57 protein-coding genes and 1 pseudogene (2 of these 58 running past the window's edge) are annotated in these 54820 nt (G+C 65.6%); 25 read left to right on the forward strand and 33 right to left on the reverse strand.

The features are described 5' to 3' along the window. Together H7692_RS11145 and H7692_RS11150 are read right to left on the reverse strand one after the other, a co-directional pair. Positions 1–636, reverse strand: the 5' portion of a protein-coding gene (locus tag H7692_RS11145) for a M3 family metallopeptidase (protein WP_227340186.1). 1506 nt of this gene lie to the left of the window's left edge; 636 of the gene's 2142 nt are visible here — the first part of the coding sequence; the start codon lies at positions 634–636; its stop codon lies off the left edge, out of view. A gap of 307 nt (positions 637–943) precedes the next feature. Further along, positions 944–1813: an SMP-30/gluconolactonase/LRE family protein gene (locus tag H7692_RS11150; RefSeq protein ID WP_222136903.1), complete on the reverse strand. Its 870-nt coding sequence runs from the start codon at positions 1811–1813 to the stop codon at positions 944–946. A gap of 230 nt (positions 1814–2043) precedes the next feature. On the opposite strand from H7692_RS11150, the gene H7692_RS11155 reads away from it, so the two are divergent. The 4 genes from H7692_RS11155 (at position 2044) to H7692_RS11170 (ending at position 5916) form a co-directional block, all read left to right on the forward strand. Beyond that, complete coding sequence (locus H7692_RS11155) at positions 2044–3198, forward strand: acyl-CoA dehydrogenase family protein (protein WP_222136904.1); 1155 nt, start codon at positions 2044–2046, stop codon at positions 3196–3198. Between the two features lie 152 nt (positions 3199–3350). Further along, positions 3351–4520, forward strand: coding sequence for an acetyl-CoA C-acetyltransferase (locus tag H7692_RS11160; RefSeq protein ID WP_222136905.1), 1170 nt, complete (start codon positions 3351–3353; stop codon positions 4518–4520). A 120-nt stretch (positions 4521–4640) separates the two neighbouring features. Further along, positions 4641–5423: an SDR family NAD(P)-dependent oxidoreductase gene (locus tag H7692_RS11165; protein WP_222136906.1), complete on the forward strand. Its 783-nt coding sequence runs from the start codon at positions 4641–4643 to the stop codon at positions 5421–5423. Positions 5424–5478: 55 nt separating this feature from the next. Continuing rightward, the gene (locus H7692_RS11170; RefSeq protein WP_222136907.1) at positions 5479–5916 is read left to right on the forward strand and encodes an acyl-CoA thioesterase; all 438 of its coding nucleotides are present in this window, start codon (positions 5479–5481) and stop codon (positions 5914–5916) included. 2 nt (positions 5917–5918) lie between these two features. On the opposite strand, the gene gmk is transcribed toward H7692_RS11170, so the two are convergent. Then, positions 5919–6581, reverse strand: coding sequence for a guanylate kinase (gene gmk, locus H7692_RS11175; RefSeq protein ID WP_201928216.1), 663 nt, complete (start codon positions 6579–6581; stop codon positions 5919–5921). A gap of 51 nt (positions 6582–6632) precedes the next feature. Between gmk and H7692_RS11180 the strand changes: the two genes are divergently transcribed. Next, positions 6633–7205, forward strand: coding sequence for a DUF2585 domain-containing protein (locus tag H7692_RS11180; RefSeq protein ID WP_222136908.1), 573 nt, complete (start codon positions 6633–6635; stop codon positions 7203–7205). 7 nt (positions 7206–7212) lie between these two features. Here the strand turns inward: H7692_RS11180 and H7692_RS11185 are convergent, their stop codons facing one another. From H7692_RS11185 to H7692_RS11200, 4 genes are read right to left on the reverse strand one after another with little or no spacing between them, the layout of a single operon-like run. Then, entirely contained in the window at positions 7213–7581 is a 369-nt protein-coding gene (locus H7692_RS11185; protein WP_222136909.1) for a hypothetical protein, read from the reverse strand. Between the two features lie 21 nt (positions 7582–7602). Then, positions 7603–9018 (reverse strand): class II fumarate hydratase, encoded by a 1416-nt coding sequence (fumC, locus tag H7692_RS11190; RefSeq protein WP_222136910.1) that lies wholly within the window; start codon positions 9016–9018, stop codon positions 7603–7605. Then, complete coding sequence (locus H7692_RS11195) at positions 9015–9329, reverse strand: hypothetical protein (protein ID WP_201928212.1); 315 nt, start codon at positions 9327–9329, stop codon at positions 9015–9017. Before H7692_RS11195 ends, fumC begins: the two co-directional genes overlap by 4 nt. A gap of 1 nt (position 9330) precedes the next feature. After that, positions 9331–9813, reverse strand: a complete 483-nt coding sequence (locus tag H7692_RS11200) for an SspB family protein (protein WP_201928211.1) — start codon at positions 9811–9813, stop codon at positions 9331–9333. An 84-nt stretch (positions 9814–9897) separates the two neighbouring features. On the opposite strand from H7692_RS11200, the gene hisB reads away from it, so the two are divergent. The 4 genes from hisB to hisF all read left to right on the forward strand — a co-directional run bounded on the left by hisB (position 9898) and on the right by hisF (position 12860). Next, positions 9898–10485, forward strand: a complete 588-nt coding sequence (gene hisB / locus H7692_RS11205) for an imidazoleglycerol-phosphate dehydratase HisB (protein ID WP_222136911.1) — start codon at positions 9898–9900, stop codon at positions 10483–10485. A 9-nt stretch (positions 10486–10494) separates the two neighbouring features. Further along, positions 10495–11103: an imidazole glycerol phosphate synthase subunit HisH gene (gene hisH, locus H7692_RS11210; RefSeq protein WP_222136912.1), complete on the forward strand. Its 609-nt coding sequence runs from the start codon at positions 10495–10497 to the stop codon at positions 11101–11103. 145 nt (positions 11104–11248) lie between these two features. Beyond that, positions 11249–11980, forward strand: a complete 732-nt coding sequence (gene hisA, locus H7692_RS11215; RefSeq protein WP_222136913.1) for a 1-(5-phosphoribosyl)-5-[(5-phosphoribosylamino)methylideneamino]imidazole-4-carboxamide isomerase — start codon at positions 11249–11251, stop codon at positions 11978–11980. A gap of 115 nt (positions 11981–12095) precedes the next feature. Further along, the gene (gene hisF / locus H7692_RS11220; RefSeq protein ID WP_222136914.1) at positions 12096–12860 is read left to right on the forward strand and encodes an imidazole glycerol phosphate synthase subunit HisF; all 765 of its coding nucleotides are present in this window, start codon (positions 12096–12098) and stop codon (positions 12858–12860) included. Here the strand turns inward: hisF and H7692_RS11225 are convergent. Next, on the reverse strand, positions 12847–13983 hold the full coding sequence (locus tag H7692_RS11225) for a beta-ketoacyl-ACP synthase III (RefSeq protein WP_227340187.1): 1137 nt from the start codon (positions 13981–13983) through the stop codon (positions 12847–12849). The genes hisF and H7692_RS11225 overlap by 14 nt on opposite strands. Before the next feature lie 190 nt (positions 13984–14173). Here H7692_RS11225 and H7692_RS11230 point away from each other — a divergent pair, with 190 nt between their 5' ends. After that, a complete protein-coding gene (locus H7692_RS11230; protein ID WP_201928205.1) occupies positions 14174–14725 on the forward strand; it encodes a hypothetical protein in 552 nt (183 codons plus the stop codon). Positions 14726–14752: 27 nt separating this feature from the next. Here the strand turns inward: H7692_RS11230 and H7692_RS11235 are convergent, their stop codons facing one another. Beyond that, positions 14753–15523 carry a sulfite exporter TauE/SafE family protein gene (locus H7692_RS11235; RefSeq protein WP_227340188.1) on the reverse strand — a complete coding sequence of 257 codons (771 nt, stop codon included), beginning with the start codon at positions 15521–15523 and terminating at the stop codon, positions 14753–14755. A 109-nt stretch (positions 15524–15632) separates the two neighbouring features. Next, the gene (locus H7692_RS11240) at positions 15633–16559 is read right to left on the reverse strand and encodes a LysR family transcriptional regulator (RefSeq protein ID WP_227340189.1); all 927 of its coding nucleotides are present in this window, start codon (positions 16557–16559) and stop codon (positions 15633–15635) included. An 83-nt stretch (positions 16560–16642) separates the two neighbouring features. On the opposite strand from H7692_RS11240, the gene H7692_RS11245 reads away from it, so the two are divergent. Continuing rightward, a complete protein-coding gene (locus H7692_RS11245; RefSeq protein ID WP_201928202.1) occupies positions 16643–16975 on the forward strand; it encodes a hypothetical protein in 333 nt (110 codons plus the stop codon). Between the two features lie 179 nt (positions 16976–17154). Here the strand turns inward: H7692_RS11245 and hutU are convergent, their stop codons facing one another. The 4 genes from hutU to hutI are packed head-to-tail and all read right to left on the reverse strand — an operon-like array spanning position 17155 to position 22371. Continuing rightward, positions 17155–18849, reverse strand: coding sequence for a urocanate hydratase (gene hutU / locus H7692_RS11250; protein ID WP_227340190.1), 1695 nt, complete (start codon positions 18847–18849; stop codon positions 17155–17157). Between the two features lie 2 nt (positions 18850–18851). Next, positions 18852–19652, reverse strand: a complete 801-nt coding sequence (hutG, locus tag H7692_RS11255; protein WP_227340191.1) for an N-formylglutamate deformylase — start codon at positions 19650–19652, stop codon at positions 18852–18854. Beyond that, on the reverse strand, positions 19649–21175 hold the full coding sequence (gene hutH / locus H7692_RS11260; protein WP_227340192.1) for a histidine ammonia-lyase: 1527 nt from the start codon (positions 21173–21175) through the stop codon (positions 19649–19651). The genes hutG and hutH overlap by 4 nt, the downstream gene beginning before the upstream one ends. After that, a complete protein-coding gene (gene hutI / locus H7692_RS11265) occupies positions 21172–22371 on the reverse strand; it encodes an imidazolonepropionase (RefSeq protein WP_227340193.1) in 1200 nt (399 codons plus the stop codon). Before hutI ends, hutH begins: the two co-directional genes overlap by 4 nt. A gap of 86 nt (positions 22372–22457) precedes the next feature. Here hutI and H7692_RS11270 point away from each other — a divergent pair, with 86 nt between their 5' ends. Together H7692_RS11270 and hutC are read left to right on the forward strand one after the other, a co-directional pair. Then, on the forward strand, positions 22458–23834 hold the full coding sequence (locus H7692_RS11270; protein ID WP_413541445.1) for a formimidoylglutamate deiminase: 1377 nt from the start codon (positions 22458–22460) through the stop codon (positions 23832–23834). Beyond that, positions 23831–24538 carry a histidine utilization repressor gene (gene hutC, locus H7692_RS11275; protein ID WP_201928197.1) on the forward strand — a complete coding sequence of 236 codons (708 nt, stop codon included), beginning with the start codon at positions 23831–23833 and terminating at the stop codon, positions 24536–24538. The genes H7692_RS11270 and hutC overlap by 4 nt, the downstream gene beginning before the upstream one ends. On the opposite strand, the gene H7692_RS11280 is transcribed toward hutC, so the two are convergent. From H7692_RS11280 to H7692_RS11290, 3 genes are all read right to left on the reverse strand, one after another. Beyond that, positions 24535–25263 (reverse strand): hypothetical protein, encoded by a 729-nt coding sequence (locus H7692_RS11280; protein WP_227340194.1) that lies wholly within the window; start codon positions 25261–25263, stop codon positions 24535–24537. The two genes, hutC and H7692_RS11280, sit on opposite strands and share 4 nt — an antisense overlap. A gap of 2 nt (positions 25264–25265) precedes the next feature. Beyond that, positions 25266–26477 (reverse strand): toxic anion resistance protein, encoded by a 1212-nt coding sequence (locus H7692_RS11285; protein WP_227340195.1) that lies wholly within the window; start codon positions 26475–26477, stop codon positions 25266–25268. Between the two features lie 62 nt (positions 26478–26539). After that, a complete protein-coding gene (locus H7692_RS11290; protein WP_227340196.1) occupies positions 26540–27499 on the reverse strand; it encodes a bile acid:sodium symporter in 960 nt (319 codons plus the stop codon). Positions 27500–27675: 176 nt separating this feature from the next. On the opposite strand from H7692_RS11290, the gene H7692_RS11295 reads away from it, so the two are divergent. After that, on the forward strand, positions 27676–28326 hold the full coding sequence (locus H7692_RS11295) for a 5'-methylthioadenosine/S-adenosylhomocysteine nucleosidase (protein ID WP_227340197.1): 651 nt from the start codon (positions 27676–27678) through the stop codon (positions 28324–28326). 189 nt (positions 28327–28515) lie between these two features. Here the strand turns inward: H7692_RS11295 and H7692_RS11300 are convergent, their stop codons facing one another. The 3 genes from H7692_RS11300 to H7692_RS11310 are packed head-to-tail and all read right to left on the reverse strand — an operon-like array spanning position 28516 to position 31533. Next, complete coding sequence (locus tag H7692_RS11300; RefSeq protein ID WP_201928191.1) at positions 28516–29523, reverse strand: cytochrome d ubiquinol oxidase subunit II; 1008 nt, start codon at positions 29521–29523, stop codon at positions 28516–28518. Beyond that, positions 29520–30908 carry a cytochrome ubiquinol oxidase subunit I gene (locus H7692_RS11305; protein ID WP_222136922.1) on the reverse strand — a complete coding sequence of 463 codons (1389 nt, stop codon included), beginning with the start codon at positions 30906–30908 and terminating at the stop codon, positions 29520–29522. Before H7692_RS11305 ends, H7692_RS11300 begins: the two co-directional genes overlap by 4 nt. After that, on the reverse strand, positions 30895–31533 hold the full coding sequence (locus tag H7692_RS11310; protein ID WP_222136923.1) for a GbsR/MarR family transcriptional regulator: 639 nt from the start codon (positions 31531–31533) through the stop codon (positions 30895–30897). Before H7692_RS11310 ends, H7692_RS11305 begins: the two co-directional genes overlap by 14 nt. Before the next feature lie 242 nt (positions 31534–31775). On the opposite strand from H7692_RS11310, the gene H7692_RS11315 reads away from it, so the two are divergent. The 3 genes from H7692_RS11315 (at position 31776) to H7692_RS11325 (ending at position 35763) form a co-directional block, all read left to right on the forward strand. Continuing rightward, complete coding sequence (locus H7692_RS11315) at positions 31776–32990, forward strand: mechanosensitive ion channel (protein ID WP_222136924.1); 1215 nt, start codon at positions 31776–31778, stop codon at positions 32988–32990. Positions 32991–33160: 170 nt separating this feature from the next. After that, entirely contained in the window at positions 33161–34993 is a 1833-nt protein-coding gene (typA, locus tag H7692_RS11320) for a translational GTPase TypA (RefSeq protein WP_201928187.1), read from the forward strand. A 170-nt stretch (positions 34994–35163) separates the two neighbouring features. After that, on the forward strand, positions 35164–35763 hold the full coding sequence (locus H7692_RS11325; protein WP_222136925.1) for a pseudouridine synthase: 600 nt from the start codon (positions 35164–35166) through the stop codon (positions 35761–35763). Between the two features lie 43 nt (positions 35764–35806). Here H7692_RS11325 and H7692_RS11330 read toward each other — a convergent pair whose 3' ends face one another. From H7692_RS11330 to H7692_RS11340, 3 genes are read right to left on the reverse strand one after another with little or no spacing between them, the layout of a single operon-like run. Then, positions 35807–36205, reverse strand: a complete 399-nt coding sequence (locus tag H7692_RS11330) for a TadE/TadG family type IV pilus assembly protein (protein WP_201928185.1) — start codon at positions 36203–36205, stop codon at positions 35807–35809. Further along, on the reverse strand, positions 36202–36693 hold the full coding sequence (locus H7692_RS11335) for a TadE/TadG family type IV pilus assembly protein (protein ID WP_201928184.1): 492 nt from the start codon (positions 36691–36693) through the stop codon (positions 36202–36204). The genes H7692_RS11330 and H7692_RS11335 overlap by 4 nt, the downstream gene beginning before the upstream one ends. Further along, on the reverse strand, positions 36690–37925 hold the full coding sequence (locus H7692_RS11340) for a pilus assembly protein TadG-related protein (RefSeq protein ID WP_201928183.1): 1236 nt from the start codon (positions 37923–37925) through the stop codon (positions 36690–36692). The genes H7692_RS11335 and H7692_RS11340 overlap by 4 nt, the downstream gene beginning before the upstream one ends. A 422-nt stretch (positions 37926–38347) precedes the next feature. Here H7692_RS11340 and H7692_RS11345 point away from each other — a divergent pair, with 422 nt between their 5' ends. After that, entirely contained in the window at positions 38348–38623 is a 276-nt protein-coding gene (locus tag H7692_RS11345; protein WP_201928182.1) for a DUF3297 family protein, read from the forward strand. Positions 38624–38726: 103 nt separating this feature from the next. Here the strand turns inward: H7692_RS11345 and H7692_RS11350 are convergent, their stop codons facing one another. From H7692_RS11350 to H7692_RS11360, 3 genes are all read right to left on the reverse strand, one after another. Next, positions 38727–39299 carry a CHAP domain-containing protein gene (locus H7692_RS11350; RefSeq protein ID WP_201928181.1) on the reverse strand — a complete coding sequence of 191 codons (573 nt, stop codon included), beginning with the start codon at positions 39297–39299 and terminating at the stop codon, positions 38727–38729. Between the two features lie 165 nt (positions 39300–39464). After that, positions 39465–41819 carry a putative bifunctional diguanylate cyclase/phosphodiesterase gene (locus H7692_RS11355; protein WP_201928180.1) on the reverse strand — a complete coding sequence of 785 codons (2355 nt, stop codon included), beginning with the start codon at positions 41817–41819 and terminating at the stop codon, positions 39465–39467. A 91-nt stretch (positions 41820–41910) separates the two neighbouring features. Further along, entirely contained in the window at positions 41911–43662 is a 1752-nt protein-coding gene (locus H7692_RS11360) for a fatty acyl-AMP ligase (protein WP_201928179.1), read from the reverse strand. Between the two features lie 179 nt (positions 43663–43841). On the opposite strand from H7692_RS11360, the gene H7692_RS11365 reads away from it, so the two are divergent. The 4 genes and pseudogenes from H7692_RS11365 to H7692_RS15185 all read left to right on the forward strand — a co-directional run. Next, the gene (locus tag H7692_RS11365; protein WP_201928178.1) at positions 43842–44414 is read left to right on the forward strand and encodes a regulatory protein RecX; all 573 of its coding nucleotides are present in this window, start codon (positions 43842–43844) and stop codon (positions 44412–44414) included. 38 nt (positions 44415–44452) lie between these two features. Further along, positions 44453–44911, forward strand: a complete 459-nt coding sequence (locus H7692_RS11370) for a DUF192 domain-containing protein (RefSeq protein ID WP_222136927.1) — start codon at positions 44453–44455, stop codon at positions 44909–44911. A 76-nt stretch (positions 44912–44987) separates the two neighbouring features. Next, the gene (locus H7692_RS11375; protein WP_222136928.1) at positions 44988–45374 is read left to right on the forward strand and encodes an NADH:ubiquinone oxidoreductase subunit NDUFA12; all 387 of its coding nucleotides are present in this window, start codon (positions 44988–44990) and stop codon (positions 45372–45374) included. Between the two features lie 239 nt (positions 45375–45613). Further along, positions 45614–45784, forward strand: a pseudogene (locus H7692_RS15185) (DUF2155 domain-containing protein); the annotation flags it as partial. A 35-nt stretch (positions 45785–45819) separates the two neighbouring features. Here H7692_RS15185 and aat read toward each other — a convergent pair. Both aat and H7692_RS11390 read right to left on the reverse strand, forming a co-directional pair. Further along, positions 45820–46581, reverse strand: a complete 762-nt coding sequence (gene aat, locus H7692_RS11385) for a leucyl/phenylalanyl-tRNA--protein transferase (RefSeq protein WP_222137347.1) — start codon at positions 46579–46581, stop codon at positions 45820–45822. Positions 46582–46589: 8 nt separating this feature from the next. Continuing rightward, complete coding sequence (locus H7692_RS11390; RefSeq protein ID WP_201928175.1) at positions 46590–47426, reverse strand: class I SAM-dependent methyltransferase; 837 nt, start codon at positions 47424–47426, stop codon at positions 46590–46592. Positions 47427–47482: 56 nt separating this feature from the next. On the opposite strand from H7692_RS11390, the gene H7692_RS11395 reads away from it, so the two are divergent. Together H7692_RS11395 and H7692_RS11400 are read left to right on the forward strand one after the other, a co-directional pair. Beyond that, positions 47483–47677: a hypothetical protein gene (locus H7692_RS11395; protein ID WP_201928174.1), complete on the forward strand. Its 195-nt coding sequence runs from the start codon at positions 47483–47485 to the stop codon at positions 47675–47677. Beyond that, complete coding sequence (locus tag H7692_RS11400) at positions 47674–48438, forward strand: SDR family oxidoreductase (protein WP_222136929.1); 765 nt, start codon at positions 47674–47676, stop codon at positions 48436–48438. Before H7692_RS11395 ends, H7692_RS11400 begins: the two co-directional genes overlap by 4 nt. Positions 48439–48451: 13 nt before the next feature. Here H7692_RS11400 and H7692_RS11405 read toward each other — a convergent pair whose 3' ends face one another. Beyond that, a complete protein-coding gene (locus H7692_RS11405) occupies positions 48452–49954 on the reverse strand; it encodes a CpaF family protein (RefSeq protein WP_201928172.1) in 1503 nt (500 codons plus the stop codon). 136 nt (positions 49955–50090) lie between these two features. Here H7692_RS11405 and H7692_RS11410 point away from each other — a divergent pair, with 136 nt between their 5' ends. Continuing rightward, on the forward strand, positions 50091–50564 hold the full coding sequence (locus H7692_RS11410; RefSeq protein WP_222136930.1) for a DUF6265 family protein: 474 nt from the start codon (positions 50091–50093) through the stop codon (positions 50562–50564). A 232-nt stretch (positions 50565–50796) separates the two neighbouring features. On the opposite strand, the gene H7692_RS11415 is transcribed toward H7692_RS11410, so the two are convergent. The 4 genes from H7692_RS11415 to atpA form a co-directional block, all read right to left on the reverse strand. Beyond that, positions 50797–51054, reverse strand: coding sequence for an ATP synthase F1 subunit epsilon (locus H7692_RS11415; RefSeq protein ID WP_201928742.1), 258 nt, complete (start codon positions 51052–51054; stop codon positions 50797–50799). A 150-nt stretch (positions 51055–51204) separates the two neighbouring features. Beyond that, positions 51205–52728, reverse strand: coding sequence for a F0F1 ATP synthase subunit beta (gene atpD, locus H7692_RS11420; RefSeq protein WP_227340198.1), 1524 nt, complete (start codon positions 52726–52728; stop codon positions 51205–51207). A gap of 24 nt (positions 52729–52752) precedes the next feature. After that, positions 52753–53628 (reverse strand): F0F1 ATP synthase subunit gamma, encoded by an 876-nt coding sequence (locus H7692_RS11425; RefSeq protein WP_201928171.1) that lies wholly within the window; start codon positions 53626–53628, stop codon positions 52753–52755. A 90-nt stretch (positions 53629–53718) separates the two neighbouring features. Then, positions 53719–54820 carry the 3' portion of a F0F1 ATP synthase subunit alpha gene (gene atpA / locus H7692_RS11430; protein ID WP_201928170.1) on the reverse strand. 428 nt of this gene lie beyond the right edge of the window, so 1102 of the gene's 1530 nt are visible here — the last part of the coding sequence; the start codon falls outside the window, past its right edge — the gene reads right to left on this strand; its stop codon occupies positions 53719–53721.

Below are 54820 nucleotides of genomic sequence, written 5' to 3' on the forward strand. Positions count from 1 at the left end.
GGTATAGAGCCGTTCGTCGGCGAGGAGCTTCGACGAGAAGTTCGAAAACAGCCCTTCGAGCTTCGAGTTCATATCGACGAGCTTCGCCTTGTCGGCTTCGGAGAGATTCGCGCCGTTGCGGACCATGCGGTCATAGGCGCGTTCGACGATACGGATCTGCTGCGCGTCGAGCCCGCTGTGGTGGCGGTGGTCATAGACAGCCTTGTACCGCGCGAACAGCTTGGGATCGAGGAAGAGCTCGGTGTCGAACTTGGTGAGCTTCGGGCTCCATTCGGCGTCGAGCTCCTCGACGCGACTGTTCGACTTGTTCGAGGTCTGAACGCCCCAGAGCGCATTGACCCGGTCGAGCCGGTCGCCGGCGAGCATCACGGGGACATGCGTGTTTTCAAAGGTCGGCGCGGCGGGATTGTCGATCACCGCCTGAACTTCGGCCTTATATTCGGCCATCGCCTTTTCGAATGCCTCGGGAAACAGTTCGGGGTCGAGCTTGTCCCACGGCGGCACCCCTTCATAGGGGCCCGTCCATTCGGCGAGCAGCGGGTTGGTTTCGGCCCTGGCAGCGGCGGGGGCGGCGGTTTCGGCAGCGAGCGTCATCGAACTATAACCCATGAACAGCGCCGATGATGCCAGCAGCATCGCCAGGCGGCGGGTGGAATTTGTACGTGGGGCAGGGGGCGCAAAGCGCGACATTCATCATTCTCCCGGAATTTAACAGGTTTCGGACGAAACCATATCGGGAGGCGTCTTAACCTCATATGACAGCGGCGTGCAAGATGGGTGTGTCAACGGTGTTGAACACCCCATCCTCCGCTCTGCCTGAGGAGCCATTGAGCCTGTCGAAAGGGCAACTCGAAGGCCAGGCGGGGCGCGCAGTCCTTTGAGGCGGGACTTCGCCGGGCCCAGTCCCTCCTCAGGACGAACCGTCAAATGGTGCGCGCGTCGCTCAGCCGCCAAACATCGGCTGCGGCATTCCCGGCACATCGACGCGGAAGGAAAAGACGCCGCCGGCATGCGGCTGCGCAGCGCGTTCGGCGTCGGTCAGGTTCTTGCCCGCGCTGGTGACGAAGGCCGTGCAAAGATCGTCGCCGCCAAAGGCGATCATCGTCGGGCGCTGGACGGGCAGATCGACGGTCTGCAGCAGCTCGCCCGCGGGCGACAGGCGGACGACGCGCCAGCCGTCCCACAGCGCCGACCAGTAGCTGCCCTCGGCATCGACGGCGGCGCCGTCGGGGCGGCCATTGCCCTGTTCGAACTGGTGAAAGGTTCGCTTGCCGCCGATTGCGCCCGTTTCGGGGTCATGATCCCAGGCGTCGATTCGGTGCGTCGGCGTGTCGGCGTGGTAAAAGATGCGGCCGTCGGGACTGAAGGCCGCGCCGTTGCTCGTCGTCAACCCGCCGAAAATCGTCGTCAGCGCCCCGTCGGGGTCGAGGCGGTAGAGCGTCGCCTGCGGGTTCGCCTTGTCGCTCGTCAGGCTGCCGACCCAAAGCCGCCCCGCGGCGTCGACGCAGCCGTCGTTGAAGCGCTGTTCGGACTTGTCGGCGAGGATGTCGGGACCGAAGGCGCGCGGGGTCGCGCCCCATGCGTCGATCAGCGCGCAATGATCCTGCATCGCCGCCACAAGACCCCCGCCCGCGCGCAGCACGACGCAGCCGACAGGCTGGTCGAGCTGCATCACCTCGTCGGTGCCGGTGGCGGGATCGGTGCGGTGGATGCGAAAGGAGTCGATGTCGACCCAATAAAGACGCGCCTCGGCGGCGCTCCAGCGGGGCGATTCGCCGAGCAGCGCGCCGGCATCGAGGACAAGTTCGACCATGTGCGGGTCTTAGCGCGCCACCGCGCCGATGCCCAGCAGCGACGATGCGCCGCAAACCTATTCGACGCTTGCCGCCATCGGCGAAGGAGTTTCGCGCCGTAACGGCATTTATACTTGACGTGGACGTAAACGTAAGGTCCACTGACGCCGAGGCCCGACTCTCGCGAGGCGGGCGATGGGCGCGCGCCGGTCGCGTCGATGGACCGGGCGCCGACAGGGAAAGGATAGCGATGTCGCTCGATGATGTGCCGCGTTCGGTCTATACCGACGATCATGAAGCCTTTCGCGCCACGGTGCGCCAATTCCTGCAGAAGGAGGTCGCGCCGAACGCCGCCAAATGGCAGGAAGAGGGCATCGTTCCCAAGTCGATCTGGCCCAAGGCGGGCGAACTCGGCATGCTCTGTCCGACGGTGCCCGAAGAATATGGCGGGCTCGGCCTCGATTTCGGCTATAATGCCATCGTCGACGAGGAAAGCAGCTATTATGGCGGCGCGGCGACGGGCTTTTCGCTCCAGTCGGACATCGTCGCCAATTATATCATCCGTTATGGCAGCGAGGAGCAGAAGAAGCACTGGCTGCCGCGGATGATCTCGGGCGAGACCATCACCGCCATCGCGATGACCGAGCCGGGCACCGGCAGCGACCTTCAGGGGATGCGCACGACCGCGAAGAAGGATGGCAACCATTATGTCATTTCGGGCTCGAAAACCTATATCACCAACGGCCAGAACGCCGACCTGATCCTCGTTTGCGTCAAGACTGACACCGAGATCGAGCCGGCGTGGAAGGGCATGTCGATCGTGCTCGTCGAGGCCGACCGCGAAGGTTTCAAACGCGGACGCAACCTCGACAAGATCGGGATGGACGAGGCCGACACGTCCGAGCTGTTCTTCGAGGATGTGCGCGTCCCGATCACCAACTGCCTTGGCGAAGAGGGCAAGGGCTTCATCTATCTGATGAGCGAGTTGCCGCAGGAGCGGCTGTCGATCGCGGTTTCGGCGATGGCCTCGACGCAAAAGGCGTTCGACGAGACGGTCGGTTTCGCGCGCGACCGCATGGTGTTCGGCAAGCCCTTGCTCGATTTCCAGAACACGCGCTTCGTGCTCGCCGACCTCAAGGCCAAGTTGCAGGTCGGCTGGGCGCACCTTGACTGGGCGCTCGCGCGGCACCTGAAGAAGGAACTGACCCCCGAAGAGGGCGCGGCGGCGAAGCTGTGGCACACCGACCTCCAGTGGGAGGTGATGGACAAATGCCTCCAGCTCCACGGCGGCGCGGGCTATATGAACGAATATCCGATCGCGCGCATGTGGCGCGGCGCCCGCGTGACGCGCATCTTCGGCGGCACGAACGAGATCATGAAGGAATTGATTGGGCGGAAATTATAGCCCCTCCCGCAAGCGGAAGGGGCAGCGAGACTTGGGAGCTTGCTCCCTAGTCGCAGCGGGGTGGGTTTCTTCACCCCCCGAAGCTCGCTCCGCCCGCGCCCACCCCTAACCCCTCCCGCCTGCGGGAGGGGGATGCAGAAAGGAACTCCCCCATGGCCACAGCCTATATTGTCGACGCCGTCCGCACCGCCGGCGGCAAGCGCGGCGGCAAGCTCGCCGGCGTCCACCCCGTCGATCTTGGCGCCGCCGTCTATGACGCGATAGCCGACCGTAACGACTTCGATGCCAGCGCCATCGACGATGTCATCACCGGCTGCGTGATGCAGGGCGGCGAGCAGACGATGGACGTCGGCCGCAACGCCGTGCTCGCGTCGAAGCTGCCCGATTCGATTCCCGCGGTCACCATCGACCGCCAGTGCGGGTCGTCGCAGCAGGCGATGATGTTTGCGGCGCAGGCGGTGATGTCGGGAACGCAGGACATCGTGCTCGCGAGCGGCATCGAAAGCATGACGCGCGTGCCGATGGGCTCGACCGCGATGCTCTATATGAAGGAAGGCATGGGCAATTATAAATCGCCCCGGCTCGAGGAAAAATATCCCGGCATCATGTTCAGCCAGTTCATGGGCGCCGAGATGATCGTCCAGAAGCACGGCTTCACCAAGGACGACCTCGACGCTTTTGCGCTCGAAAGCCATCGCCGCGCCAAGGCGGCGACCGAGGCCGGGCGCTTCAAGAAGGAAATCATCGGGATCGAGGTCGAAACGCCAGAAGGCAAGTTCGTCCATGATGTCGACGAGGGCATCCGCTTCGACGCGACGCTCGAGGGCATTGCCGGGGTCAAGCTGCTGCAGGAGGGCGGGTCGATCACCGCCGCGTCGTCGAGCCAGATCTGCGACGGCGCCTCGGCCGCGCTGATCGTTTCCGAACAGGCGCTCAAGGATCACGGCCTGACGCCGCGCGCGCGCATCCACCATATTTCGGTGACCGCGGGCGACCCCGTCATCATGCTCGAAGAACCGCTGTTCGCGACCGAAAAGGCGCTCAAGAAGGCGGGAATGAAGATTGAGGACATCGACGCCTATGAGGTCAACGAGGCGTTCGCGCCGGTGCCGCTTGCGTGGATGAAATATCTTGGCGGCGACCATGCTCGTTTGAACCAGCATGGCGGCGCGATCGCGCTCGGCCACCCGCTCGGCGCGAGCGGCACGAAGCTGATGGCAACCTTGCTTGGCGTGCTTGAAGCGACCGGTGGCAAATATGGCTTGCAAACGATGTGCGAAGGCGGCGGTCAGGCCAATGTGACCATCGTCGAGCGGCTGTAACGATCTTGTGCTCCGGCGGAAGCCGGAGCCCAGGGCGGCCTGACGCAAGCGTCGGCTGTTCCAGCCCTGGGTTCCGGCTTTCGCCGGAACACGCAGTTAATTCAGGGAAGGAACAATAGAATGAAACTCGACTCAACCGTATCGGCCGTCGTCACCGGCGGCGCTTCGGGCCTCGGCGCCGCGACCGCGCGCGCGCTTGCGGCGAAGGGCGTGAAGGTCGCGATTTTCGACCTGCAGGAAGAAAAGGGCAAGGCCATCGCCGAGGAACTCGGCGGCGTGTTCTGCGAGTGCAACGTCACCGACGACGCATCGGTCGATGCCGCCTTTGAAAAGGCGCGCGCCGCGATCGGGCAGGAGCGCATCCTCGTCAATTGCGCGGGCACCGGCAATGCGATCAAGACCGCCAGCCGCAGCAAGGAAGACGGCAGCATCAAGCATTTCCCGCTCGATGCCTTCAACTGGATCATCCAGATCAACCTCGTCGGCACCTTCCGCTGCATCGCCAAGTCGGCGGCGGGGATGATGACGCTCGACCCGATGGCCGACGGCGAGCGCGGCGCGATCGTCAACACCGCGAGCGTCGCGGCCGAGGACGGCCAGATCGGCCAGGCGGCCTATTCGGCGTCGAAGGGCGGCGTCGTCGGCATGACGCTCCCGATCGCGCGCGACCTCAATAATGAGAATATCCGCGTCAACACGATCCTGCCCGGCATTTTCGACACGCCGCTGCTCGCGGGTGCGCCGCAGAATGTCCGCGACGGCCTCGCCGCGTCTGTGCTCAACCCGAAGCGGCTCGGCAACCCCGACGAATATGCCAATCTCGCGCTCTGCATGATCGAGAACGGCTATTTCAACGGCGAGGATGTCCGCCTCGACGGCGGCATCCGCATGGCGCCGCGCTAAGGAGTTTCAGCCGCCCCGGCTTCCCTTTCGCCGGGGCGGCGGTATCAGGAACGATATGCCCCAATTCGACCCCGCGCGGCTCGACCCTGCGAGCTATCCCTATTCGACGAGCGTCGAGACACGCTTCCAGGATCTCGACCCGCTCGGCCATATCAACAATGTCGCGATGGCGGCCCTGTTCGAGAATGGCCGCGTGCGCTTCAACCGCGACAATCTGGTCGAGCGCCAGCGCCGCGTGCCGGGCGACCGCTGGCTTATCGCCCGCGTCGAGATCAACTATCTGGCCGAAGGGCATTTCCCCGACCCGATCGAGGTCGCGAGCGGGATCGGCACGATCGGCAATCGTTCGTGGACGATATTGTCGGCGGCGTGGCAGTCGGGGCGCTGCGTCGGCCTCTGCGATTCGACGATCGTCTATCAGTCGAAGGACGGCAAGCAGCCGATCAGCGATGATTTCCGCGCCGAACTCGAACGGTGGAAATTCGGGGGCTGACCCTAGATCGTCGTATCGGCGTCGGGCACCGAGCGGATCAGGTCGCGCGCGAAGCCGATCAGGCCGATCTGGCGGCGGCGCTTGAGCCGCTCGGCGCGCAGGATCGCGGCGACCTCGCCATAGCAGGCGTCGACATCGTCGTTGATCAGCACATAGTCATAGCCGTCCCAGTGGCTGATTTCGTTCGCCGCGCGCGCCATGCGCGCCGCGATCACCTCGTCGCTGTCGGTCTTGCGCGCGCGAAGACGCCGTTCGAGCTCCTCCATCGTCGGCGGCAGGACGAAGACGCGCACGACGTCGGGGCCGGCTTCCTGGTAAAGCTGCTGCGCGCCCTGCCAGTCGATGTCGAAGAGCACATCCTTGCCCGCATCGAGCAATTCCTCGACGCGCGCGCGCGGCGTGCCATAGCGGTGTCCGAAAACATGCGCCCATTCGAGAAACTCGCCGTCGGCGGCCATTTTCTTGAAGCTTGCGACATCGACGAAATGATAATCCTTGCCGTCGACCTCTCCCGGGCGCGGCGGGCGCGTCGTCGCGGAAATCGACAATGCGATGTCGGGATCGGCGGCGAGCATCTTCCTGGAAATGGTGGTCTTCCCCGCGCCCGAGGGCGAGGAAAGGACGAAGAGCACGCCGCGGCGGTCGAGGTGGACGCTTTCAGCCATGCGCGCTATTCGCGCGGGTGACGGCGCGGGTCAAGCGCGAAGGGGGCGGGCATGGCGGGTGTGGCGGACAGGACGACGCGAGGATGGCTGGTCGCGGGGGCGCTGGTCGTGCTTCTCGGCGCGATATTGTTCGCGATGGGACGTCCGCCAATCTGCCCGTGCGGCACCGTCAGCCTGTGGCACGGCACCGTCCAGTCGAACCAGAACAGCCAGCAGATTTCGGACTGGTACAGCTTCAGCCATGTCATCCACGGCTTCATCTTTTTCGGCCTGTCGCGCCTGCTGATGCCGCGCGCGCCGCTGTGGGCGGCGCTCGCGGTCGCGATCGCCGTCGAGGGCGCGTGGGAAATCCTGGAAAATTCGCCGGTCATCATCGACCGCTATCGCGAGGTGACGATGGCCTATGGCTATTCGGGCGATTCGATCCTCAATTCGCTGAGCGATACGCTGTTCATGACGCTCGGCTTCCTTGCCGCCAGCCGGATGCGCTGGTGGGCGACGGTGGCGATTGGACTCGCGTTCGAGCTTTTCACATTGTGGGCAATCCGCGACAATCTGACGCTCAACGTGCTGATGCTGGTCGCGCCGGTCGAGGCGGTGAAGCAATGGCAGGCGGGCGACTGACGCCCGATCAGTGAATCGCGGGACGCTTGCCGTTTGTGCCAATCGGAATGGCGGGCGGCAGCGCGTCGCCGATCTGCTCGCCGTCCGAAAGGATGTGATCGGTGCCGGCATAGGTATCGACGACATCGGTCTGGCGGATCGACGGGTCGGCGGCGTGCGCGGCCTCGGCCTCGCGGCGCTGTTCGGCGCGCTCGGCCCATTTCTTCGTCAGATAACCCGCCGCGACGGTTGCTGCGAGCAGGGCGTAGCGCTGCGGGAACAGCCGCCGCGCCGCCATCAGCGTACCCGCGCCGATGATCGAGCCCGCGATGGGGTGATTTCCGTGCTGCCGCCCGATAGACCGTCCGAGCAGTCCGCCTATGATCCGACCGATCATGTCGTTCCTCCTTCTGTCCTATCAATCCGCGGGGGGCGCATCGGGTTCCGGCCCCAGCATCGCGCGCGGGTCGACGATTCGGTCGAAGGTCGCCGCATCGACATAGCCGAGCGCGAGCGCCGCTTCCCTGAGCGTCGTTCCCTCGTCGTGCGCGTGCTTGGCGATCTTCGCGGCCTTGTCATAGCCGATTTCGGGCGCGAGCGCGGTGACGAGCATCAGCGAGCGGTCGACCAGTTCGGCGATGCGCGCGCGATTGGGCTCAATGCCCTCGACGCAGCGTTCGGCGAAACTTTCCATGCCCGTCGCGAGCAGGTCGATCGAGCGCAGCACATTGGCGCCGATCAGCGGCTTGAAGACATTGAGTTCGAGATGCCCCTGCATCCCGCCGACGGTGACGGCCTGGTGATTGCCGATGACCTGCGCCGCGACCATCGTCAGCATCTCGCATTGCGTCGGGTTGACCTTGCCCGGCATGATCGAGCTGCCCGGCTCGTTCGCGGGAAGGTCGAGCTCGCCGAGCCCCGCGCGCGGGCCGGAACCCAAAAGGCGGATGTCGTTGGCGATCTTGGTCAGCGCGACCGCAAGCGTGTTGAGCGTCCCCGACAGGTTGACGAGCGGGTCGTTCGACGCGAGCGCCTCGAAACTGTTTTCGGCCGGAATGAAGCGGTGGCCGGTGATCTCGCGCAGCGCCGCGCAAAATTCTTCGGCAAAGCCCGCGGGTGCGTTGAGTCCGGTGCCGACCGCGGTGCCGCCCTGTGCCAGCCGGTCGGTGCCGTTGGCGATCGCGGGCTCGATCCGCCGCCCCGCGCGATAGAGCTGGTTCGCATAGCCCGAAAATTCCTGCCCCAGCGTCAGCGGGGTCGCGTCCTGCAAATGGGTGCGGCCGATCTTGACGATGTCGGCCCATGCCTCGGCCTTGGCCTCGACCGCCGCGCGCAGCCGTGCGAGCGCGGGGAGCAGCCGCCGCGTCGCAGCGAGCGAGCAGGCGATGTGGAGCGCGGTCGGAAAACTGTCGTTCGACGACTGGCTGCGGTTGACGTCGTCATTGGGGTGGACCGGCGACTTGCCGCCGCGCGTGCCCGTGAGCAGCTCGTTCGCGCGGCCCGCGATCACCTCGTTGGCGTTCATGTTCGACTGGGTGCCGCTTCCCGTCTGCCAGATGACGAGCGGGAACTGGCTGTCGTGGCGACCCCCGGCGATCTCGGCCGCGGCGGTTTCGATCGCGTCGGCCTTTTCGGCGGCAAGGCCGTGGCGGCGGTTGACGCGCGCCGCCGCCTGTTTGACCAGCGCGAGCGCATGGACGATCTCGACCGGCATCGCCTCGCGCGCGCCGAAGGGGAAATTCTCGATCGACCGCTGTGTCTGCGCGCCCCAATAGGCGGCGGCGGGGACGGCAATCTCGCCGATGCTGTCGCTTTCGATGCGCGTGCCGGTCACGACAGCAGCATTCGCGTGACGAACACCGCGCCCGCCCAGATCAGCGTGACGAGGCCGAGAAATTGCCAATAGCCGCCCTCGCCGATGCGCCGGCGCAGCCATGCGGCGGCGAGCCAGGTCAGCAGCAGCGCAGGCGTGAGGATCAGCAGGCTGAAGCGGAGCAGCCCGTCGGCAATCTGTCCGCGCGGCACGCCGCTTTCGATTATGGCATAGCCCCTGACGCTCCACCAGAAGGCCGCGGTGAGCACCGCCATGCCGGCGAGCGCCCAATATTGCCAGAAACGGCTCGGGGGCCAGAGGGGGCCCGACACGCTATTTCCGCTTGCCGAAATCCACCGTCACGACGTTCGACCCGTCCTCGCTCGTGACGTCGGGACGGTCGTTGTCGGCTTCGTCGTGCGGTTCGGGCTCGTCGGCGTCATCGTCGCTGACCTGGAACTGCAGCCCGAAATCGACCGACGGATCGACGAAGGCGGTGATCGCGGCATAGGGAATGACGAGCGTCGAGGGCGTCTGGTTGAACGAAAGGCCGACGCTGAACTGGTCGTCGCCGACATTGAGGTCCCAGAAACGGTTCTGGAGGACGATCGTCATCTCGTCGGGAAATTTGGCGACCAGATGCGCGGGAATATCGACTCCGGGCGCCTGCGTCTTGAACGTGATATAGAAATGATGCTCGCCGGGAAGGCTGTCGTGCCCCTCGAGCTGGCGCAGCACGCGGCCGACCACGGCGCGCAGCGCGTCCTGCACGATCTCGTCATAGGGAATCAGGCTGTCGCGGACTTCATCACTCATGGGGGCGGGATGAACGCCGCGCGGGCGAGGGTCAAGGGGGAGAGTCACCTTGCAACGTGAAACGTCGCTGCTATGGGGTGCGCCATGCGAACCGCCACCGTCCAGCGCACGACCAAGGAAACGGATATCGCGATCACCGTCAATCTCGACGGCACGGGCGATTATTCGGTGTCCACCGGAATCGGTTTTCTCGACCATATGGTCGAGCAATTGTCGCGCCACTCGCTCATCGACATCAGGATGGACGTAAAGGGCGACCTGCACATCGACCAGCACCATACGGTCGAGGATTCGGCGCTCGCGCTGGGCGAAGCAGTGGCGAAGGCGCTCGGCGACAAGCGCGGCATCGCCCGCTACGGCGAGGCGCATGCGCCGATGGACGAAACGCTCACGCGCTGCGTCCTCGATATTTCGGGGCGGCCGCACTGCGTCTATAAATCCAGCTTCTCGCAGCCGCGGCTCGGCGAGATGGATACCGAGATGTTCCCGCACTGGTTCCACAGTTTCGCCCAGGCGGCGGGCATCACGCTGCACATCGAAATGCTCTATGGCGAGAATAACCACCATATCGCCGAAAGCATGTACAAGGCGCTGGCGCGCGCGCTGCGGCAAGCGGTCGAGATCGACCCGCGCAAGGGCGATGCGATTCCGAGCACCAAGGGTGTCCTTTAGGACCAGCCGATGAGCGCCCTGGCCCTGATCGACTACGGCGCGGGCAATCTTCGCTCGGTCCACAATGCGCTCGTCGCGGCGGGCGCGGTCGATATCGCGGTGACCGCCGACCCCGATATCGTCGCGAGCGCCGACCGGATCGTCCTGCCCGGCGTAGGCGCTTTCGCTGCCTGCATGAACGGGCTGACGGCCATTCCCGGCATGGTCGAAGCGATGGAGGCGCGCGTGCGCGGCGCGGGCGCCCCCTTCCTCGGCATCTGCGTCGGGATGCAACTGCTCGCCGATGCCGGCGAGGAGCATGGCCGCCACCCCGGGCTCGGCTGGATCGGCGGTACAGTGCGCGCTTTCGCGCCGCAGCCGGGGGTGCGCGTCCCCCACATGGGCTGGAACGATGTCGTCCCCGTCGGCAACCATCCGGTGATCGCGGCGGGCGAGGCCTATTATCTTCACGGCTATCATTTCGCCGACGCGGCCGATGTCGCCGCGACGAGCAGCCATGGCGCACCCTTCATCGCGGCGGTGGCGAAAGACACGATCGTCGGTGTCCAGTTCCACCCCGAAAAGAGCCAGGCCTATGGGCTGGCGACGCTGGAAAGGTTTTTGACGTGGCGGCCCTAGAATCCCCCCTCCCCTTCAGGGGAGGGCAGCGAGACTTGGCAGCTGGCTGCCTAGTCGCAGCGGGCGGGGTCCAGAGACCCTGCGCCAACCCGCCAGCCCCCACCCCAACCCCTCCCCTGAAGGGGAGGGGCTTTAGGAACGCGTTATGACCCTGACGATTTTCCCCGCGATCGACCTCAAGGGCGGGCAGGTGGTGCGGCTTGCCGAAGGTGATATGGACCGCGCGACGGTCTATGGCGACGATCCGGCGGCGCAGGCGCGGTTGTTCGCCGCGGCGGGCGCGACGCACCTGCATGTCGTCGATCTCGACGGCGCTTTTGCCGGCGCGAGCGTCAACGGCGCGGCGGTCGAGAGCATCATCGCGGCCTTTCCGGGCAAGGTGCAGGTCGGCGGCGGCATCCGCGACCGCACGGGGGTCGACCGCTGGCTGGGGCTGGGCGTCGAGCGCGTGATTATCGGCACCGCGGCGCTGAAGGACCCCGACTTCGTCAGATCGGCGGCGCGCGATTTGCCGGGGCGGATCGTCGTCGGCGTCGACGCGCGCGATGGCATGGTGGCGACCGAGGGCTGGGCCGATGTGTCCGACGTGCGCGTCGAGGATCTGGCGCGGCGGTTCGAGGATGCGGGCGTCGCGGCGCTGCTGTTCACCGACGTCGGGCGCGACGGGTTGCTCAAAGGGTGCAATGTCGAGGCGACGGTGGCGCTCGCGCAGGCGGTCGACATTCCGGTGATCGCGAGCGGCGGGGTTGCGGGGATCGACGATATCCACGCGCTGCGCCCGCATGTCGCGGATGGCATCGAGGGGGTGATTACGGGGCGGGCGCTTTATGACGGGCGGCTCGATCTGGCCGAGGCGATCAGGGTGGGGCAGCAATGAGAATTACCCCCTCGTCCGTTCGTGTCGCGCGCAGTCGAGACACGTCTTGGCTGGGTGCTTTGCTTCGGGGTGTCTCGACTTCGCTCGACACGAACGGGCTCGAGAGGCCGGTGCCATGACCGTCCGCGTTCGCGTGATTCCCTGCCTCGACGTCGCCGACGGCCGCGTCGTGAAAGGCGTCAATTTCGTCGACCTGCGCGATGCCGGCGATCCGGTCGAGGCGGCACGCGCCTATGATGCGGCGGGGGCCGACGAGCTCTGTTTCCTCGACATCAGCGCGAGCCACCAGGGGCGCGGCACCTTGCTCGACATGGTTGCGCGGACCGCCGAGGCCTGTTTCATGCCGCTCACCGTCGGTGGCGGGGTGCGGAGCGCCGAGGATGCGCGCGCGCTGCTGCTCGCGGGCGCCGACAAGGTTGCGGTGAACAGCGCGGCGGTCGCGCGGCCCGAACTCGTCGCCGACATCGCGGACCGTTTCGGCAGCCAGTGCGCGGTCGGGAGTATTGACGCGCGGCGGGTCGCAGACGGGCGCTGGGAGATTTTCACCCACGGCGGGCGCAAGCCGACCGGGATCGACGCGCTCGAGCACGCCGTGCGGCTTGCCGACCTTGGCGCGGGCGAACTGCTGGTCACGAGCATGGACCGCGACGGCACCAGGGACGGCTATGACCTCGCGCTCACGCGCGCGATTGCGGATGCGGTGACGGTGCCGGTGATCGCGTCGGGCGGCGTCGGCACCCTCGACCATCTGGTCGCGGGCGTGCTCGAAGGCGGCGCGAGCGCGGTGCTCGCCGCGAGCATCTTTCACTTCGGCGAAGCGACGATATCGGAGGCGCACGCGCGGCTCGCGGCGGCGGGGCTTCCGGTCAGGTCTTCCTGACGAACACCGTCCCTGCGCTATACCCTGCGCCGAACGAGCAGATGAGGCCGGTGTCGCCCGCCTGCATATCCTCGTGGTGGAGGTGAAAGGCGATGATCGATCCCGCGCTCGACGTATTGCCATAGGTGTCGAGCACCGTCGGGCTTTCGTCCTCGCTCGCCTCGTGCCCCAGCACCTTGTGCGCGATCAGCCGGTTCATGTTGGTATTGGCTTGATGGAGCCAGAGCCGGCGCATGTCGCTGCCCTCGAGTCCCAGCTTTTTCATTTCGCCGACGATCATGTTCGCGACCATGGGCACGACTTCCTTGAAGACCTTGCGGCCTTCCTGGACGAACAGCTTGTCGGTCTTGGGCCCGTCCTGGTCGATGCCGCCGTGGGTGCGGTTGAGGAAGCCGAAATTGTTTCGGATATTGTTCGAGAAGACGGTCTTGAGCCTGGTGCCGAGAATGTCCCAATGGCCCGCGGGCGCGATGGCCTTGTCCTCGACGAGGATCGCGGTCGCGACGTCGCCAAAGATGAAATGGCTGTCGCGGTCGCGCCAGTTCAGATGCCCCGAGCAGATCTCGGGGTTCACGACGAGCACGCTTTTCGCATGGCCCGCGCGGATATAGTCGGCGGCGGTCTGGATGCCGAAGGTCGCCGACGAGCAGGCGACGTTCATGTCGAAGCCGAACCCGTCGATGCCGAGCGCATCCTGGATTTCGACCGCCATTGCCGGATAGGCGCGCTGCATGTTCGATGCCGCGCACAGCACCGCATCGACCTCGGACGCGTCGCGCCCTGCGCGCGCCAGCGCATCCTGCGCCGCGGCGACGCCGATTTCTGCAAGGATCGAGATTTCGTCGTTCGATCGTTCGGGCAGCCGCGGCGCCATATGTTCGGGGTCGAGGATGCCTGCCTTGTCGACGACGAAGCGCGAGCCGATGCCGCTTGCCTTCTCGATGAATTCAACGCTCGACTCGGTCAGTTCGGCGACTTCGCCTGCCGCAATCGCGCCCGCATTTTTGCTGTTGTGCAGTGCAGCATACTTGTTAAAACTGGCGACAAGTTCTTCGTTGGAGATGGCTTCGGCGGGGGTGAACAGGCCGGTTGACGAGATAACCGGCTGCGGTGCGTGCGACATGATGGGCCTGCGATCTGCTTTATCGTGGACAGCGAGCCTAGGCCCGGCCGCGGCGCGGCGCAACGCTCCTTCCCTTTGCTGAACGCCGAGCGACGTCATGGTTAACTTGCTGCTAACCTATTTGGTGGCACACTGTTGAATGCAGGCCTCCGGGGGGATGGCTCCCCGGGCGCCGAGCGGGAGCAGACCAATGGCTACGCGTTCAGGACCGGCTGCCGGCGACCTGTCGATTGCAGAGATCAAGGAATTTGCCGGATTCCCGGCGGCAACCCAGCGTTACATACGGCGCTCGCTCGATATCGGGCTCGAGCGCGAGGACGCGATCCGGCGCTGGTCGCGCGATATGGTCGAAGAGACGGCGATCCGCGTCCAGGCCAAAGTCTATCAGCGCATCGGCGAAATCCGCGCGCATATCCCCGACGACAGCGGCCTCGATGCGCTCGAAGGGTTCATGGCGCCGCTCGTCGCGGTGTCGGCGTTCGACCTCGGGCAGGATCGCTTGCCGGGCTTTGCCCCCTATCGCTTCCTGTACGAGCGGCTGCTCGGCGCGCATGCGCGGCCATGGCTGCCCGGTGCCTTCTGCGCCGCCGCATCGCTGCCGCATCTGCACCCCGACAAGCGCCGGGTGTTGCTCCAGTCGATCAGCGAGGCCGCGGCGACGGCGCCCGGCTGGTCGGCGCGCGAGCCGACCTTTTATCCCGAGTGGGTCGACAAGATCGACGAGACCAAGCCGGCGAACTGACTCGGCACCGCTGCGCGGACGAAAGGGTCAGGCGAACAGCGCCCGGTACAATCCGAACGCGCTCGTCGCGATCAGGACGACGCCGACCACCACCAGCATCAGCTTGGGCGAAAAGCGCTTGGCCATCATCGCGCCGGCGGGAGCCGCGATGACGCCGCCGATGATCAGGCCAAGCGTCGGGCCTACGATATCTTCGAACCCCAGATGCCAGATGAAGGCGGCCGACACCGACAGCGCGAGGAAAAATTCGACGCTGTTGACGGTGCCCACCACCTTGCGCGGCTCGCCGCCCTGGACGAGCAAATTGGACGTCACGATCGGTCCCCAGCCGCCGCCGCCCGCCGCGTCGAGAAAGCCGCCGACGAGTCCGAGCGGCGCGATCACCGTCGGGCGCTTGAATTTAGGGGGGTAGAGGATACCGCGGACGAGCAGCCAGACGCCGATCAGGACGAGGTAGCCGAGCACAAAGGGTTTCACGATGTCGGCGTCCAGCGACGTGAGCAGGTAGGCGCCGAGTACCCCGCCGATCACGCCGGGGACGAGCAGGCGCAGGAACAGCGGCCAGTCGATGTTGCGGTGGAACAAATGGCTCAGCCCCGATGCGCCGGTCGTGAAAATCTCGACGATGTGGATGCGTGCCGAGGCGGTGGCGGGTGGCACGCCGAGCACGGCGACGAGCAACGTGTTGCAGATGACCCCGAATGCCATGCCGAGCGCGCCGTCGACGAGCTGCGCCGCAAAGCCGATCAGAACGAACGGGAGGATCGCCGCAATATCGAAGGTCGCGAGCTCTGGCATGGTTCAATCCAACTATTTTGGTTGAGAACCAGCTGCCGCTTTTCGTTGCGCGGCGCCAGAGCAATTTTTCTGCGTGGGTCGAAGGGATTTGTTTCTGCGCCGACCGGCGTCAGACCACGATATTTTCGGGGATATGGTCGCGCGCATAATCGATGAATGCGCGCAGCTTGGGCATGACCTGTTTGCGATTTGGATAATAGAGGAAGAGTCCCGCGGTCGAGGACGCGCGGTCGGCCAGCACGACCTCGACGTCGCCGCGCTCGACATGTTCTTTTAGCACCGGTTCGGCGGCCATCCCGATCGCGATGCCGCTGCGTACGGCCATGATGATCGACGCCTGGTCGTTGACGATTACCGGTCCCGTTACCCCGATTTCGATCTCGCGATTGCCGTCGATAAAGGTCCAGGGCATCAACCCGCCGCTCGACATGCGCAGCCGGACGCAGCGATGATTGCGAAGATCGGCGGGATTCTCGGGACGGCCGAAACGATCAAAATAGGCGGGTGCCCCGAAGGCGACGAAACGGAAAGGTCCGGTCAGCCGGATCGCAATCATGTCGGCGTCGAGCGATTCGCCCATTCGCACCCCGGCATCGAAGCCGCCCTTCGACAGGTCCGAAAAGCCGTCGTCGCCGAATATTTCGAGCTCGATTTCGGGATAGGCCTCGCAGAAGCCCGCCAGGATCGGTTCGAACATCGGCTGGATTGCGCCGCGCATCAGGTTGATGCGCAACCGTCCCGCCGGCCGGTTGCCGAGGTTGCGGGCCGCCTCATAAGCGTCGGCGAGGCCGCCATAGGCCGGCGCGGCGCGTTCGAGGAACATCTCGCCGGCCTGCGTCAGCCCGACGCTGCGCGTCGTGCGCGTGAACAGGGGCGAGCCGACGCGTGCCTCCAGTCCCTTAATCGTCTGGCTGATGGCGGAAGGCGACACCCCCAGATCGGCGGCGGCGGCGGAAAAGCTCCGCCGCTCCGCGACGCGCAGGAAAGCTTCGATCCCGTCGAGCACCCCATGGGGGATTGTTAAATCCTGCTTCAAGGCACTTGCAGATTATAGTGGATTATCTATGTGCGCAAGCGCGCCTAAAAAGGTTGCACATAAAAACGAAAGGAACCTCTCCCATGACCAATCAGCTCTCCTCTTTCCAACGATTCCCCTCCGCCTTTGCCATCGTCGCGGCATCGGCTCTCGCTTTCACCGGCCTGATCGCTTCGACGACTCCGGCCTATGCGCAGAGCGGCGACTATCGCTGCGCGGGCCTTGCCGAGCAGGCCGCATCGGCCGCCGAAACGGCGAGTGCAGGCCAGCGTTCGAGCGCCAAGCGCTTCGTTTCGACCGGCAAGAAGCTGTGCGAAGCGGGCAACGAACGCGCCGCTGCCAAGCAGTTCCGCGCCGCGCTCAAGATCGCCGGCGTCGACGAAGCCAAGGGCGACAGCCAGATGGCGGCGCGTTGATCGCACCGCCATCGCAAGACTGATCTCCGGTCCGTCCTCTCCCCCTCTCCGGACGGACATCCACTCGGGGCGGCACCCATAAAGGGGCCGCCCTTTTATTTTGCGTGCGAAGCGGCATCGGAACCTGTCCGGCCGTCACGAGGCCGCAGGCCGATTTTGGCAACGGAATCGGGCGACGGTCAAACGATCCCCGGCAGGTCGAGCCCCTTGTCGCGGGCGCATTCGATCGCGATGTCATAGCCCGCGTCGGCGTGACGCATCACGCCGCTGGCGGGGTCGTTCCACAGCACGCGCTCGAGCCGTTTCGCCGCTGCGTCGGTGCCGTCGGCGACGATCACCATGCCCGCATGCTGCGAAAAGCCCATGCCGACGCCGCCGCCGTGGTGGAGCGAGACCCAGGTCGCGCCGCTCGCGGTGTTGAGGAGGGCGTTGAGGAGCGGCCAGTCGGAAACGGCGTCGCTGCCGTCGCGCATCGCTTCGGTCTCGCGGTTGGGCGAGGCGACCGAGCCTGAATCGAGATGATCGCGGCCGATGACGACCGGCGCCTTGAGTTCGCCGCTCGCCACCATCGCGTTGAAGGCGAGGCCGAGCCGGTGGCGGTCGCCGAGACCGACCCAGCAGATGCGCGCGGGCAGGCCCTGGAACTGGATCTTCTCGCGCGCCATGTCGAGCCAGCGGTGGAGGTGTGCGTCGTCGGGGAGCAGCTCCTTCACCTTGGCGTCGGTGCGATGGATGTCTTCGGGATCGCCCGACAGCGCCGCCCAGCGGAAGGGACCGATGCCGCGGCAGAAAAGCGGGCGGATATAGGCGGGAACGAAGCCGGGGAAATCGAAGGCATTTTCGACGCCTTCGTCCTTTGCGACCTGGCGGATATTATTGCCATAATCGACCGTCGGCACGCCGGCGGCCTGAAAGTCAAGCATCGCGCGGACATGCACCGCCATCGATGCCTTCGCGGCCTTTGTCACCGCCTGCGGGTCGCTTTCGCGCTTCTCGGTCCATTCGGCGACGCTCCAGCCGATCGGGAGATAGCCGTTCACCGGATCGTGCGCGCTCGTCTGGTCGGTGAGGAGGTCGGGCCGGACGCCGCGCGCGTAAAGCTGCGGCAGGATTTCGGCGGCATTGCCGAGGAGGCCGACCGACACGGGCTTTTTCTCCGCACAGCTCTGTTCGATGATCGCCAGCGCTTCGTCGAGCGACTGCGCTGCCTTGTCGAGATAGCCGGTGCGCAGCCGCATTTCGATGCGGCTCGGCTGGCATTCGATCGCGAGGCAGGATGCGCCCGCCATCACCGCCGCGAGCGGCTGCGCGCCGCCCATGCCGCCAAGCCCTGCGGTGAGCAGCCATTTGCCCGCGAGGTCGCCGCCATAATGCTGGCGGCCCATCTCGACGAACGTCTCATAGGTGCCCTGAACGATGCCCTGCGTGCCGATGTAGATCCACGACCCCGCGGTCATCTGTCCGTACATCGCGAGCCCGCGCTTATCGAGCTCGTTGAAATGGTCCCAAGTCGCCCAATGCGGGACGAGGTTGCTGTTCGCGATGAGCACGCGCGGGGCGTCGGCGTGCGTCCGGAACACGCCGACGGGCTTGCCCGACTGGACGAGCAAAGTTTCGTCGTCCTCGAGCCGCTTCAGCGTTTCGACGATACGGTCATAGCTTTGCCAGTCGCGCGCGGCGCGGCCGATGCCGCCGTAAACGACCAGTTCCTCGGGTCGCTCGGCGACGTCGGGGTGGAGGTTGTTCATCAGCATCCGCAGCGGCGCTTCGGTGAGCCAGCTTTTTGCGTTGAGTCCGGGGCCGGTCGGCGCCTTGACGATGCGGCTGTTATCGAGACGCGGATTGGCCGGGCGCGGTTCGTCGGGGCGGGTCATTGTCATCCTTTCGCAAAGTCGAGGCAGGCGGCGAGGACGCGCCGCAGCACCGGCGCGGCGGCCGGGTCGGCATCGATCGGCGCGGGCCAGTTGCCCTCATCGGGTGTCGCAGGTTCGGTCAGATAGCCGCGCATCGCGAGTTCCATCTGGATCGCATGGACGCCGTTTGCGGGCCGTCCGTAGTGGCGCGTCGTCCAGCCGCCGCGAAAGCGTCCGTCGACGACCATCGGCGCACCGCTCGCGGCGCAAATCGAAGCGACTGCATGGGTCAGCGCCGGGTCACAGGTTGCGCCTCCGTTGGTGCCAATGTTGAACAGCGGCAGCTCGCCCTCGAAAAGGCGCGGCACATGGCTGCGGATCGAATGGGCATCGTAGAGGACGATGCGCGGATAGCGCGCGCCGAGTCGCTCGATCTCGTCTTCCAGCGCGGCGTGATAGGGGTCGAACCAGCGCATCCGGCGGCGCGCGATCTCGTCGGCGTCGGGTCCCGCGCCCGGATAGAGGGGGTCGCCGTCGAAGGTCGTCGTCGGGCACAATTCGGTCGTCGCCTGCCCCGGATAGAGCGAAGCGCCGCTCGGGTTGCGGTTCACGTCGATGACGCTGCGCGAAATCGTGGTGCGCACCGTCGTCGCGCCGAGCTCGCGCGCAAAACCATAGAGGCGGTCGACCCACCAGTCGGCGTCGCGCCGCGCAAGCCAGGGCGAGACGAACGCCGCCTCGACATCGGCAAGGTCGCTCCCCGTATGCGGAAAGGCGACGATCAGCGGCGCGTCGCCGCGATGGATTTGGAGCCAGTCGGTCACAGCACCCCCGGCAGATCGTCGGCGACTGCCGCGAGTGCGCCGCTCGCGACCATCGCGGCCGCCGCTTCGATGTCGGGGTGGAAGTGCCGGTCGTCGGTGAGCGTCGGCACGGTGCCGCGCAACACGGTGCGCGCCGCCTCGAGCCGCGCCGACGAGGTGAGCGGCGCGTGGAAGTCACAGCCCTGCGCTGCGGCGAGCCATTCGATGCCGATCACCGCGCGTGCGTTCGCCGCCATGTCGAGCAACCGCCGCGCGCCATGCGCCGCCATCGACACATGATCCTCCTGATTGGCCGAGGTGGGGATCGAATCGACGCTCGCGGGATAGGCACGCTGCTTGTTTTCGCTGACGAGCGCGGCGGCGGTGACCTGCGGGATCATGAAGCCCGAATTGAGCCCCGGCCGCGGCGTCAGGAAGGCGGGAAGCCCCGACAGCGCGGGGTCGACGAGCATCGCGATGCGCCGCTCGGCGATCGATCCGATCTCGCAGATCGCCATCGCGATCATGTCGGCGGCGAAGGCGACCGGCTCGGCGTGGAAATTTCCCCCCGACAGCGCCTCGTCGGCATCGGGGAAGACAAGGGGGTTGTCGGACACACCATTCGCCTCGGTCTCGAGCGTCGTAGCTGCCTGCCGCAGCAGGTCGAGCGCGGCGCCCATCACCTGCGGCTGGCAGCGCAGGCAATAGGGGTCCTGCACGCGCGGATCGTCATCGCGGTGCGACGCGCGGATCGCCGATCTATCCATCAGCCCGCGCAGCGCAGCGCCGACCGCGATCTGCCCGGCATGGCGGCGCAGCGCGTGGATGCGCGGATCGAAAGGCGCGTCGGAGCCCTTGGCGGCCTCTGTCGACAAGGCGCCGGTGACAAGCGCCGAGCGGAAGACAAGGTCGACCTCGAACAGCCCCGCAAGCGCATTGGCGGTCGAAAATTGCGTGCCGTTGAGGAGCGCGAGCCCTTCCTTCGGGCCGAGTTCGAGCGGCGAAAGCCCGGCGCTTGCGAGCGCATCGGCGGCGGGCATCGCACGCCCGTCGACCATGATCGCTCCGACGCCGATCATTGCCGCCGCCATATGGCTGAGCGGGGCGAGATCGCCGCTCGCGCCGACCGACCCCTGCGACGGCACCACCGGGGTCAGCCCCTTGGCGAGCATCGCCTCGATCAGCGCGACGGTCGCGGGCTGCACCCCCGACGCGCCGATGCCGAAGCTCGCGAGCTTGAGCGCCATCATCAGCCGGACGATCGGAACCGGCGAGGGCGCGCCGGTGCCCGCCGCATGGCTGAGCACGATGTTGCGCTGAAGCGCCGCGAGGTCGGCGTCGTCGATGCGCACGCTCGCGAGCTTTCCGAAGCCGGTGTTGATGCCATAGACGGGCGCGCCTTTGGCGAGGATGCGCGCGATCGACGCAGCGCCCCCGGCGATCGCCGCGCCGCATTCGGACGCAAGCCGCGCCGACGCGCCGCGATAGATGGCGCGCCATTCGTCGAGCGCGACCGCGCCGGGCGACAGGATAACCTCGTTCATCGACCACTCCAGATGCGTGCATGGAGCGGGTTCAGCCCCATGCGATAGACGAGTTCGGCGGGCTCCTCGACGTTCCAGATCGCGAGGTCGCAGCGCTTCCCCGCCTCAATCGTTCCGATGACCCCAGCCTGCCCCAGTGCCCGCGCGGCGTTGCGCGTCACGCCGGTCAGGCATTCCTCGACGGTCAACCCGAACAGCGTCGCGCCCATGTTCATGACGAGCAGGATCGAGGTCAGCGGCGAGGTGCCGGGGTTGCAGTCGGTCGCGAGCGCGATCGGCACGCCTGCCGCGCGCAGGGCATCCACCGGCGGCAGCTTCGTCTCGCGCATGAAATAATAGGCGCCGGGCAACAAGGTCGCGACCGTCCCCGCCTTCGCCATTGCGGCGATGCCCTCGCCGTCGAGATGTTCGAGATGATCGGCCGACAGCGCATCGTGGCGCGCAGCGAGCGCGGCGCCCTGCTGGTTGGAGAGCTGCTCGGCGTGGAGCTTGACGGGGAGGCCGGCGCGCGCCGCCGCCGCGAAGATACGCCCGGTCTGCGCGGGGGTGAAGCCGATGCCTTCGCAAAAGGCGTCGACCGCATCGGCGAGCCCTTCGCGCGCGATCGCCGGGAGCATCTCGTCGGCGACCATCGCGACATAACCGTCGGCATCGCCCGCAAATTCCGGCGGCAGCGCGTGCGCGCCGAGGAAGGTCGTCGTCACCGCGACCGCCCGCTCGCTTTCGAGCCGCCGCGCGGCACGGAGCATCCGTGCCTCGCTCTCAGTATCGAGGCCGTAGCCCGACTTTATTTCGACCGTGGTGACGCCTTCGGCGATCAGCGCGTCGAGGCGGGGAAGCGCCGCAGCGACAAGCGCGTCCTCGCTTGCCGCGCGCGTCGCCTTCATCGTCGAGACGATGCCGCCGCCCGCTCGCGCAATCTCTTCGTAACTCGCGCCCGCGAGCCGCATCGCCCATTCGTTCGCGCGGTTGCCGCCGTGGACGAGGTGCGTGTGGCAGTCGATCAGGCCGGGGGTGATCCAGCGGCCGCCGCACGCGACACGCTCGTCCGGCTCGAACGTAGGCGCGTCGGCGCGCGGCCCGGCATAGAGGATGACGCCCTGGTCGGAAGCGATCAGCGCATCCTCGACGACGCCGAGCCCGTCGCCCGCCATCGTCGCCATGCGTGCGTCGTGCCACATTGTATCGCAGCGCATTGCCGACTCTCCTTCGGGACCAAACTATTGCAGTGATTGCCATTAATGTATAGACATAATTGCAGGCAATCGGGAAGGGCCGCTCAATGGGCGAAGGCAAGATGCCGCAACGGCTGCATTTCGGACAGGCGCTGATCGACGGCTCTTGGGCCGCGAATGTCCGCATTGCCGTCGCCGACGGCCGGATCGCCACCGTCGAGCCGGGGGTTGCGCCCGAGAGGGGCGACGAACGCCATGCGATCGCGCTTCCCGGCATGCCGAACCTGCACAGCCATGCCTTCCAGCGCGGAATGGCCGGGCTCGCCGAGATTCGCGGCGCGGGCGACGACAGTTTCTGGACGTGGCGCGAGGTGATGTACCGCTTCGTCGATCGGCTCGACCCCGAGATGCTCGCCGCCATCGCTGCGCTCGCCTATGTCGAAATGCTCGAAAGCGGGTTCACGCGCGTCGGCGAATTCCACTATCTCCACCACGACCGCGACGGGCGCGCCTTCGCCGACCCCGCGCAAATGTCGCGCGCTATATTTGCTGCGGCTGCCGAAAGCGGCATCGGCCTGACGCACCTGCCCGTCTTCTATGCCCATGCGGGGTTCGGGGGTGCCGCGCCGAACGAGGGGCAGCGGCGCTTCATTCACGACTTCGACGGTTATGCGCGGCTGCTCGACACGCTGCGCGCGGCAGCGACATGCGACCTGCCCGACGCCATCGTCGGCGTCGCGCCGCACAGCCTGCGCGCGGTGACGCAGGGCGAACTGGCGGCGCTCGCGGAGCTTGCCGGCGACGCGCCGATCCACATCCACATCGCCGAGCAGGTGAAGGAGGTCGAGGATTGCGTCGCGTGGAGCGGGCAGCAGCCGGTCGAATGGCTGCTCGGTCATGCCGATGTCGACGCGCGCTGGTGCGCGGTGCACGCGACGCACATGACAAATGACGAAGCGCGGCGCCTTGCTGAAAGCGGTGCTGTGGCTGGGCTGTGCCCCGTCACCGAGGCCAATCTGGGCGACGGGATTTTCGACGCCGTGCCCTTTCTTGCCGCGGGGGGACGCTTTGGCGTCGGCTCCGATTCCAACGTGCTGATCGACATGAGCGAGGAATTGCGCTGGCTCGAATATGGCCAGCGGCTCGCCGCGAAGGGCCGCAACCGCGTCGCGCGCGCGCCGGGGATGTCGAGCGGGCAGGCGTTGTTCGACGGCGCGCTTGCGGGCGGCGCGCAGGCGCTTGGGGTCGTCGGCGGGATCGCGCTCGGAAGCTCCGCCGACGTCGTCAGCCTCGACGCGCACCACCCCTCGCTCGCCGGCAAGCCTGCCGAGCAGATCCTCGACGCCTTTCTGTTCGCGAGCGGCCGCGCCGCGATCGACTGCGTGTGGCGGCGCGGCGAATGCGTCGTGCGCGGCGGGCGCCACCGCGCGCGCGACGCGGTGGCCGAGCGCTATCGCCGCGCAATTGCGGGATTCGACCGATGAGCGCGCCGCTCCACGAGCGTATCCGCCGCGAGATCGAGGCGGCGATCCTGTCGGGCGAACTCCAGCCGGGCGCGCGGCTGCCCGTCGAGCATGAGCTGATGGAGCGTTATGGCTGCGCGCGGATGACGGTGAGCAAGGCGCTGCAATCGCTCGCCGCTGCGGGACTGGTCGAGCGGCGCAAGCGTGCGGGCTCGTTCGTCGCGCGTCCGCGCGTGCATTCGATGGTGCTCGACATCCCCGACCTTGAGCAGGAGGTGACGGGACGCGGTCAGGTGTATCGTTTCGAGCTCGCGCGCCGCATCGTCCGCGCGCCCGACCCCGCGCGCGCCGACGAAGTGGCGCTTGCGGGCCGCGGGGACCTGCTCGCGATCGAGGGGGTGCATTTCGCCGACGGGGTGCCGCTGGCGTCGGAGCAGCGGCTCGTCAGCCTCGCCGCGGTTCCCGAGCTTGCCGCACAGGATTTCGGCCGCGTGTCGCCGGGGGCGTGGCTGCTCAAGCATGTCCCCTGGACCGAGGCCGAAACGCGCATCGCCGCGGTCGGCGCTGACCGCCTGGTCGCGGGGCATCTTGGGGTTGCCGACGGCACGGCGTGCCTGTTCGTCGAGCGCCGGACGTGGCGCGGTGACGAGGGCATCACGCTGGTGCGCCAGCATTTCGTCGGCGCGGCCTATGACCTTGTCGCGCGCTTCGGCGCGGCGCGTTAGGCGGCGCCGGGCGTTTCCTCGCCCTCGAGCCCCTGATATTTGAGCTGGAGATAGCGTTCGCGCGTTGCGAGCTTGTCCAGATCGCCCGCCGCAAGGCTGCGCGCAGCCTCGCCAATCTCGCGCTCGAGCATCCTCAATCCGCCGACGAGCGTGTCGTCGGGGGTACGCCCGGCATGCGCTTCCTTGCGGAGCCCAGCCGGGATGCGCTGGTAGCCCGCGACGAGTTCGGGCAGGTCCTCTCCGACGAGCTTGCGGATGTTGGCCGCGGCGGGGCTCGACGCGTCGAGCGTTTGGAGCTGCGGCGCGAGCAAATCGAGCTGGACGCCGATGCCGTCGACAAGCGTCTTGGCGGGTGCGGGCAGCGCGGGACGTTGCGCTTCGAGCCAGATTTCGGTGCGTCCCGCGAGCTGTTTGAGATCGGTCTTCGGCAGGTCGGCCTGCCGTGGCTCGGGAAAGGGCGAACGCCCGAACAGCACCGCGACCCCGACGAGTAGCACGAACAGCGCGAGCAGCCCGGTAAAGCCGAGCGGCTGGACCAGCGCACCGAACAGCGCCGCGCCGAGCAGCACCACTCCGCCCGCGATCAGGATACGGCCGAGCTTCCTGAACAGATGCTGGCGGCGCAGCGCCACGCTTTTGGTGCCGATGGGGCGGCGGCGCTCCTGCGAGCGTTCGATCGCCGCCTCTGCCGATACGCGGATCTTGTCGACCTCGCTCATCGTCATGATTATCCCTCGATCGCCGCGAGCGGGCTGTCGGCGCCGCCGACGCTCGCCTGTGCCTGGGCAGCGCCCTCGGCGCGCGCGATATAGCCTTTGGACTTCTGGACTTCGCCCTCCAGCGCCGTGACCGTCGTCTTCATCGAATCGAGCGCCTTCAGCTTGAACGTGTCGATCGCGTCCATCGTGTCGTAGATATTCTGGAAGGCGCGCTGCAGCGTTTCCATCGGGATCGTGCTCGACGCCGCCTGTTCGTGGATGCGCGCGGTATTCTCCTTCAGCATCTTCGATGTGCCGTCGATGATACCGGCAGTGGTCGTGTTGAGCGCGGTAATCTGTTCGAGCACCAGCTTCTGGTTGGTCATCGCCTGCGCGACGGTGATCGCGGTCTTCAGCGCGCCGACGGTCGTCGTCGAGGCGCGGTCGACGCCCTTCACCAGCTCGACATTATTCTTTTTGACGAGGTCGAGCGCGAGATAGCCCTGCACCGTTACGGCCATTTGCGTGAGCAGGTCCTGCGTCCGCTGGCGCGCGTAGAAAAGCGCATTTTCGCGGATCACCTTCGCCTTGGCGGGATCGCTGCTGTCCAGTTCGCCGGCCTTCGCCTCGAGCCGCTGGTCGAGCGTGTTGGCGATGTGGATCATCTGCTCGAGCTTGCCCATCGCCTCCCACAGTTTGCGCCGTTCGACGTCGATCGCGGCATTGTCCATCAACAGCTCGTCCTTGCCATTGGCGAGCGCGGTCAAAATGCCGCCGATATGCGTCTGGGCGCTGCGATACTGCGCGAAATAGTTGGTGATCCGACTGCCGAAAATCTTATCGAGAAAGCCGCGCTTCGACAGCAATTTGCCGTTCGCCGAGGGGTCGAGGCGCTCGACGGTGTTGCGCAGCTCGATCAGGTTCATCCCGATGTCGGTGTCGCGATCCATCGCCTTGATCGGGCGGTCGAGGAAGCGGTTCGACTGGTTCGCCGCCTCCAGCATTTCCTTGCGACCCATATTGGTGATCTGGTCGATCCGCTTGCCGAATTCGGGCGAGTTTTCATCCTGCGCGACAAGGTCCTCGATAAACCCGTCGACGCGCTCCTCGAGCTTCGATTTCTGCTCGCTCGACAGCGCAACAAGCCCGGCGGCCTTTTCGGGCGCGACGGCGGGCACGGGATCGGGCGGCGTCAGCTTCAGCTCGTCGGTTGCGGTCGCAGTTGCAGTCTGTTCGCTCATTCCTGTTCCTTCCACCCCGATGCCGCCCCCTATATGGCACGCGGCACTGTGTTATTCAAGCATCACACCCCTGCCCGCCGCACCAGGAGGGGCGCGAGCCATGCCGACAGGATCAGCTGCGCCATATGATAGACGAGGATCGGGACCAGCACCATGCCGGCCGTCGCGGCGGGAAATAGCGTCGCGGCGAGCGGGGCGCCGACCGCGATGCTTTTCTGCGCGCCCGAAAAGAGCAGGGTGATGCGGTCGGCGCGCGCGAGCCGCAGCACGCCGCCAAGCAGCCATGCGCCGCCGAACGACAACGCAAGGAGCGCGGCGACCGCGGCGCCGACGATCGCGATCTCGCGTATGTCGAGCAGGTCCCAGATGCCGCCGACGACCGCCGCCGAAAAGGCGACGTAGACGGCGATCGCGATGGCGCTGCGGTCCATCAACGTTGCGAGCCCGCGATGCGCGAGCACCCAGGGGCGCAGCCAGCGCTGTGCGACCTGCCCTGCGAAAAAGGGCAGCAGGAGGATGGCGACGATACGCAGCGCCGCCGCGCCGCTGATCGCACCCGCGCTCCCCGCCAATGCGGCGAACAGAAGCGGTGCGACGACGACGCCTGACAGGTTGAGCAGCGCCGCCGCGACGACGCTTGCGGCGACATTGCCGCCCGCCATGCTGCTCGCCGCCGTTGCCGACTGGACGGTCGAGGGCAGGATGCCGAGGAAGAGAAAGCCGAGCGCGAGGATCGCCGGGAGCAGCGCCGCGAGCGCAGCCTGCGCGCCAAGCCCGAGTAGCGCCATCGCGCCGAAACAATAGGCAAAGGCCGCGCCCTGCAGCTTCCAGTTGCGCACGCCGTGCAACACCTCGTCGCGGGGGAGGCGAACCCCGTTGAGGAAGAAGAGCAGCACGATAGCCGCCGTCGATAGCGCCTGTGCGATTGGCACGGCGGCGCCATGAACGGGGAGCAGGCTTGCAAACAATGTGGTCGCGAGCAGGACAGGAACGAAGCGGTCGGGAAAGATGCGCGCGAGCATGGGGAAGCGATGGCGGCGTGGCGCGCCGTTGGCAAGCCAATCAGATCCCCCCATCACTTCGCGTGGGGAGGATTTTCATTCCCGTTCGTCCCGAGCGACGTCGAGGGACGCCTGGCGTCGCACCAACGCGTCTCGACTTCGCTCGACACAAACGGCCAGGGGATTAGACAGAAGCCATGACCGCGATTCTCATCCTTGCCGCACTCCCCGAAGAAGCCGATGCGATGTTCTTGGGGGCAGGCGAATACGAAGAGGGGCCGTTCCGCGCCCGCCACTTGGCTGCCTACGGCCACGATCTCGTCATCGTGACCTGCGGGCTCGGCAAGGTCAATGCGGCGCTGGCCGCCGGGGTATTTGGCGCCGATGCCGACCTGTTGTTGATGAGCGGGACCTGCGGGTCGCTCGGCGCGGCGCCGGGCGCTTATTGGATCGCCGAGGCGCTGCAGCATGATTATGGCGCGACGCATCCCGGCCTGTTCTGCCGCTACCGCGCGGGCGACTGGCCGATGGGCGAGGCGGGCGAGGCGCATTTCGCCGCGATGGCGGACCCCGGCCTTGGCCTGCCGCACGCCCGCATCGCGAGCGGTGACAGCTTCGTCGCCTGCCCAGACGCCGCGGCGGACCTCGCCACGCTCGGCGCGACGCTGGTCGATATGGAGGTGGGCGCGGTTGCGCAGGCGGCCGCGCGGCTCGGCAAGCCGTGGGCGGCAATCAAGGCAGTCACCGACGAGGCGAACGGCGACAGCGGCGGCGATTTCCAGGCAAACCTGATCCGCGCGGCGCGGGTGGCGGGGTTGGAGGTCGAGCGGCTGGTGGCGATGCTGTGAGAAGGCCCGTCAGCTAGCGACAGGTTGCAGATTCATATCCAATCGTCATCCCGGCGAAGGCCGGGATCTCGCCGGTGCGTCAGGCTGGGACGGTGGGATCCCGGCCTTCGCCGGGCTGACGGTCAAGCAATGGCGATTCCCTGCGCCAAGAAACGGATACTTTGTTCGCGCTCCCCCAACCGACCCCGCTCAATCGTAGCTGAGGTGCGTCGCCTTGCCGCGGAAGATCCAGTGCGCGAGGAAGGAGTAGCCGAGGATGACGGGCAGCACGAACAGCGCGCCGATCAGGATGATCGTCAGCGATTCGGGGCTCGCCGCCGCCTGCCAGATGTCGAGCCGGTCGGCGATCAGATAGGGATAGAAGCTGTAGGCGATGCCCACGAAACCCAGCGCGAAGAGGACGCCCGCGGTCGCGAGCGGCACCCATGACAGCTCGTCGTTCGCGCGCAGCGGCCGCCGCAGGAAGATCGCGAGCCCGATGAACAAGGTCGCGGCGGCAATCGGGATCGGCAGCAGCGCGATGATCTCGGGCAGGCGGAACCAGCGGTCGAAGATGCGTGTCGACAGGAGCGGGGTCGCGATGGAAATGATCGCCATTGCGAGCGCGGTCAGCCACAGCGTGACTTCGGCCCAGCGGACCGCGCGCTTCTGCAATTCGCCCTCGACCTTGTAGATCAGCCAGCACGCGCCGACGAAGAGATAGCCGGCGACAAGTCCGAGCGCGGCGAGCAGGCAGAACAGCACCGCGGCAAGGCTCTGGTCGAATCCCAGCACATAGGCGCCGAGCATATATCCCTGGCACAGCGCGGTGACGAGCGAGCCGACGAAAAAGGCGTCGTCCCAGCGCTGCTTGTGCTCGGGCGCCGCCTTGGCGCGAAATTCGAACGATACGCCGCGCAGGATCAGCGCGACGAGCATCAGCGCGACGGGCAGGTAAAGCTGCGTCAGGATGAGCCCGTGCGCGACGGGAAAGGCAACCAGAAGCAGGCCGATCCCGAGTACGAGCCACGTCTCATTGGCATCCCAGAACGGCCCGATCGAGGCGACCATCAGGTCGCGCGCCTCGCCCTTTTCGAGCCGCGTGAGCATGCCGACCCCCAGGTCGTAGCCGTCGAGGATGACATAGAGCAGGATCGACAGGCCCATCAGCCCCGCGAAAATGACCGGAAGCCACCAGGCATCGAAAAAGGGGGTCATGATGTCGCCTCCGATTGGTGCGCGGCGGGGCCTTCGGCGGCGCGGGGGATCGGGAACATCGGCTTGCCCTGCGGCGCGGCGCTGCCGAGCCTTGCAAGCCGGTAGAGCACGAAAACATAGGCAGCGAGCAGCACCGCATAGACCGCGAGATAGAGGGTCAGCGAGCTTGCGACCATCGCGCTTCCCACGGGTCCGACGGCTTCGGACGTGCGCAATACGCCGGTGACGAGCCACGGCTGGCGGCCGATTTCGGTCACATACCAGCCCGCGAGCGTCGCGACCCAGCCGGAGAATGTCATCGCGACGAGCGCGTGCGCGAGCCAGCGCGGCATCGCCTCGACCCCGCGCCGCCGGATCGTCCAGGCGGCAAGCCACGAGGTCGCGAGCATCAGCACGCCGATCCCGACCATGATACGGAAACCCCAGAAGACCGGCCCGACCGGCGGGTGATTGCCCCGATAATCGTTGAGGCCCGGCACCACGCCGCCGGCATGGTGCGTCAGGATCAGGCTGGCGCCCGATGGGATGGCGACCTCCAGATGGTTGGTGCGCGCTTCGCCGTCGGGGATGGCGAACAGGATGAGCGGGACATTGGCCGCGGTTTCCCAATTCGCCTCCATCGCCGCGACCTTTTGCGGTTGATGCTCGAGCGTGTTGAGGCCGTGCTGGTCGCCGATGAATATCTGCACCGGGATCAGCAGTGCGGCGGCATAGACGGCGGCCTTCAGCGACCGCCGCACGCCCTCGCCGCCGCCGTCCTTCAGCCAGCGCCAGGCGCTCATCCCCGCGATGAGGAAGGCGACGGTCAGCGCCGAGGCGATCAGCATGTGCGCGAGGCGATAGGGCATCGAGGGATTGAAGACGATCGCCCACCAATCGGTCGCATGGACGACGCCGTCGCGGATCTCAAAACCCACGGGCGTCTGCATCCAGCTGTTGAGCGCGATGATCCAGAAGGCCGACAGCGTTGTTCCCGCGGCGACGAGAAAGGTCGCAAGCGTGTGGAGCCAGCCGGGGACGCGGCTGAATCCGAAGAGCATGATGCCGAGGAACACCGCCTCGAGGAAAAAGGCGGTGAGCACCTCATAGGCGAGCAGTGGCCCGGCGACATTGCCGACCTTTTCCATATAGCCCGGCCAATTGGTGCCGAACTGAAAGCTCATAGTGATGCCCGACACGACCCCCATCGCGAAGCTCAGCGCAAACACCTTCACCCACAGGCGATAGGCATCCATCCAGGCGCTATCGCGCGTGCGGTTGTAGGCGAGCTTGAAACCGAGCAGCGCCCAGCCGAGCGCGATGGTGATTGTCGGAAAAAGAATATGGAAGCTGATGTTCGCGGCAAATTGGATGCGCGCGAGGGTCAGCGGGTCAAGTCCGTCCATCGTCAGCCTCCTTGGCATCGCGCGCCTCCGGCGTTGGCGCGGTCCCGCGCCCGAGCATCCGGTCCTTGAACTCGAGGGCTTTTACCACGCGCGAGCCCAATCTGAGCAGCTGGAGCAGGCGCTCGGTCTCGAGCCGCTGCATGTCGGCATACCAGTCGGTGAGCAGCTCGATCTGTTCGTGCATGTCGGCCATGCGCGCTTGCGCGAAACGGTCGGCAGGATCGGTCGCGCGTTCCATCATCAGCGATCGCAGCGTCGTCAGCGTCGGGTCGACCTCGCGCTTCTTGCGCTCTTCGACCAGCGTGCGGAAGATCGCCCAGACGTCGCGCGGGGTCTCGTAATAATCGCGCCGGTCGCCGGGCAGGTGGCGCAACTGGACGAGGTTCCAGCTCGCAAGCTCCTTGAGCCCCATCGACACGCTGCCGCGCGACAGCGACAGCGCCTCGCTGATCTCCTCGGCATTGCGCGGCGCGTCGGCGAGAAAGAGCATCGCATAGATCTGGCCGACGGTGCGGTTGATCCCCCAGCGACTCCCCATCTCGCCGAAATGCAGGACGAAGGCCTGCGCGAGCGGGGAGAGCCGGCACGGCGATGACGGGGAGTCGGGGGCGGGGGACAGGTCCATGACGCACCCCTAATCACAAATTTCGTATGTTTCAATAAATTTTGAAACATACGAAATTTGTGACAATGGCCCGCGACAAGCGTCTGCCAAGCAATTCCATAATAAATGATGGCAAATTTCATGCAGATGTGATAGGAAAATCCGATCTCAATCGTTGACTTTGCTTGAAAAATTGCGAGGTCCTTCGCCAGCGGCGAATAATGATCAACGGTTATCAAAAATAGAAGAGGGGAGAGTTCATCATGGATGATTTTCATGTCGGTAATTTTATTATCGATGGCGGACAGGCGATGGCCTATGGCCGTATGGCAATTATTGCCCTGCTTGTCCTGTTGGCGACATGGATATTGGCAAAGGCGGCGAAATGGGCCTTTGCGAAACTTGTCGAAACGGTCCCCCTGCTGCGCCGCGAAACCGCGACCGGTGAAAGTTTCGGCCTGTCGCTGGGGCGCATCGTCGCGCTGTTGATCTGGCTGATCGGCCTTGTCGCGATCCTCAACATCCTCAATCTCGGCTCGGTTACCGGGCCGATGGAAGCGATGCTGACGAATGCCATGGGCTTCATTCCCAATATCGTCGGCGCGGGGCTGATCCTGTTCATCGGCCATATGCTCGCGCGGATCGCCAAGGAGCTGGTCGAAACCTTGCTGACGACCGTCGATTTCGACCGTTGGGCCAACCGCGGCGGCGTCGAGCAGGTGACGGGGAATGCGACGATCAGCCGCACCATCGGCACGATCGTCTATGTGCTCATCATCATCCCGGTCGTGATCGGCGCACTGCAGGCGCTGCATATCGAAGCGATCAGCGCCCCGCTCGTCGCGATGCTGACGCGTATCCTGGCGGCGGTGCCCGCGATCATCGGCGCGTCTGCGGTGCTCGGCATCGGCTATGTCATCGCGCGTTGGGCGGCGGCGATGGTCGAGGAACTGGTCGCGGGACTCGGTGCCGACCAGTCGGTGGGCGCCATCGGACTGCTCCCCGCGACGGTCAAACTGTCGGCGATCGTCGGCAAGGTCGTGCTTGTGTCGATCCTGCTCGTCGCGGCGATTGCGGCAACCCGGCTGCTCGCCTTCCCCGAGCTGACCGCCGTGGTCGACGAGGTGCTGCGGCTCGGCGGCGCGGTCGTCTTTGGCGCGGTGATCATTGCCGTCGGCTTTCTCGTTGCCAATTTCCTGGCCTCGCTGATCGGCGGCGCGGGTGGCGACAGCCTGGGGACACGGCTCGTCCGTTATGCGACGATCCTGCTCTTCTCGGCGATGGGGCTCAAATATATGGGCATCGCCGACAGCATCATCGAGATGGCGTTCGGCGCGCTGGTGATCGGAACCGCGGCAGCGACGGCGATCGCCTTCGGCCTCGGCGGGCGCGACGCCGCGGCACGGGTGCTTGACGACATGCGTGCTTCGACACCGCCCGCGAAGCCGCGCGGACCCAAGCCGCCGCCGACGTCGTAAGCCGACGGGCAAGGCAAAGGCGGGGCGCGGCCGTTCGATGCGGTCGCGCCCTTCGCTTGCGGGTCGCGCGCCGACCGGCAATCTTGTTGCGCTGCAGCAGCGCTTCTGTTAGGGGCGCGGCGTTTCGTGGCGCTCCGGGCGCCGCCTCCTCCCATAAGGCTCAAATCCGCATGTCTCTGCGCAATATCGCCATTATTGCCCACGTCGATCATGGCAAAACCACCCTCGTCGACCAGCTGTTCCGCCAGTCCGGCACCTTCCGCGACAATCAGCGCGTCGAGGAACGGGCGATGGATTCGAACGACCTTGAGAAAGAGCGCGGGATCACCATCCTTGCGAAATGCACCTCGGTCGAATGGGGCGAGGGCGCCGACGCCACGCGCATCAACATCGTCGACACGCCGGGCCACGCCGATTTCGGCGGTGAGGTCGAGCGGATCCTGAGCATGGTCGACGGCGTCATCCTGCTCGTCGACGCCGCCGAAGGCCCGATGCCGCAGACCAAGTTCGTCACCGGCAAGGCGCTCGCGCTGGGCCTCAAGCCCATCGTCGTCGTCAACAAGATCGACCGCAGCGACGCGCGCGCCGCCGAAGTGCTCGACGAGGTGTTCGAACTGTTCCTGACGCTCGAAGCCAATGACGAACAGCTCGACTTCCCGATCCTCTATGCCTCGGGCCGCGGCGGCTATGCCTCGCCCGACCCGGAGGCGCGCGAAGGCACGCTCGAGCCGCTGTTCCAGACGATCGTCAGCCATGTCCCCACGCCGGGGCTCGACGAAGACGCGCCCTTCACCTTCCTCGCGACGCTGCTCGACCGCGACAATTTCATCGGCCGCATCCTGACCGGCCGCGTCCAGTCGGGATCGGTCAAGGTCAACCAGCCGATCCACGCGCTCGACATGGACGGCAAGGTGATCGAAACCGGCCGCGCATCAAAGCTGCTCGCTTTCCGCGGGCTCGACCGCGTGCCGGTCGACGAGGCGAAGGCGGGCGACATCGTCGCGATCGCGGGCCTCACCAACGCGACCGTGGCGAACACGATCGCCGACACGAGCGTCAGCGAACCGATCGCCGCGCAGCCGATCGACCCCCCGACGCTGTCGATGCGCTTTGCGGTCAACGATTCGCCGATGGCGGGCCGCGAGGGCAGCAAGGTCACGAGCCGCATGATCCGCGACCGCCTGTACCGCGAAGCCGAAACCAATGTCGCAATCCGCATCACCGAAAGCGCCGACAAGGACAGCTTCGAGGTTGCGGGCCGCGGCGAGCTCCAGCTCGGCGTGCTCATCGAAACGATGCGCCGCGAAGGCTTCGAACTCGGCATCAGCCGCCCGCGCGTCCTTTATCAGACCGACGAGAGCGGCCAGCGCACCGAACCCTATGAAACCGTCGTGATCGACGTCGACGACGAGCATAGCGGCACGGTTGTCGAGAAGATGCAGATCCGCAAGGCCGACCTCACCGACATGCGCCCGTCGGGCGGCGGCAAGACGCGCATCACCTTCAGCGGTCCGTCGCGCGGCCTGATCGGCTATCACGGCGAATTCCTGTCCGACACGCGCGGCACCGGCATCATGAACCGCCTGTTCGAGAAATATGGCCCGTACAAGGGCGTGATCGAGGGCCGCAAGAACGGCGTCCTCATCTCGAACGGCGCGGGCGAGGCGGTCGCCTATGCGCTCGGCCCCCTCGAAGAGCGCGGCATCCTCTTCGTCTCGCCGGGCGAGGCGCTTTATGAAGGCATGATCATCGGCGAAAATGCGAAGCCCGAGGATCTGGAAGTCAACCCGATGAAGTCGAAGCAGCTCACGAACTTCCGTTCGACGGGCAAGGACGACGCGATCCGCCTGACCCCGCCCAAGCGCATGACGCTCGAACAGGCGATCGCCTATATCGACGACGACGAGATGGTCGAGGTGACGCCGAAGAACATCCGCATCCGCAAGGCGATCCTCGACCCCCACGAGCGGAAGAAGGCGAGCCGCAAGAAGGAAGCGGCGTAAGATACCGACCGGCGGCCCCATCGGCCGCCGGTTTTGTTTTGGCGCATCCCATTTCCCGTTCGTGTCGAGCGAAGTCGAGACACGCGAAGGCATGCGCGCGCGCTGCGTGTCTCGACTTCGCTCGCCACGCACGGGGAAAAGTGCGGTTACCCGGGGCCCAGGGCACCCCCGTGCCCCGCCTGATCCTGTTCAACAAGCCTTATGGCGTGCTGTCGCAATTCACCGACCGCGGTGGCGCCGAAGGGACCGGCGGCGCGCGCGCGACGCTGTCCGACTATATCGACGTGCCGGGCGTCTATCCCGCCGGGCGGCTCGACCGCGACAGCGAAGGCCTGCTGATCCTGACCGACGACGGCGCGCTGCAGGCGCGGATATCGTCGCCCAGGCACAAGATGCCCAAAACCTATCTGGTGCAGGTCGAGGACGAGCCCGACGCCGCCGCGCTGACGGCGCTCGCCCGCGGCGTCACGCTGAACGACGGCCCGACCCGCCCCGCGACCGTCCGCCGCATCGAGGCGCCAAAGCTGTGGGACCGCGACCCGCCGGTGCGATACCGCAAGAGCGTGGCCGACAGCTGGATCGAACTGACGATCACCGAAGGCCGCAACCGCCAGGTGCGGCGGATGACGGCGGCGGTCGGCTATCCGACGCTGCGGCTGGTAAGGTGGCGGATCGGGGGGTGGGAGATTGGGGATTTGGCGTTGGGCGAGTGGCGCGAGGTGGCCTCGCAAGAAAGCGGGTCGACAAATGCGACAAAGCGACGCGCCTAAAAATGCCGATCGATGCCGACCGAAAATTCAGACGCCCAAATCGTTACGGCAGATAGGCTCGGCGCGAATGCGTTAGCGTCTGTTCCGATCCTTCAACGAACCATGAGATGACCGGATAGTCATAGGTTATCGTGATTTCCGCAAATTTCCTGCCGTCATCGACGCCCATTGTTACATCGACGTCGCGAACTGCATCCTTGTTACTGTCGAAAAGCGCAGCGCGTGCCTTGGCTTCGATGTCCGCGGCGCTCGGTGTCGGGTAAATGGTCGAATAACGCGCAGCCTCGCCCGTGGCATGATCGACGCTAGCCTGGGCCAATAGCAAGTTCCCGAGCATGAAGATGACCCCGATGAATGCGAATAGCACGGGAAGCGCAAGCGCGGCTTCGACAGCTGCCGAACCCTCGGTGCGAAGAAAAAGATTTCGCTGAAATTTGATCATTGGATTCGTACCGCGCTCATGACCGTGAAGGGGATCGATCCATCTTCCTGCGCGCCAACTGCTTGTCCGAGCGGACCATAGGGAAACATCGGGGCATAGGAGGACGCAATTGCGATCGAAATGTGCCGCGATATCTCCTGGTTTGCGGGGCAGGTACCGTCAAAGTTCTGCTGGCGCACCCGGTCGCACGCCAGCCATTTATCCATCGTCACGGCGCTTTGCGGAACATTGGCTGCCTCGGCAGCCTCCTGCGGAAGGCCTGAATAGTCCGAACCGGCATTGCCATAGGACGTTGCCTTCTCGACAACGCGTTGCGCGACCTGTTCGGTTTCCAGCTTTTTCTGAAAGCCGAACGAAGTGTCGACCAGCCCCATCAAAAGCATCGCGGCGATCGGCGACAACAAGGCGAGTTCGATCATACTCGTCGCTGATGTGTCATTCGCCAGTCGGCGCAGACGGGCAGCCGGATTTTCCGCCAAAAATGTCATGAAACCAGCCTTACGACCGAGCCTCGGAATGTCGACGGCCCGTTCGATGGACACTCGTTGTTGATCGCGCTGTTGCCCGTGAAGTTCACCTTGAGACCGATCAACTGAACGCAATCGGTTTTGAAACCCGAATTGCCGTTGAACTGGATCAGATGCTTGGGGAAATAGATTCCTCCCTCAATCGACGATTTGTTGTTGCCGTTGATCTTGGTCGTTCCCGATGGTGCGCGTCGATCCTGATAAAAAAGAACCGATTTATAATCACCCGACGTCGGCGAGCTGAAATTGAGCTCGGACGTCCCGTTGATATCGAGCGTTGCAATCGAATTCGGATTGGTCGCCGCCGACGTGCTCGTCAAGATGAAGGTTACGCCGACCCCCGTCGCGTTGGCCTGGGCTCCGAAGCTCAACACCCCACCATCGATATAATAGACACCCGGATTGAAATGGACCGTCCCCTTGATGTCCATGCCGCTGTAGCAGCCGGGATCGAGTGTGAGCGATTGTTTGGGATTGACGTTGACCTTGTTCTTGCATCCCGAAGGTTCCGGGGTGGGAAGATCGGCAAACGGGTCGGGCTGCGGGGCGGAATAGGGAAGAAAGGCGGTTCCAGGCGCGTAACGATTGCTCGGCGTCAATCCGCCAACAGCCCCGACAACATCGGACACAACGAGCGTCGATCCACCGGCAGACACAGCGTTGCCCGAGCGCGAGTTCGCGAAAATCCCGCAATTGAGATCGACATAGGAACTGCCCGTCGCCTCAACGCCGACATCAAGCGACGTATCAAGCGAAATGACGCAATAATTGCCGTTGGCAATCATCGCTGCCGTCGATCGCGCTTTGATGAGCGGCGCCGCGTTCATGAATATGCCGGAAAACGGCAGCGGCTTTCGAGTCGCCAATTCGACATAGACCGCATTCATGTCGCCAGCGTAGCTTCCGCTCGTCGGCGCATTTTCGATGATCGGAGCGGCGGCCAGCACCAGCCGGTTATTCGCCTCGATGTTCTTTTGCGCGGAGTCGTTCGCGTCCTTGTTCTGCGCGATAGAATATGCGCCCGCCAACGCGGCTGAGTCGGCCGTGCGTTGCAGCTGACGCTTGTCGAGGGTCCATTGGATGGTGTCGGTTGCCATGCCGGCAAATCCGATCAGCAACGGCATCGACAATCCTGCCAACACCAATACATTCCCGCTGGTTGATCGCAGCAATTGCCGCAATGGATTTCTCATCGATCATCTCCAAATTGGCTGAATCTTGTCTACGCGCGCGTTGTTAAGATATTCTTAGCGCAATTGGACGTCGGCGTTCCGTCGCCGCATCGCGTGGCCGATGATCCATTTAAGTATATGATAATATTGCATAAAATTAGAGAATTCCGACCGAGCGCGCTGCGTTGATTTTCGGGGTCGCGACCTTGCAGGTCGTTCCTGATACCTCCGAATTGCTGTTCCGGCGGCCAAATCGTGCCCACTTTGAATTAGAATGACCCACGATCGCGCCATGACGCTGGTGTGGCATAAGCAGTTGTCACCCCGGGGCGGTTCGGCCGGTAGCCGACGACCGAAAGGGCAGTCTGTCGCAGCGCGTATTCATTGACGGCAACGTATAGCCGCCGCTAGGGCCGCGGCATCATTTCATTGAAAGCAGACACATGACCGATACGCCCCCCGACCGCCTGTCGACCAACCCGCGCTCGCCCCATTTCGACATGGAGGTGCTGCAGCGCGGCATCGGCATCCGCTTCAAGGGCAACGAACGCACCGACGTCGAGGAATATTCGATCAGCGAAGGCTGGATCCGCGTCGCCGCGGGCAAGTCGAAAGACCGTTTCGGCCAGCCGATGACGATCAAGCTGTCGGGCGAGGTCGAGGCGTGGTTCGAGGATGTTGCCGCCGCTTCCGGCGACGGCGCGGACGGCGAAGGCTGAGCCATTTTCGATGGCCTCGAAAGGGGGAAGCCATCCGGAGGGTCGACCGCTCCGGATGGCTTCGATGCTCGCCAATGGCCCTAGAGGAATTGGGGGGTAGGGCTCAGTTGCCGAGCGAAGCAACGACGCGATCAAGGCCGTTGCCGGGTTTCCAGTCCTGCTGCGCCCAAACCGGCGCTTCGAAGGCCGGCGTGTCGGGGGTGCTATCGGCATAGATGAAGCCGTGCACCGGGTTCGCGCGCAGCCCGAGGTCGCCGATCGGCGCGTACCAGACGCGCACCATGCTCCAGTCGCCCGCCTCGCTGACGTCGACGACGCGTGCGCCCCGCTCGATCTGGCCGCGACGGCCATTGATCGGCGACCAATTGGCATGGTCGATCAGGATTTCGCGATCGCTCACAATCTTTTTGACCACCGCGACATGCCCCATCGGCATCCCGCGCGCGGCGGCAAATGCCATCACCGCGCCCTCGCGCGGTTCGTCGCCGCGGGCATATTGCCCCTCGGCCTGCGCCCACCAGGTCTTGGCATTGCCGCGAATCTCGACGCCCGATTCGGCGCGGGCAAAGGGGACGCATTGCAGATAGTCGCGCGCCGCGGCGGGGGCGCCGACGAGCAGCGAGGCGACCATCAGCAGGGCGGCAGCGGCGGCGCCGGAAAAGCGGTTGCTCGACATGGAATGCGACCCCCAGAAGCTTGGTTTCAAGCGTTGAAAGCTGTTTGCCACGCCCGACGAAACGCACCAGCCACCGCGCGACGAGTTGCGCCGCGGTTGCGGTGAGCGGGGGAACCTTTGGAATCGGCGATCGCTTCGTCGTCCGATGCGTTCGCTCTGGCGCCGTCAGGCCGCGGCGGTCGCGGCGTTTTCGGGCGGGCGGAACAGCGCGAGCACGTCGCCAGCCGGCATCGGGCGGCCGTAATAATAGCCCTGGATGTTGCTGCAGCCGAGCGCGCGCAGCGTGTCGACCTCGACCTCGGTCTCCGCGCCTTCGGCGGTCGTCGACATGCCGAGGCTGTCGGCGAGCGCGACGACGGCGCGGATGATCGCGATCGATTCGATGCTCCCCTTCGCCGCGCCAACGACAAAGCTGCGGTCGACCTTGATCGTCGAGAAATGCGTCTTGCGCAGATATCCGAGCGAGGAATAGCCGGTGCCGAAATCGTCGAGGCTGAGCCGGATGCCGAGCGCGAGCAACTGGTCGAGCAGTTGCGCCGCACCGCCGCCGTCGCGCAGGAAAACGCTTTCGGTCACCTCGATCTCGAGCCGCTGCGGCGGCAGCCCGCTTTGCGCGAGGGCGGACACGACGACCGACGCAAAGGCCGGATCGGTGAGCTGTTCGGCCGAGACGTTGATCGCGACCTTCAGGTTCGACGGCCATTTCATCGCTTCGGCGCAGGCGTTGCGCAGCACCCACTCGCCGATCGGCGAGATGAGGCGGCTGTCTTCGGCCAGCGGGATGAAGCGGCCCGGCGAGACGTTGCCGAGCTTCGGGTTGGTCCAGCGGATCAGCGCCTCGAACCCGTTCAGCGTGCCGTCGGCGGCCGTGACGACCGGCTGATAATAAAGTTCGAACTCCTTGCGGTCGAGCGCACCGCGCAATTCCTGTTCCATCACGCGCCGTTCCTCGGCCTGCGCGTGGAGCGAGGCGACATAGGCGGCGACGACATTGCCGCCCTTGTCCTTCGATTTATAGAGCGCGAGGTCGGCGTTGCGCGTCAGCGTTTCCACCGTCGCGCCGTCCTGCGGACCGATGGCATAGCCGATGCTGGCGCCGACGAAGAGCTGGTGGTTGTCGACGACATAGGGGCGGCTGATCGTCGCGATGATGCGCTGCGCGAGCTCTTCGGCAGCATCGGCCGACGCGACATTGTGGATGACGACGGCGAACTCGTCACCGCCGAGACGGCCACAGGTCATGCCCTGTTCCATCATCCCCTTGAGCCGCGCCGAGACCTGCGCGAGCAGTTGGTCGCCCGTGGGATGGCCGAGCGTATCATTGACCGCCTTGAACCGGTCGAGGTCGATCATCAGCATCGCGCAGCGCGATTTCGCCCGCTGCGCATGTTCGAGCGCGCGCGACAGATCCTCGGTCAGGCTGAGCCGGTTCGGAAGGCCGGTCAGATTGTCGAACCGTGCCATGCGCGAGATCTGCTGCGCGGTCGAATGCTGTTCGGTGACGTCCGACCCGACGCCGCGAAATCCGAGGAACTTTCCGCTTTCGTCAAGCCGCGGCGATGCCGACAATTCCCACCAGCGCGCCTTGCCGTTGATGGTGACGGGCACGGTAAGGTTGGAAAAGCTTTCGCGCCGCTTCATCCGTTCGGCGAGATCGTGCAGGCTTTTCGGGAACTGGCCCGTCTCCCAGGCATCGCCGGCGAGCGCCTGGAGAAGCGGCATGCCCTCGAGCGTCTCGGCCGGCGCGCCGAGCGCGTGTGCGAACCGTGGCGAGATATGGACGAGACGCCTTGAATTGTCGGTTTGCCACAACCAGTCGGCCGAGGTTTCCTCGAATTCGCGCAGCAGCAGGCTGACCGTTTCGGTCTTTTCGTGCAATGTGACCTCGGCGCGGCGAAAGCGGACATAGGTCTGCCCGAAACGAACGCAGAATGCACACATCAGGAAGCCCGCCACGAGCGCGACCGCCCCGAGCTGCGGCGCGCCCGCAAGCGCGAGCGCCGCGCCTGCCGACAGGCTGACCGGCACGATGAACAGCGCGCAGGCGAGCGGGATACTGTGTGCGACGATCGCCAGCGTCAGCATCATCAACAGCGAAATCGCCCAGATCGACAGGACATGATCCACCGGCGGCGGGATGCCGCGCAACCAGAAGGGCGTGGTCCAGAGCATCGCCGAGTAGAAGGCGTGACGATGGCATATCCGGAATTCGGATATGCCCGACAATTTGGGGTCGCCCAGAATCAGATTGCTGAAGGCGCGGTACGACCAGAGGCTGAAAGCCAGCGCGACGACAAGCCAGCCGCCGGCGATCGCCGGTGAAATCTGGGGGACCATCGTCAGCGTGGCGACGAACGCCATTCCGACGCTCATCCACAGACGCAGCGCGCCCTTGCCCCGGAGCGGCGCGAGCTGGAGCTGGCGGATATTGCCGATCTCCATATCGTTCGTCCCCAGTCCCATCAGGGTTCGAACGGGAATATCGTCGGCAAGCGTGGGGTCGGTCAAAATGCTCTTCACCGGCCCGGTTTAGCGCAGGACGGGTTACCCGAAGGTAACCATGCGGCCCTTTGGCGCGCTATTTTTTGTCCGGCGACGGGACAGAAAATCGTCAGGCAGCGATGGCAAAAGGCTGGATTTCGCCCGCCAGATATTGTGCACGCGCCTTCGACCGGCTGAGCTTGCCCGAACTGGTGCGTGGCAGGGTACGCGGCGGGATCAGCTCGACAAGGCAATTCATGCCGGTGATCGCGCGCACGCGGTCGCGGATCGCTTCGCGCAGCGCCGCGCGTTCGGCGTCGTCGCTGGTGCGGCACTGGACGAGCACCGCGGGCGTTTCCTCGCCGCCCGGCGTGGTGATCGCGAAAGCGGCGATGTCGCCCGACTTGAAGCCGGGAAGCTGTTCGACCGCCCATTCGATGTCCTGCGGCCAGTGGTTCTTGCCGTTGATGATGATCATATCCTTGGCGCGGCCAACGATATAGATGTAACCATCTGACAAATAACCCATGTCACCCGTATCGAGCCAACCGTCGACCATGCAGGCGGCGGTCGATTCGGGGTCGCGGTAATAGCCCGTCATCAGCGACGGACCCGTACACCAAACCTTGCCGACGGTCTGGTCGGGAAGGGTATTTCCGGCTTCGTCGCGGACCTCGATCTTCATGTCGCGCACCGCGCGGCCGCAATTGACGATGGCGCGATAGCGCGTCGGACGGCCCGAATCATTGGCGGCACCCGAAAGTTCGGTTTCCTCGACAAGTTCGACGACGATTCCCTCGCCCGGCGGCATGATGCTGACCGCGAGCGTCGCTTCGGCAAGCCCATAGCTCGGCAGAAAAGCACTCGCCTTGAAACCCGCGTCGGCGAAGGCGTCGACGAAGCTCTGCATCACGTCGGGGCGGATCATGTCGGCGCCATTGCCCGCAACGCGCCAGCGCGAAAGGTCGAAGCGCTCGGCGACATTGGTCTGGCTGGAAATGCGGCGCGCGCAAATATCATAGCCGAAGGTCGGCGAGTAACTGAGCGTCGTGCCCTGATTGCGGCTGATAAGGTCAAGCCACGCGAGCGGACGGCGCGCAAAATCCTCTGTTTTCAGATAGTCGACCGATACCTGGTTGGCGACCGGCGAAAGCAGGCAGCCGACGAGGCCCATGTCGTGATACCAGGGCAGCCACGACACGCAGCGGTCGCTGCCCTGCAACTTCATGCCATGGCCGTGCGCCGCAAGATTGTTGAGAAGCGCGGCGTGGGTGACGGCGACGCCGTGCGGAAAGCGCGTCGAGCCGCTGCTGTACTGAAGGTAGCAGGTTTCATCCGATTTCTGTTCGGGCAGCGCCGCGACGGGCGCTGCACGCTTTTCGAACGCGCCCCAGTCCATCGGTTCGACGCCGCGCGATTGTGCGGCCTCGGTCGCCATTGCAGCGATTTCCGGCGGAAAAAACAGCATCTTGGGGTCGCAGCTGGTGAGCTGGACGACAAGCTGGCTGACATAGGAATCGCGCCCGCCAAAGCTTGTCGGCAGCGGCAGCGGCACCGGCCAGGCGCCGGCATAGATGGTCCCGAAGAACAGCGCGGCGAATTCGGCGCCGGTTTCGGCGATCAGCGCGATGCGGTCGCCGGGCTTCACGCCCGCGGCGACGAGCCGGTACGCGGTGACGAGCGCGTCGGCCTTGAGCTCGCTATAAGGATAGGGGCGTACGAGACGCCCGCGCGGATCGTGGAAATTGAGCCCGCGCGTGCCGCTGGCGGCATAGTCGAGCGCTTCGCCCACGGTCGCAAAATCCGAGAAACGGCGCGGCTGGGCGCAATCGGTCGGGGTGGGGACGAGGTCCGCCACCGCAAGAGCAGGATTTTCGGTCATAGAGGGTGCTAGGTCCCCGGAATCGGGCCGCGCGGCAACAAGCATGTCATTTTTCTGAGCCATGAATGGTGCGCGAACCCTGTATTGTTGGAACAAAATGGCCCGACTTTCGGGCTTTGATGCCCGATATGGCGGCGCTGGTCGTTCTCAATCGGGCTTGACTGTGGCATAAACATGGCATGGGCACCCGCCGCGCTCCGTCCGTCCGATCCAAAAAGCCGCTCACCGCAGCCCGTCTCGACGAACTGGCGCTGGCCTATGTCGCGCGATTTGCGACGTCGAAGGCAAAGCTTGCGCGTTATCTCAGCCGGAAAGTCCGCGAATCCGAATGGGTTGAGGATGTCGACGCCATGACGTCATGCGAAGCCGTGGTGGCGAGGATGGAACGGCTCGGCTTCGTCGATGACCGCCAATATGCCGCGATGCGCGGCGGCGCGATGACGCGGCGCGGGCTGGGCGCGCGGCGCGTGCGCGCGCAGCTGCGCGTCGACGGCATCGCCGAGGACGATGCGGACGAAGCGATCGAGGCGGCGGAGGATGCGGGCGTCCGCGCCGCGCTGGGGTTTGCGCGGCGGCGGCGCTTCGGGCCGTTTGCGGTCCGCGCGAGCGACGATCCGAAACTGCGCGAGCGGCAGATCGCAGCCTTTGCGCGCGCCGGTCATTCGCTTGCAATCGCGCGTGAAATACTCGCCATCGCGCCCGGCGACGAGGCGGCGCTCGCAGCGCTGGACGGGCAGGCGGCGCTCGATTAGGCATCGCATATTCGGAAATGTTGCGCAGGGAGCAGTCGATGCGTGCGATCTTGGCGGCCTTTGCCCTGTTTGTGGCCTTGCCTGTGGCGGGCTGCGCCAGCGGTGATGCGCCGTCCGAAGCCGCCGCAACGATCCCCGTCACGATCGCGATGGCGGACAAAAGCTATCGCTTCGACGTCGAGGTCGCGCGCACGATCGAGGAGCAGCGACAGGGGCTGATGTTCCGCACCAGCCTGCCCGCCGACGGCGGGATGCTGTTTGTCTATGACAAGCCGCAGATCGCGAGTTTCTGGATGAAGAATACGCCGATCCCGCTCGACATGATTTTCATCCGCGCCGACGGCAGCATCGACCGGATCGCCGAAAACACGATCCCCGAATCGCTCGAACCCGTGGCGAGCGGCGGCGACGTGGCGGCGGTGCTCGAAGTGGCGGGCGGCACCGCGGCGCGGCTCGGCATCGACGAGAGCGCGACGGTGACGTGGGCAGATCGCTGAACCGGGCGGAGAATGGCGTCAAAGGCGTGAAACTCCGCTTGCGAAGCGGCGCGGCTTGCCTGTAAACGCCAGCGCCATGAGCATCCTCGGCAAGATTTTCACCTGGTGGGACGGCGCAACCGTCGGCACGCTGCTGAACAGCTGGAAAAACGGCGAGCAGGTCGGCGAGGACAGCCTCGGCAACCGCTATTTCCGCGCGCGCAACGGAAACCGGCGCTGGGTAATCTACAAGGGGTCGAACGACGCGAGCCGCGTGCCGCCCGAATGGCACGGCTGGCTGCACGGCACCTTCGATGAACTGCCCGCCGACATTCTGCCCGCGCCGCGCGGCTGGGAAAAGGAGCCGACGGCGAATCTGACCGGCAGTCTTGGCGCCTATCGCCCCGCCGGGGCGCTCGAACGCGGCGGCCGCCGCGCGGCGGCGACCGGCGACTACGAGGCCTGGCGGCCCGGCGCCGAGTGAGGTCGGGCATGCCGCAGACCGGCCGGACCGCGCTTGTTGCGCTGCTCGCCGCCGCCGCGCTTGCGGGTTGCGAGAAGTCCGGCAACGGCGAACGCGCGGGCGAACAGACGGCCCAGATCAGCAAGGCCGGGACTGTGCCGGAGCAAGTCGGCGGCATCGAGGGTGCGACGCCGATGGAGCAGCGCGTCGCGGTGCTCGGCCTGCTCAACAAACGCAACGGACTGGTCGAAGAGCTGGAGATGAAACCCGGCGAGATCGCGCGCGTCGGCCGCGCGATCGTGCGGCTGCGCGCGTGCGAGACGACGGCGCCGTGGGAAGACCCGCCCGAAACCGGCGCTTTCGTTCAGCTGAGCGTGCAGGAGCAGCGCGACGACAAATGGTATCGCGTCTTTTCGGGCTGGCTGTTCCGCGAACGGCCCGACCGCAATGTGATCGAGCATCCCATCTATGACGTCTTCGTCAAAAGCTGCGCGATGACATATCCGGGCGGCGAGCCGGTCGCGCGTCCGGCGACCAAATCGGCCCCGGAAGCGCCCAAGGCGTCGAGCGCGCCCCAGTCGCCGGCCGAAAATGGCGGCGAAGGCACAACCCCCGCTGCTCCGCCGCCCGCGCCCAAGGCCGCGCCCGTCCCCTCCGACAGCGCCGAATAGAGCCGCGCGAGATAATCGTCCTGCGTGATTTCGATCGCGCCGAGGCTTGCGAGATGCGGGGTGATGAACTGGCAGTCGAGCAGGCGCCAGCCGCCCGCGCGCAGCCGTGCGACGAGGTGCGCGAGCGCGACTTTCGAGGCGTCGCGCGCGCGGCTGACCATCGATTCGCCGAAAAAGGCGCGGCCGAGCGTCACGCCGTAGAGGCCCCCGACCAACTCGTCCCCCTGCCAGCATTCGACGCTGTGCGCGTGGCCGATGCGGAACAGGCGTTCGTAACTCGCCTCGATCAGCGGGTTTATCCACGTCGTCGGCCGGTCGGGCGCGGGCTCGGCGCAGAGCGTGACCATGCGCGAAAATTCGGTGTCGGTGGTAACGCGGAAGCGTTCGCCGACGATGGCCTTCTTCAGGCTGCGCGACAGGCGGAAGCCGTCGAGCGGCAGGATCGCGCGCAGCCGCGGCTCGACCCAATGGACCGACGGGTCGTTCGCCCCGTCGGCCATCGGGAAAAGTCCCTGCGCATAGGCGCTGAGCAGCAGCGCAGGGTCGAGCGTGTCGATCGGCTTCGTCAGCTTGCCGGCTTCACGAATTTCAGCGTCATGCGATCCGATTCGCCGATTGCCAGATATTTGTCGCGATCAGTTTCGCCTTCGCGAAGGTTCGGCGGCAGGGTCCACACGCCCTTTTCATAATCGTGCGTGTCCTTGGGATTGGCGTTGATGTCGCTTTCGCCGGCGAGCTTGAAGCCCGCTGCCTCGGCGAAGGCGACGACCGACGAGCGCTTCATATAGCCGCTCTTTTCCTCGAGCGCCGAGTCCATGTCTTCGGGCAGGCGGTGGTCGACGACACCGAGGACGCCGCCGGGCTTGAGCATCGCAAAGATCTGCTTGAAGGCGTTGGCGGTATTGTCGGTGCCGCCAAAGCGCCAGTTGTGGACGTTGCGGAACGTCAGCACGACGTCGGCGCTGCCGTCGGGAACCTTGGGATTGGCGCCCGCGTGGGGAAACTCGGCGAGTTGCAATGCGCCATAGGTGTCCGCATCGGCCGCCTGCTTCTCCTTGATGCGATTGAGCCCGCGCTCCCACGGCGCCGCGACATAAAGGGTGCCGCCACCCGCTTTGGTCAGCGGGGCAAGGATTTCGGTGTACCAACCGCCGCCGGGCCACAGCTCGACGACCGTGTCGCCGGGCTTCACGCCAAAGAAGGCGAGCGTTTCGGCGGGGTGGCGATATGTGTCGCGCGCGACGTTGTCGGCGCTGCGCGTCGGGGCGGCGACGGCGGCGGCGATGGCGTCGCCGGGCTTGGCACTATGTTCGTTGGCGGTCGCGTCGTGCGTCGGCGCGCCGCAGGCGGCGACGGCGGCGGTCAACAGGGCGGCTATTGCAACGGGGCGGAAACTACGCATATCGGCACCTCTTTCGTTGGGGGGACGGCCCCCTGTTTGGGAAGGGACGCGCGTCAATGCAAGTGTCGATGCTGACGATAGGCATGGGCGCCGCGGTGCTGTTCGGCGTCGCCGAACTCGCCGACTGGCGGCGACGCAACCGGCGCGACGTCGATAGCGTCGGTTTCATGCCGTGGCGCGGCATTGCGCTTGGGTCGGCTGGAGTTGCCATTTTCGCGATAGCCCTCTGGTTTCATGGCGGAATGCAATGACGCCGCTCGACCGGCCGGAAGCGCTCGCGGGGCGCGTTGCCGTTATCACCGGTGCGGGGCGCGGGCTGGGCGCGGCGCTGGCGATCGAACTTTCGGCGCGCGGAATGACGCCGGTTCTGTGCGGCCGAAGCGCGGAAACGCTCGCCGCGGTGCGCGCGACGATCCGCGAACGGACCGGTATCGAGGCGCCGACCGTCGAACTCGATCTGGCGGAGGGAGCGAGCGTCGAACGCGCGGCAGAGACCGTCGCGGCCATGGGGCGGCCGGTCGATCTTCTCGTCAACAATGGCGCGATGTGGCTCGAATCTGCGGCCACACCGCCGACAGCCGACGCGGTGTTCGCGACGGTCAATTCGGCAATCGCGGGGACATTGCTGTTCACCCAGCGGCTGATGCCATTGCTGCTCGGGTCGGAGGGCGCCGATGTCGTGACCATCGGATCGGTCAGCGGCCTTCCCAACGCGCCGTTGCACAACGCCGCGCTCCCCTTCTACGCGGCGAAACGCGGGCAGGCGGCGGTCGCCGAAGGGTTGCGGCAGCAATTGCGCGGAACGTCCGTCCGCTCGATCATCGTCCACCCACCCTGGCTTGACGACGCGACGCCGGGCGCGACCGAATGGGACGCGGCGCCACATCGTACGAAAGGTGCGCGCGCGACGACGCGCGATGTCGTCGAGGCTGTGCTGTTCGCGATCACGCGGCCGCGCCACGTAACGCTCGACATCACCATCGACGCCGACGCTGGCGGGCTGTTCGGGTGAAAGGCCGAAAGGCTTAGAGGCAGGCCTCGAGATAGGGCTGGTCGAAGCCGAACTGGCGCGCCTTTTCCAGCGTGTAAGGACGCAGCCCCATCGAGCGATATTCGCCCATGATCTTGCCGTCCTTGTCCTCGTCCTGATATTCGAACTTGAAGAGTTCCTGGGTGACGATGACGTCGCCTTCCATCCCGATCACCTCTGTTACATTGGTGACGCGACGCGAGCCATCGCGCAGGCGCTTGATCTGGACGATCAGGTCGACCGAGTCGGCGATCTGTTTCGAAATGGCTTCCTTCGGGATCTTGATGTCGCCCATCAGCACCATATTTTCCATACGGCCGAGGCATTCGCGCGGGCTGTTCGAGTGGAGCGTACACATCGAGCCGTCGTGACCCGTATTCATCGCGGCGAGCAGGTCGAAACATTCGGCGCCGCGAACCTCGCCCATGATGATGCGGTCGGGACGCATACGCAGCGCGTTCTTCACAAGGTCGCCCATGTGGATCGCGCCATTGCCCTCGAGGTTCGCGGGACGCGTTTCGAGCGGCAGCCAGTGCGGCTGTTGCAGGCGAAGCTCGGCGGCGTCCTCGATTGTCAGCACGCGCTCGCCGGGGTCGATCATCTTCGACAGCGCATTGAGCATCGTCGTCTTACCCGAACCGGTGCCGCCCGAAATGACGATGTTGAAACGGCTGGCTCCCGCGATCTTGAGTGCGGTGCACATCTTCTGGCTCATCGCGCCCCATTGGCAGAGCATGTCGAGCGTGATCGGTTTCGCCGAGAATTTACGAATCGAGATGGCGGTGCCGCGCAAGGACAGCGGCGGGACGATGACGTTGACGCGGCTGCCGTCCTTGAGACGGGCGTCGGCGAGCGGCGTCGTCTGGTCGACGCGGCGGCCGACCTGGTTGCAGATGCGTTGCGCGATCTGGAACAGATGCTGTTCGTCGCGGAACTGGATCGGCGCGATGACGAGCTGGCCCTTGCGCTCGACATAGGTCTGGTACGGGCCGTTGACCATGATGTCGGAGATTTCGGGGTCGGCGAGAAGCTCCTCGAGCGGACCGAAGCCGAGCAGTTCGTCGACGAGTACCTTTTCGAGCGCGAATTGCTCGCGGCGGTTCAAGGTGATGCGCAGTTCGGCAAGCACTTCGAGGATGATCGGGCGGAATTCCTCGGTCAGCTCGTCCTTGCTCAGCGTCGCCGCGGCTTCGGGATCGACGCGTTCGAGCAGGCGCGGGAGCACCTGTTCCTTGATCTTGTGGACGCTCGCTTCGAATCCCTGCAGCTTTTCGGGCTCCATCGCCTCGGCAGTCGAGCGCTGGTTGAGCCGGTCCATCGCCTCCAGCTCGGGCGCCAGCCCCGACGGGTCGGGCAGCGGGGCGGATTCGGTCGCTGCAGCGGTGTCGATGGCAGGAAATTGCGAGCCGCCCGACGATCCCGGGCCACCCTGCATCGGCTTGGCCACGCCAAAGGCGGGGCGGCCAGCGGTTCCGGGACGGCGTCCGAATGCACTCATGATTTCATCCTGCTTCGACTCTATCCAAACGGGAATGCGTGGCTTTCGCCCACGAACCCCCAATCAAAAGGGTGAATAAGCCGGAAACTTTGATATTGTCCTAATGCCGGGCGGGCATTGCAGTGGGAGGTGCGAAATGTTGCAATATTTGGCGATCGGTGCCGCCATGCTGCTGAGCGCAGCGGCCGCAGCCGAACCTGCGACGCCAGCGATGCCGGCTTGGATGAGCGGATGCTGGGTGCAGGAGCGCGACACGCGCTGGTCCGAGGAATGCTGGATGGCCCCGCGCGCGGGTGTGATGCTCGGCGCCGGCCGGACCGGCGATGGCGATAAGTTGCGCGACTGGGAAGCGATGCAGATCATGGCGGCCGAAGCGGCCGACGGCAGCGCGCGTCTGGAGTTTTGGGCCTCTCCTCGCGGCGCGGCGCGCGTGCGCTTTACGCAGAGCATCGCGGAGATGGAGGGCATCGCCTTCGTCAATGCGGCGCACGATTATCCGCAGCGCATCCATTACTGGCGCGAGGGCGCGCGGCTGAAGGTCCGCATCTCGCTCCTCGACGGCAGCCGCGCGGCCGAATGGGACTATGCGCCGATGGGTGGCGGTGGCTGAGGCTTTCGGTCGGAGCGACACGTTTTCGACCGAAGCCCGTCATCCCGGCGAAGGCCGGGATCTCGTCGGTGCGGCATCCGGAAAGGGCGAGACCCCGGCCTCCGCCGGGGTGACGATCCTGTAGGGGAAGGCCTGAAGGCCATCCCAGAGTCAGGGCTCAGAATGGTTGCCCGTCCGCCTTTGCAAAAAAAGGGGGCCGCAGCCCCCTTTTGAAATCCGATTAGCGTGACCGTTAGTTCGCGATATGCTCGGCGAGTACGGTGAGGCCTGTCTCGTTGACTTCGGCGAAGCCGCCTTCGACCTCGATCGTTTCCGGATCGGCGCCGGGCGCCGCGTAGATGGTCAGCGAGCCGTTGCGAAGCGTCGCCATGAAGGGGGCATGGCCTTCGAGCACCGAAAAATCGCCCTCGGCACCGGGGACGGTGACCATATGGACGTCGGCGGTCCGCTCGAGGCGGGCGGGGGTGACGAGTTCGAACTTCAGGGCCATAGTCTTCATCCTAAAGCCCCTCCCCCCTTCAGGGGAGGGGTTGGGGTGGGGCCATCGGCCCAGCACGGACATCACGGCCCACCCCGCTGCGACTAGCGGGCAAGCCCGCTAGTCTCGCTGCCCTCCCCTGAAGGGGAGGGGGTATTCAGATTACGCGTCTTCGGCGAGCTTCGCCGCCTTGGCGACCGCTTCGTCGATGCCGCCGACCATGTAGAAGGCTGCTTCGGGCAGATGGTCATATTCGCCGTCGACGACCGCCTTGAACGATTTGATCGTGTCTTCGATCTGCACGAACTTGCCGGGGATGTTGGTGAACACCTCTGCAACGTGGAACGGCTGCGACAGGAAGCGCTGGATCTTGCGCGCGCGGGCGACGGTGAGCTTATCCTCTTCCGAAAGCTCGTCCATGCCGAGGATCGCGATGATGTCCTGCAGCGACTTGTACTTCTGCAGCGTTTCCTGAACGCGGCGGGCGGTTTCATAATGTTCCTGCCCGACGACGCGCGGTTCGAGGACGCGGCTCGTCGAATCGAGCGGGTCGACCGCGGGATAGATGCCGAGTTCCGAAATCGCGCGGTTGAGAACGGTCGTCGCGTCCAAGTGGGCGAAGGAGGTCGCCGGCGCAGGGTCGGTCAAGTCGTCCGCGGGGACGTAAATGGCCTGCACCGAGGTGATCGAGCCCTTGTTGGTCGAGGTGATGCGTTCCTGCAGCGCGCCCATGTCGGTCGACAGCGTCGGCTGATAGCCCACGGCCGAAGGAATACGGCCGAGCAGCGCCGACACTTCCGAACCCGCCTGGGTGAAGCGGAAGATGTTGTCGACGAAGAAGAGCACGTCCTGCCCTTCCTGGTCGCGGAAATATTCGGCGATGGTCAGGCCCGACAGCGCGACGCGCGCGCGGGCGCCCGGGGGTTCGTTCATCTGGCCGAACACCAGCGCAACCTTCGACCCTTCGGAGATCGCATTGCCGTCGGCGTCCTTGGCGATAACGCCGGCGTCGAGGAATTCGTGATAGAGGTCGTTGCCTTCGCGGGTGCGTTCACCGACGCCCGCGAACACCGAGGTGCCGCCGTGGCCCTTGGCGATATTGTTGATCAGTTCCTGAATAAGAACGGTCTTGCCGACGCCGGCGCCGCCGAACAGGCCGATCTTGCCGCCCTTTGCATAAGGGGCAAGAAGGTCGATGACCTTGATGCCGGTGACGAGGATGCTCGTTTCGGTCGACTGATCGACGAATTCGGGAGCCTTGGCGTGGATCGGCGCAACCTGCTTGGCGCCGACGGGGCCGCGCTCGTCGATCGGCTCGCCCACGACGTTGAGGATGCGGCCGAGCGTTTCGGGGCCGACGGGGACCGAAATCTGTGCACCGGTGTCGGTGACGGGCTGGCCGCGCGTCAGGCCGTCGGTCGCGTCCATCGCGATCGTACGGACCGTATTCTCGCCAAGGTGCTGCGCGACTTCGAGGACAAGGCGGTTGCCGTTGTTGTCGGTTTCGAGCGCGCTCAGAATGGCGGGCAGCGTGCCGGTGAACTGGACGTCGACGACGGCGCCGATGACCTGCGCGATGCGGCCCGTCGCCGTGCCGGCGGGAGCAGCCTTCTTCGGAGCGGCCGCCTTCTTGGGCGCGGCTTTCTTGGCGGGGGCCTTTTTCTCGGCGGTGGGGGCGGTGGCCATGAGTTTCTTCCTTGCTTGGATAGCTTAGAGCGCTTCGGCGCCAGCGATGATTTCGACGAGTTCGGTGGTAATCGCGGCCTGACGCGTGCGGTTGTACACGATCGTCAGCCGGTTGATGAGGTCGCCCGCGTTGCGCGTCGCATTGTCCATCGCGGTCATCGACGCGCCCTGTTCCGACGCGGCGTTTTCGAGCAGGCCCTTGAACACCTGAATCGTCACGTTGCGCGGGAGCAGGTCGGCGAGGATCGCTTCCTCGTCGGGCTCGTACTCGACCGCAGCGCCGGACGAAACGGGCGCTTCTTCGGGCGCGGGAACGGGGATCAACTGCTGACCCGTCGCTTCCTGCACCAGCGCCGAGCGGAACTTCGAATAGAAAAGATGCGCGACGTCGAACGCGCCCGCGTCGAACATCTCGCGGACCTTTTCCGAAATCTCGAGCGCTTGCTCGAAGCCGATGTCGCGGATGCCCGTCGTTTCATAATGTTCGACGATCTGGCCGGGGAAGAGGCGCGCAATCACCGGGCGCCCCTTGCGGCCGACGAGGAAGAAGATGACCTTCTTGCCCGCCGCCTGCAGTTCGATCGCCTTGTCGCGCGCGGCCTTGACGATGTTCGAGTTGAACGCGCCGGCGAGCCCGCGGTCGCTGTTGAGGACGAGCAGCAGGTGCGTGTCGCTCTTGCCCGTTCCCGACAGCAGTTTCGGCGCGCTGTCGGCGGCACCGACCTTCGACGCGAGGCTCGCGACGACGCCCTCGAGCCGCTCGGCATAGGGGCGCGCGGCTTCGGCCGCAGCCTGCGCCTTGCGCAGCTTGGCGGCGGCGACCATTTTCTTGGCCTTGGTGATCTTCTGGGTCGATTTGACCGAGTTGATCCGCCCTTTGAGTTCCTTCAGACTGGCCATAGGTCCCGTCTTTACCCTTTGTCCGTCATCCCGGCGAAGGCCGGGATCTCACCGTCGAGACCCCGGCTTTCGCCGGGGTGACGATATTGATTACGCAAAAATCTTCGCGAAGGCGTCGAGCGCGGCAACGAGACCCTTCTTGGCGTCGTCGCCAAGATCCTTGGTCTCGCGGATCGTCTTGAGCACATCGGCGTGATCGCTGCGCAGATAGGCGAGCATCGCCGATTCGTAGCGCGACACGTCGGTCACCGCGACCGTGTCGAGATAGCCGTTGGTGCCGGCGAAGATCGACGCGGTCTGTTCCTCGAACGGCATCGGCTGGAACTGCGGCTGCTTCAAAAGCTGCGTCAGGCGCGCACCGCGGTTCAAAAGCTTCTGCGTCGAGGCGTCGAGGTCCGAGCCGAACTGCGCGAAGGCTTCCATCTCGCGATACTGCGCGAGCTCGAGCTTGATCGAGCCCGACACCTTCTTCATCGCCTTGGTCTGCGCGGCCGAGCCGACGCGGCTGACCGACAGGCCGACGTTGATCGCGGGGCGGATGCCCTGGAAGAAGAGGTTGGTTTCGAGGAAGATCTGGCCGTCGGTGATCGAGATCACGTTGGTCGGAATATAGGCCGACACGTCGCCCGCCTGCGTTTCGATGATCGGCAGCGCGGTCAGCGAGCCGGCGCCATTGTCCTTGTTCATCTTGGCCGCGCGCTCGAGCAGGCGGCTGTGCAGGTAGAAAACGTCGCCCGGATAGGCTTCGCGGCCCGGCGGGCGGCGGAGCAGCAGCGACATCTGGCGATAGGCGACCGCCTGTTTCGACAGATCGTCATAGACGATCACGGCGTGCATGCCGTTGTCGCGGAAAAATTCGCCCATCGTGCAGCCGGTGTAGGGCGCGAGGAACTGTAGCGGAGCGGGCTCCGAAGCGGTCGCGGCGACGACGATCGAATATTCCATCGCGCCATTTTCTTCGAGCTGACGGACGATCTGCGCGACGGTCGAGCGCTTCTGGCCGACGGCGACGTAGATGCAATACAGCTTCTTCGATTCGTCGTCGCCCTTGTTGACTTCGCGCTGGTTGATGAAGGTGTCGATCGCGACCGCGGTCTTGCCGGTCTGACGGTCGCCGATGATCAGCTCGCGCTGGCCGCGGCCGACGGGGACGAGCGCGTCGAGCGCCTTGAGGCCGGTCTGGACGGGTTCG

Origin of the sequence: Sphingopyxis sp. P8 (assembly GCF_020622175.1) — a bacterium.
Lineage (GTDB): Bacteria > Pseudomonadota > Alphaproteobacteria > Sphingomonadales > Sphingomonadaceae > Sphingopyxis > Sphingopyxis jiangsuensis.

Bases quoted from the DNA above. Each gene is read 5' to 3' on its own strand.
- H7692_RS11150 (WP_222136903.1), bottom strand. From the start codon at position 1,813: ATGGTCGAACTTGTCCTCGATGCCGGCGCGCTGCTCGGCGAATCGCCC.
- H7692_RS11155 (WP_222136904.1), top strand. From the start codon at position 2,044: ATGTCGCTCGATGATGTGCCGCGTTCGGTCTATACCGACGATCATGAA.
- H7692_RS11160 (WP_222136905.1), top strand. From the start codon at position 3,351: ATGGCCACAGCCTATATTGTCGACGCCGTCCGCACCGCCGGCGGCAAG.
- H7692_RS11165 (WP_222136906.1), top strand. From the start codon at position 4,641: ATGAAACTCGACTCAACCGTATCGGCCGTCGTCACCGGCGGCGCTTCG.
- H7692_RS11170 (WP_222136907.1), top strand. From the start codon at position 5,479: ATGCCCCAATTCGACCCCGCGCGGCTCGACCCTGCGAGCTATCCCTAT.
- gmk (WP_201928216.1), bottom strand. From the start codon at position 6,581: ATGGCTGAAAGCGTCCACCTCGACCGCCGCGGCGTGCTCTTCGTCCTT.
- H7692_RS11180 (WP_222136908.1), top strand. From the start codon at position 6,633: ATGGCGGGTGTGGCGGACAGGACGACGCGAGGATGGCTGGTCGCGGGG.
- H7692_RS11185 (WP_222136909.1), bottom strand. From the start codon at position 7,581: ATGATCGGTCGGATCATAGGCGGACTGCTCGGACGGTCTATCGGGCGG.
- H7692_RS11200 (WP_201928211.1), bottom strand. From the start codon at position 9,813: ATGAGTGATGAAGTCCGCGACAGCCTGATTCCCTATGACGAGATCGTG.
- hisB (WP_222136911.1), top strand. From the start codon at position 9,898: ATGCGAACCGCCACCGTCCAGCGCACGACCAAGGAAACGGATATCGCG.
- hisH (WP_222136912.1), top strand. From the start codon at position 10,495: ATGAGCGCCCTGGCCCTGATCGACTACGGCGCGGGCAATCTTCGCTCG.
- hisA (WP_222136913.1), top strand. From the start codon at position 11,249: ATGACCCTGACGATTTTCCCCGCGATCGACCTCAAGGGCGGGCAGGTG.
- hisF (WP_222136914.1), top strand. From the start codon at position 12,096: ATGACCGTCCGCGTTCGCGTGATTCCCTGCCTCGACGTCGCCGACGGC.
- H7692_RS11225 (WP_227340187.1), bottom strand. From the start codon at position 13,983: ATGTCGCACGCACCGCAGCCGGTTATCTCGTCAACCGGCCTGTTCACC.
- H7692_RS11230 (WP_201928205.1), top strand. From the start codon at position 14,174: ATGGCTACGCGTTCAGGACCGGCTGCCGGCGACCTGTCGATTGCAGAG.
- H7692_RS11235 (WP_227340188.1), bottom strand. From the start codon at position 15,523: ATGCCAGAGCTCGCGACCTTCGATATTGCGGCGATCCTCCCGTTCGTT.
- H7692_RS11245 (WP_201928202.1), top strand. From the start codon at position 16,643: ATGACCAATCAGCTCTCCTCTTTCCAACGATTCCCCTCCGCCTTTGCC.
- hutU (WP_227340190.1), bottom strand. From the start codon at position 18,849: ATGACCCGCCCCGACGAACCGCGCCCGGCCAATCCGCGTCTCGATAAC.
- hutH (WP_227340192.1), bottom strand. From the start codon at position 21,175: ATGAACGAGGTTATCCTGTCGCCCGGCGCGGTCGCGCTCGACGAATGG.
- hutI (WP_227340193.1), bottom strand. From the start codon at position 22,371: ATGCGCTGCGATACAATGTGGCACGACGCACGCATGGCGACGATGGCG.
- H7692_RS11270 (WP_413541445.1), top strand. From the start codon at position 22,458: ATGGGCGAAGGCAAGATGCCGCAACGGCTGCATTTCGGACAGGCGCTG.
- hutC (WP_201928197.1), top strand. From the start codon at position 23,831: ATGAGCGCGCCGCTCCACGAGCGTATCCGCCGCGAGATCGAGGCGGCG.
- H7692_RS11280 (WP_227340194.1), bottom strand. From the start codon at position 25,263: ATGACGATGAGCGAGGTCGACAAGATCCGCGTATCGGCAGAGGCGGCG.
- H7692_RS11285 (WP_227340195.1), bottom strand. From the start codon at position 26,477: ATGAGCGAACAGACTGCAACTGCGACCGCAACCGACGAGCTGAAGCTG.
- H7692_RS11290 (WP_227340196.1), bottom strand. From the start codon at position 27,499: ATGCTCGCGCGCATCTTTCCCGACCGCTTCGTTCCTGTCCTGCTCGCG.
- H7692_RS11295 (WP_227340197.1), top strand. From the start codon at position 27,676: ATGACCGCGATTCTCATCCTTGCCGCACTCCCCGAAGAAGCCGATGCG.
- H7692_RS11300 (WP_201928191.1), bottom strand. From the start codon at position 29,523: ATGACCCCCTTTTTCGATGCCTGGTGGCTTCCGGTCATTTTCGCGGGG.
- H7692_RS11305 (WP_222136922.1), bottom strand. From the start codon at position 30,908: ATGGACGGACTTGACCCGCTGACCCTCGCGCGCATCCAATTTGCCGCG.
- H7692_RS11310 (WP_222136923.1), bottom strand. From the start codon at position 31,533: ATGGACCTGTCCCCCGCCCCCGACTCCCCGTCATCGCCGTGCCGGCTC.
- H7692_RS11315 (WP_222136924.1), top strand. From the start codon at position 31,776: ATGGATGATTTTCATGTCGGTAATTTTATTATCGATGGCGGACAGGCG.
- typA (WP_201928187.1), top strand. From the start codon at position 33,161: ATGTCTCTGCGCAATATCGCCATTATTGCCCACGTCGATCATGGCAAA.
- H7692_RS11330 (WP_201928185.1), bottom strand. From the start codon at position 36,205: ATGATCAAATTTCAGCGAAATCTTTTTCTTCGCACCGAGGGTTCGGCA.
- H7692_RS11335 (WP_201928184.1), bottom strand. From the start codon at position 36,693: ATGACATTTTTGGCGGAAAATCCGGCTGCCCGTCTGCGCCGACTGGCG.
- H7692_RS11340 (WP_201928183.1), bottom strand. From the start codon at position 37,925: ATGAGAAATCCATTGCGGCAATTGCTGCGATCAACCAGCGGGAATGTA.
- H7692_RS11345 (WP_201928182.1), top strand. From the start codon at position 38,348: ATGACCGATACGCCCCCCGACCGCCTGTCGACCAACCCGCGCTCGCCC.
- H7692_RS11350 (WP_201928181.1), bottom strand. From the start codon at position 39,299: ATGTCGAGCAACCGCTTTTCCGGCGCCGCCGCTGCCGCCCTGCTGATG.
- H7692_RS11360 (WP_201928179.1), bottom strand. From the start codon at position 43,662: ATGACCGAAAATCCTGCTCTTGCGGTGGCGGACCTCGTCCCCACCCCG.
- H7692_RS11365 (WP_201928178.1), top strand. From the start codon at position 43,842: ATGGGCACCCGCCGCGCTCCGTCCGTCCGATCCAAAAAGCCGCTCACC.
- H7692_RS11370 (WP_222136927.1), top strand. From the start codon at position 44,453: ATGCGTGCGATCTTGGCGGCCTTTGCCCTGTTTGTGGCCTTGCCTGTG.
- H7692_RS11375 (WP_222136928.1), top strand. From the start codon at position 44,988: ATGAGCATCCTCGGCAAGATTTTCACCTGGTGGGACGGCGCAACCGTC.
- H7692_RS11390 (WP_201928175.1), bottom strand. From the start codon at position 47,426: ATGCGTAGTTTCCGCCCCGTTGCAATAGCCGCCCTGTTGACCGCCGCC.
- H7692_RS11395 (WP_201928174.1), top strand. From the start codon at position 47,483: ATGCAAGTGTCGATGCTGACGATAGGCATGGGCGCCGCGGTGCTGTTC.
- H7692_RS11400 (WP_222136929.1), top strand. From the start codon at position 47,674: ATGACGCCGCTCGACCGGCCGGAAGCGCTCGCGGGGCGCGTTGCCGTT.
- H7692_RS11405 (WP_201928172.1), bottom strand. From the start codon at position 49,954: ATGAGTGCATTCGGACGCCGTCCCGGAACCGCTGGCCGCCCCGCCTTT.
- H7692_RS11410 (WP_222136930.1), top strand. From the start codon at position 50,091: ATGTTGCAATATTTGGCGATCGGTGCCGCCATGCTGCTGAGCGCAGCG.
- H7692_RS11415 (WP_201928742.1), bottom strand. From the start codon at position 51,054: ATGGCCCTGAAGTTCGAACTCGTCACCCCCGCCCGCCTCGAGCGGACC.
- atpD (WP_227340198.1), bottom strand. From the start codon at position 52,728: ATGGCCACCGCCCCCACCGCCGAGAAAAAGGCCCCCGCCAAGAAAGCC.
- H7692_RS11425 (WP_201928171.1), bottom strand. From the start codon at position 53,628: ATGGCCAGTCTGAAGGAACTCAAAGGGCGGATCAACTCGGTCAAATCG.